Source organism: Pseudomonas sp. PDM20 (assembly GCF_014852575.3).
In the GTDB taxonomy this organism is placed as follows: Bacteria; Pseudomonadota; Gammaproteobacteria; order Pseudomonadales; family Pseudomonadaceae; genus Pseudomonas.
The window spans coordinates 615313-672129 of sequence record NZ_CM181224.1 but is presented as its reverse complement, the minus strand read 5'-3'; the positions used below and the strand labels follow the sequence as shown (position 1 = coordinate 672129).

The window sequence follows — 56817 nt, the reverse complement described above, 5'->3', positions numbered from 1 at the left end:
TTACCCATACGTACTTCCAGGGGCTTCTTGGTAACAGGCTTGTCGGGGAATACGCGAATCCAGATCTTGCCGCCACGTTTAACGTGACGGGTCAGCGCACGACGTGCGGACTCGATCTGACGCGCGGTGAGACGGCCGCGGCTGGTTGCCTTGAGGGCGAACTCGCCGAAGCTGACTTTGGAACCGCGATGAGCCAGGCCACGGTTGTGACCGGTCATTTGCTTGCGGAACTTCGTACGCTTAGGTTGCAGCATTTGCGTACTCCTTACTTAGCAGCTTTTTTACGAGGAGCGGGCGCTACAGGCTTCAGCTCTTCCTGGCGGCCACCAATGACCTCGCCTTTGAAGATCCAAACCTTCACACCGATCACACCGTAGGTGGTGTGCGCTTCGTAGGTTGCATAGTCGATGTCGGCACGCAGGGTGTGCAGGGGCACACGACCTTCGCGATACCACTCGGTACGAGCGATTTCAGCACCGCCCAGACGACCGCTTACCTGGATCTTGATGCCTTTGGCACCAATGCGCATGGCGTTCTGTACAGCGCGCTTCATGGCGCGACGGAACATAACGCGACGCTCCAGCTGCTGAGCTACGCTCTGCGCAACCAGCATACCGTCGAGTTCCGGCTTGCGGATCTCTTCGATGTTGATGTGCACCGGCACACCCATTTGCTTGGTCAGGTCCTGACGCAGCTTCTCAACATCTTCACCTTTCTTGCCGATCACGATGCCGGGACGAGCGGTGTGGATGGTGATGCGTGCAGTCTGAGCCGGACGATGGATGTCGATACGGCTTACGGACGCGCTTTTTAGTTTGTCTTGGAGATACTCACGTACCTTCAGGTCGGCGAACAGATAATCGGCGTAAGTGCGCTTATCTGCGTACCAAACGGAGGTGTGCTCCTTGACGATACCCAGGCGGATGCCATTGGGATGTACTTTCTGACCCATCTGATCGACTCCGTTACTTGTCCGCAACCTTGACAGTGATATGGCAAGACCGCTTGACGATGCGATCAGCACGGCCTTTGGCACGCGGCATGATGCGCTTGAGCGAACGACCTTCGTTGACGAAGACGGTGGAGACTTTGAGATCGTCTACATCGGCGCCTTCGTTGTGCTCGGCGTTGGCAACGGCCGACTCCAGCACTTTCTTCATGATCTCGGCGGCTTTCTTGTTGCTGAAAGCCAGGAGGTTGAGCGCATCGCCCACCTTCTTCCCGCGGATCTGGTCGGCGACCAAGCGGGCTTTCTGGGCGGAGATACGAGCGCCCGAGAGCTTAGCGGCTACTTCCATCTTCCTTACCCCTTAACGCTTGGCTTTCTTGTCCGCAGCGTGCCCACGATAAGTGCGGGTAGCAGCGAACTCGCCGAGTTTGTGACCGACCATGTCTTCGTTGACCAGAACCGGCACGTGTTGACGGCCGTTGTGGACAGCGATGGTCAGACCAACCATGTGCGGCATGATCATAGAACGGCGCGACCAGGTCTTGATCGGCTTGCGGTCGTTCTTTTCTACCGCCACTTCGATCTTCTTCAGCAGGTGAAGATCGATAAAAGGACCTTTTTTCAGAGAACGTGGCACTGTCGTATCCCTCTATTTACTTGCGGCGACGGACGATCATGTTGTCGGTACGCTTGTTCGCGCGAGTCTTCTTACCCTTGGTCTGAAGACCCCACGGCGATACCGGATGACGACCAGCAGAGGTACGACCTTCACCACCACCATGCGGGTGGTCGACCGGGTTCATGGCAACACCACGAACGGTCGGGCGAACGCCACGCCAGCGTTTGGCACCGGCTTTACCCAGCGAACGCAGGCTGTGCTCGGAGTTCGAGACTTCACCCAGGGTCGCACGGCAGTCAGCCAGGACTTTACGCATCTCACCGGAACGCAGACGTACGGTTACGTATGCACCTTCACGGGCTACCAGCTGAGCCGAAGCGCCAGCGGAGCGAGCGATCTGAGCGCCTTTGCCAGGCTTCAGTTCGATACCGTGGATGGTGCTACCAACCGGGATGTTGCGCAGCGGCATGTTGTTGCCGGCCTTGATCGGAGCGCCGATACCGGAGATCAGTTGATCGCCAGCCACCACGCCTTTGGGGGCGATGATGTAACGACGCTCGCCGTCCGCGTATTTCAGCAGAGCGATGTGAGCAGTACGGTTCGGATCGTATTCGACGCGCTCAACGATGGCAGGAATGCCATCCTTGTTGCGACGGAAGTCGACCAGACGATAGTGCTGCTTGTGACCACCACCGATATGACGGGTGGTGATGCGACCGTTGTTGTTACGGCCGCCCGACTTGGACTTCTTCTCGAGCAGGGGAGCGAACGGAGCACCTTTGTGCAGGTCCTGGTTCACTACCTTGACGACGAAACGACGACCAGCGGAAGTCGGTTTGCATTTAACGATTGCCATGATGCACCCCTTTACTCAGCGCCAGCTGCGAAATCGAGATCCTGGCCCGGCTGGAGAGCGATGTACGCTTTTTTCCAGTCGTTACGCTTGCCCAGGCCGCGAACGGTACGCTTGGTCTTGCCCTGAACATTCAGGGTGGTGACGCGACGTACTTTCACGCCGAACAGGCTTTCTACGGCCTTCTTGATTTCCAGCTTGGTTGCATCAGTGGCAACCTTGAAAACGAATTGGCTGTTGCCGTCCGCCAGGCCAGTGGCCTTCTCGGAGATATGCGGGCCCAGCAGCACTTTGAATACGCGTTCCTGGTTCATGCCAGCAGCTCCTCGAACTTCTTCACGGCGGACACGGTGACCAGCACCTTGTCGTAGGCGATGAGGCTGACCGGATCGGAAGCCTGGACATCACGTACATCGACGTGGGCCAGGTTGCGAGCTGCCAGGTACAGGTTCTCATCGACGCCTTCGGTGACGATCAGTACATCTTTCAGGCCCAGGCCTTCCAGCTTGCTGACCAGACCTTTGGTCTTCGGTGCGTCGACAGCGAAGTCGGCAACGACAACCAGACGGTCCAGACGAACCAGCTCAGAGAGGATGGAGCGCAGAGCAGCGCGGTACATCTTCTTGTTGAGCTTCTGGGAGTGATCCTGGGGCTTGGCCGCGAAGGTCGCGCCGCCGCCACGCCAGATGGGGCTACGGATGGTGCCAGCACGAGCACGACCAGTGCCCTTCTGACGCCACGGCTTCTTGCCACCACCGGAGACTTCGGAACGAGTTTTCTGAGCCTTGGTGCCCTGACGACCGCCAGCCATGTAGGCGACGACTGCCTGGTGAACCAGGGTCTCGTTGAATTCGCTACCAAAAGTACGCTCGGAAACCTCGATCGCCTGAGCGCCATTTACATTCAGTTGCATCTCAGCTTCCTCTCTTAACCGCGAGCCTTGGCTGCCGGACGCACCAGCACATCACCACCGGTAGCGCCGGGAACGGCACCTTTGACCAGCAGCAGATTGCGCTCTGCATCGACACGCACGACCTCAAGGGATTGAACGGTTACACGCTCAGCACCCATGTGGCCCGACATTTTTTTGCCCTTGAACACTCGACCAGGAGTCTGGCACTGGCCGATGGAACCCGGGACGCGGTGGGAAACGGAGTTACCGTGGGTGTTATCTTGACCACGGAAGTTCCAGCGCTTGATGGTACCGGCAAAGCCTTTACCTTTGGACTCGCCAGTAACGTCTACCAGCTGACCGGCCTGGAACAGGTCGACAGAGATGGAATCGCCTGCCTTGAACTCCTCTTCGCCCAGACGGAATTCCCACACGCCGCGACCGGCGGCGACATTCGCCTTGGCAAAGTGACCGGCCTGCGCCTTGGTCACACGAGAAGCACGACGCTCGCCAGCAGTTACCTGCACAGCGCGATAGCCATCACTTTCTTCGTTTTTGAACTGGGTGACGCGATTCGGCTCGACCTCAATGACCGTGACCGGAATAGAGACACCATCTTCGGTGAAGATGCGGGTCATGCCGCACTTACGACCGACAACACCAATTGTCATCTTTAGAACCTCTTTAGTGTACGGGGCTTTCACCCGCTATGGCCGCCCATTTCAGAGCGTTACACGACCAATGCCGAAGGCATTAGCCGAGGCTGATCTGTACTTCGACGCCAGCAGCAAGGTCGAGCTTCATCAGCGCGTCGACGGTTTTGTCGGTCGGCTGAACGATGTCGAGAACACGCTTGTGGGTACGGATTTCGTACTGGTCACGAGCGTCCTTGTTGACGTGCGGGGAAATCAGCACGGTGTAACGTTCCTTGCGGGTCGGCAGAGGAATCGGACCACGCACCTGAGCCCCAGTACGTTTCGCGGTTTCCACGATTTCCTGGGTAGATTGGTCGATCAGGCGGTGATCAAAAGCCTTCAACCGAATACGGATTTGTTGATTTTGCATTTGACCTCAGACTCCAAGTTGCCATTCCCAACGGACGGACTCCGCCCGTTAAAAGGAGGCGCAATTGTACGGATGCGTCTGGGGGGTGTCAATATTTAACCAACTCAACGAAAAAGGGACCCCGAAGGGTCCCTTTTCCTGGAGCGGATCAGCGATTACTCGATGATCTTGGCAACCACGCCGGCGCCAACGGTACGGCCGCCTTCGCGAATTGCGAAGCGCAGGCCATCTTCCATGGCGATCGGGGCGATCAGGGTGACAACCATTTTCACGTTGTCGCCCGGCATTACCATCTCAACGCCTTCCGGCAGTTCGCAGTTGCCGGTTACGTCGGTGGTGCGGAAGTAGAACTGCGGGCGGTAGCCTTTGAAGAACGGGGTGTGACGACCACCTTCTTCCTTGGACAGCACGTACACTTCGCACTCGAACTTGGTGTGCGGCTTGATGGTGCCCGGCTTGGCCAGAACCTGGCCACGCTCTACGTCTTCACGCTTGGTGCCACGCAGCAGAACGCCGACGTTCTCACCAGCACGACCTTCGTCGAGCAGCTTGCGGAACATTTCAACGCCGGTGCAGGTAGTCTTGGTGGTCGCCTTGATGCCGACGATTTCCACTTCTTCCTGGATCTTGACGATGCCACGCTCAACACGGCCAGTTACCACGGTGCCACGACCGGAGATCGAGAATACGTCTTCGATCGGCATCAGGAACGGCTTGTCGATGGCGCGCTCGGGCTCAGGGATGTACGAGTCCAGGGTTTCTACCAGCTTGCGCACAGCGGAAACGCCCATCTCGTTGTCGTCCTGGCCGTTCAGAGCCATCAGAGCGGAACCGATAACGATCGGGGTGTCGTCGCCCGGGAAGTCGTAGGTGTTCAGCAGATCGCGAACTTCCATTTCGACCAGTTCCAGCAGCTCGGCGTCGTCAACCATGTCGGCCTTGTTCAGGAACACGACGATGTAAGGAACACCTACCTGACGGGACAGCAGGATGTGCTCGCGGGTCTGCGGCATGGGGCCGTCAGCAGCGGAGCAAACCAGGATCGCGCCGTCCATCTGGGCAGCACCGGTGATCATGTTCTTCACGTAGTCGGCGTGGCCCGGGCAGTCTACGTGAGCGTAGTGGCGTACCGGCGAGTCATATTCAACGTGAGAGGTGTTGATGGTGATACCACGAGCCTTCTCTTCCGGCGCGTTGTCGATCTGGTCGAAAGCGCGAGCGGAGCCACCCCAAGTCTCGGAGCAGACCTTGGTCAGAGCAGCGGTCAGAGTGGTTTTGCCGTGGTCAACGTGACCGATGGTGCCGACGTTGACGTGCGGTTTGTTACGTTCAAATTTTTCTTTAGCCACGAGAGTAACCTCTACTAAAAGAGCTGAATCAAGCTTGTTTTTTGGCCAGAGCTTCGACGACGTTCGCCGGAGCTTCAGCGTACTTGGAGAATTCCATGGAGTAGCTAGCGCGACCCTGGGACATGGAACGCACGTCGGTTGCGTAACCGAACATCTCGCCCAGCGGAACCTCGGCACGGATAACCTTACCGGAAACCGAGTCTTCCATCCCCTGAATCAGACCACGACGACGGTTCAGGTCACCCATCACGTCACCCATGTAGTCCTCAGGAGTCACCACTTCCACCTTCATGATCGGCTCCAGAACCTTGCCGCCGCCCTTCTGGGCCAGCTGCTTGGTCGCCATGGAAGCAGCGATCTTGAACGCCATCTCGTTGGAGTCGACGTCGTGGTAGGAACCATCGAAGACGGTCGCCTTCAGGCCGATCAGCGGATAGCCGGCAACAACGCCGTTCTTCATCTGCTCTTCGATGCCCTTCTGGATGGCCGGGATGTATTCCTTCGGAACCACACCGCCCACGACTTCGTTGGTGAAGACCAGGCCTTCAGTGATGTTGCCCTTGTCGTCCACGTCCGGAGTCGAGAAGCGAATCCAGCAGTGACCGAACTGACCACGACCACCGGACTGACGAACGAACTTGCCTTCGATCTCGATGTTGTCCTTCGAGATGGTTTCGCGGTACGAAACCTGCGGCTTGCCGATGTTCGCCTCAACGCCGAATTCACGCTTCATGCGGTCGACGAGGATGTCCAGGTGCAGCTCACCCATACCGGAGATGATGGTCTGGCCGGTTTCTTCGTCGGTCTTGACGCGGAACGACGGGTCTTCCTGAGCCAGCTTGCCGAGGGCAATGCCCATCTTCTCCTGGTCAGCCTTGGTCTTCGGCTCAACAGCTACCGAGATTACCGGCTCCGGGAAGTCCATACGCTCGAGGATGATCGGCTTCTCGATATCGCACAGGGTGTCACCGGTGGTGACGTCCTTCATGCCAATCAGAGCAGCGATGTCGCCAGCGCGCACTTCTTTGATCTCGTCACGCTGGTTCGCGTGCATCTGCACCATACGACCAACGCGCTCTTTCTTGCCTTTCACGGAGTTGATAACGGAGTTACCAGACTCCAGAACGCCCGAGTAGACGCGAACGAAGGTCAGAGTACCTACGAACGGGTCGGTGGCGATCTTGAATGCCAGAGCCGAGAACGGAGCATTGTCGTCGGCAGGACGATCGTCCTTCGGAGCTTCGTCGCCGTCGTCGATGTGATCCGGGTGGATACCCTGGATAGCAGGGATCTCGGTCGGAGCAGGCAGGAAGTCGATCACGGCGTCGAGAACCAGGGGCACACCCTTGTTCTTGAACGAGGAGCCGCAGACAGCCGGTACGATTTCGCAGGCGATGGTACGCAGACGCAGGCCAGCCTTGATCTCTTCGATCGACAGCTCACCCTCTTCCAGGTACTTGTTCATCAGCTCTTCGTTGGCTTCGGCAGCAGCTTCGACCATGTTGTTGCGCCACTCGGTGGCCAGCTCGACCATATCGGCAGGAATTTCTTCCTCGCGATAGGAAGTGCCCTTGTCGTCTTCGTTCCAGTAGATGGCCTTCATCTTCAGCAGGTCAACCTGACCCTGGAAGTCATCTTCTGCACCGATGGCCAGCTGAACCGGAACCGGGGTGTGACCCAGGCGGTTCTTGATCTGACCGACGACGCGCAGGAAGTTGGCGCCGGCGCGGTCCATCTTGTTCACGTAAACGATACGCGGAACGCCGTACTTGTTGGCTTGACGCCATACGGTTTCGGACTGCGGCTCAACGCCGGAGGTGCCGCAGAACACAACGACAGCGCCGTCCAGTACGCGCAGGGAGCGCTCAACTTCAATGGTGAAGTCTACGTGGCCGGGGGTGTCGATGACGTTTACGCGGTACTTGTCGTACTGGCCGCGCGAACCTTCCCAGAAGGTGGTGATCGCAGCGGAGGTGATGGTAATACCACGCTCCTGCTCCTGCACCATCCAGTCGGTAGTGGCAGCGCCGTCATGCACCTCACCCATCTTGTGGCTGAGACCTGTGTAGAACAGGATCCGCTCGGTGGTGGTGGTCTTGCCCGCGTCAACGTGGGCACAGATACCAATGTTCCGGTAGCGGTTGATTGCTGTGTTACGAGCCATAAAGCCCTCGCAGAAGTAGTGTTGCCGTAATTAGAAGCGGTAGTGCGAGAACGCTTTGTTGGCCTCGGCCATACGGTGTACGTCTTCACGCTTCTTGACAGCGGCGCCTTTACCTTCAGCGGCGTCCATCAGTTCGCCAGCGAGACGCAGAGCCATGGACTTCTCGCCACGCTTGCGGGCGAAGTCCACCAGCCAGCGCATGGCCAGTGCATTACGACGGGACGGACGTACTTCGACCGGAACCTGGTAGGTAGCACCGCCTACACGGCGGGACTTCACTTCGACCAGCGGAGCGATGGCGTCGAGTGCTTTTTCGAAGAGTTCCAGGGGGTCGCCTTTACCGCGCTCTTTGACCTTGTCCAGAGCACCGTAAACGATACGCTCGGCAACGGCTTTCTTGCCGCTTTCCATCACGTGGTTCATGAACTTCGCCAGAATCTGGCTTCCGTATTTAGGATCGGCCAGGATCTCACGTTTGGCCGCTACACGACGTCTTGGCATTGATAAGCCCTCAAACGGTCTTCAGGTAATCCGGGACTTGATGCCCGACCTTACTCTTATCGACTCAGCAAATAGGAAAACAAAATTACTTCGGACGCTTCGCGCCGTACTTCGAACGACCCTGCTTACGGTCTTTAACGCCGGAGGTATCCAGCGAACCGCGCACGGTGTGGTAGCGAACACCCGGAAGGTCCTTTACACGACCGCCACGGATCAGCACTACGCTGTGCTCCTGCAGGTTGTGACCTTCACCACCGATGTACGAGGAAACCTCGAAACCGTTGGTCAGACGAACACGGCACACTTTACGCAGTGCGGAGTTCGGCTTCTTCGGGGTGGTGGTGTATACGCGGGTGCATACGCCGCGACGCTGAGGGCAGTTCTGCAGGGCAGGAACGCCGCTCTTGTCTACCAGGCGCTTGCGCGGTTTGCGCACCAGCTGGTTGATAGTTGCCATCTATAGCTCCACTGATTGTCTTACGACACTTAAAAACGAAAATGGGCAGAGCACGCGCCCTGCCAATTTTCGGGGTACAAGATACTAAAGAGCTTACGGAAGCCAGTCAAGACAAAGCCCCGGTTGTCAAGACAACCGGGGCTTCGTTTGAGGCTTAGTTACCGCTCAGATTGAGCGCTTCGGCCAGTGCTGCTTCGGCCTCGCTCGCGCTCACGCGCTGCGGCTTGCCGAGTTCGCGCTGACGCTTGCGCTCGCTGTGGTAGGCCAGACCGGTACCCGCCGGGATCAGACGACCCACGACCACGTTCTCCTTCAGGCCGCGCAGGAAGTCGCGCTTGCCGGTGACCGCCGCCTCGGTGAGGACGCGGGTGGTCTCCTGGAAGGATGCCGCCGAGATGAACGACTCGGTGGACAGCGAGGCCTTGGTGATACCCAGCAGAACGCGCTCGTACTTGGCCGGGAACTTGTCCTGGGTGCCCAGTACTTCGTTCTCTTCCAGCACGTGAACCAGTTCGACCTGGTCGCCCTTGATGAAGGACGAATCGCCCGACTCGGCCACTTCGACCTTGCGCAGCATCTGACGCAGGATGGTCTCGATGTGCTTGTCGTTGATCTTCACGCCCTGCAGACGGTAAACGTCCTGGATCTCGTTGACGATGTACTTGGCCAGCGAGCTGACACCCAGCAGACGGAGGATGTCGTGCGGGTTGCTCGGGCCGTCGGAGATCACTTCACCGCGGCTTACCTGTTCACCTTCGAACACGTTCAGGTGACGCCACTTCGGAATCAGCTCCTCGTACGGATCGCTACCGTCGGTGGGAGTGATCACCAGGCGACGCTTGCCCTTGGTTTCCTTGCCGAAGGAAATGGTGCCGCTGATTTCCGCCAGGATCGAAGGCTCTTTCGGACGACGAGCTTCGAACAGGTCGGCAACGCGCGGCAGACCACCGGTGATGTCGCGGGTCTTCGAGGTTTCCTGCGGGATACGCGCGATAACGTCACCGATACGCACTTTCGCGCCATCGTTGAGGTTGACCAGGGCGTTCGCCGGCAGGAAGTACTGGGCCGGTACGTCGGTACCCGGCAGCAGCAGATCCTTGCCTGCGGCGTCGATCAGCTTCACAGCCGGACGAATGTCCTTGCCGGCAGCCGGACGATCCTTCGGATCCATCACTTCAATGTTGGTCAGACCGGTCAGTTCGTCGGTCTGGCGCTTGATGGTGATGCCCTCTTCCATGCCCACGAAGGCCACGGTGCCGTCCATCTCGGTGACGATCGGGTGGGTGTGCGGGTCCCACTTGGCGACGATGGCGCCCGGGTCGACCTTGTCACCTTCCTTCACGGAAATCACCGCACCGTACGGCAGCTTGTAGCGCTCGCGCTCACGACCGAAGTCGTCGGCTACCGCCAGCTCACCGGAACGGGAAACCGCTACCAGGGCGCCGTCGGCACGCTCTACGTGCTTCAGGTTGTGCAGGCGAATGGTGCCGCCGTTCTTGACCTGTACGTTGTCCACCGCGGAAGTACGGCTGGCCGCACCACCGATGTGGAAGGTACGCATGGTCAGCTGGGTACCCGGCTCACCGATCGACTGGGCAGCGATAACGCCGACAGCCTCACCGATGTTCACGCGGTGACCACGGGCCAGATCGCGGCCGTAGCACATGGCGCAGATGCCGTGACGGGTTTCGCAGGTGATCGGCGAACGCACAACGACTTCGTCGACGCTCATCTGCTCGAGGAAATCGACCCACTTCTCGTCGATCAGAGTACCGGCTTCGACGATCACGTCGTCGCTGCCCGGCTTGAACACGTCGCGAGCCATTACGCGGCCGAGTACACGCTCACCCAGCGGCTCTACCACGTCGCCGCCTTCGATGTGCGGGGACATGACCAGGCCATGCTCGGTGCCGCAGTCGATCTCGGTCACGACCAGGTCCTGGGCCACGTCGACGAGACGACGGGTCAGGTAACCGGAGTTCGCGGTCTTCAGTGCGGTATCCGCCAGACCTTTACGAGCACCGTGAGTGGAGATGAAGTACTGGAGTACGTTCAGGCCTTCACGGAAGTTCGCGGTGATCGGGGTCTCGATGATGGAGCCGTCCGGCTTGGCCATCAGGCCACGCATACCGGCCAGCTGACGGATCTGGGCCGCGGAACCCCGCGCACCGGAGTCCGCCATCATGTACATGGAGTTGAAGGACTCCTGGTCGACCTGCTTGCCTTCGCGATCGGTCACCTTCTCTTTCGAGAGGTTGGCCATCATCGCTTTGGACACTTCGTCGTTGGCCTTGGACCAGAGGTCGATCACCTTGTTGTACTTCTCGCCCTGGGTTACCAGGCCGGAGGCGTACTGGCTTTCGATCTCCTTCACTTCCTCGGTGGCGGCATCAATGATGCGGGCCTTTTCGTCCGGGATGACGAAGTCGTTCACGCCGATCGACACACCGGAGATGGTCGAGTAGGCGAAGCCGGTGTACATCAGTTGGTCAGCGAAGATGACGGTGTCCTTCAGACCCACCACGCGGTAGCAGTGGTTGATCAGCTTGGAGATCGCCTTCTTCTTCATCGACTGGTTGACCACGTCGAAGGGCAGGCCGGCCGGGACAACCTGGAACAGCAGCGCACGGCCGACAGTGGAGTCGACGATACGGGTGTTGGCGGTCAGGGAGCCGTCTTCGTTCTTGATCTTCTCGTTGATGCGCACTTTTACGCGGGCGTGCAGGGACACCTGGCCGCTGCGGTACGCGCGGTCAACCTCCTGCAGGTCTGCGAAAGCCATGCCCTCGCCCTTCGCGTTGATCGCTTCACGGGTCATGTAGTACAGACCCATTACCACGTCCTGCGACGGAACGATGATCGGCTCGCCGTTGGCGGGCGACAGAATGTTGTTGGTGGACATCATCAGCGCGCGCGCTTCCAGCTGAGCCTCGAGGGTCAGCGGAACGTGCACGGCCATCTGGTCACCGTCGAAGTCGGCGTTGTACGCGGCGCAGACCAGCGGGTGCAGCTGGATGGCTTTACCTTCGATCAGTACCGGCTCGAACGCCTGGATGCCCAGACGGTGCAGGGTCGGCGCACGGTTCAGCAGTACGGGGTGTTCGCGGATGACTTCAGCGAGAACGTCCCACACTTCCGGCAGCTCGCGCTCGACCATCTTCTTGGCAGCCTTGATGGTGGTGGCCATGCCACGACCTTCCAGCTTGCCGAAGATGAACGGCTTGAACAGCTCCAGGGCCATCTTCTTCGGCAGACCGCACTGGTGCAGACGCAGGGTCGGGCCTACGGTAATTACCGAACGACCGGAGTAGTCCACGCGCTTGCCGAGCAGGTTCTGACGGAAGCGACCCTGCTTGCCCTTGATCATGTCGGCCAGGGACTTCAGCGGGCGCTTGTTCGAGCCGGTGATGGCACGGCCGCGGCGGCCGTTGTCCAGCAGGGCGTCGACGGCTTCCTGCAGCATGCGCTTTTCGTTGCGCACGATGATGTCGGGAGCTGCCAGATCGAGCAGGCGCTTCAGACGGTTGTTACGGTTGATCACGCGGCGATACAGATCGTTCAGATCCGAAGTCGCGAAGCGGCCGCCATCCAGCGGAACCAGCGGACGCAGGTCCGGCGGCAGCACCGGCAGGACGGTCAGCACCATCCACTCGGGATGGTTGCCGGAGCCCTGGAAGGCTTCCATCAGCTTCAGGCGCTTGGACAGCTTCTTGATCTTGGTTTCCGAGTTGGTCTGCGGAATCTCTTCGCGCAGGCGGCCAATCTCGTGCTCCAGATCGATAGCGTTGAGCAGCTCGCGAACGGCTTCCGCACCCATGCGGGCGTCGAAGTCATCACCGAACTCTTCGAGGGCTTCGAAGTACTGCTCGTCGTTCAGCAGCTGACCCTTCTCGAGGGTGGTCATGCCCGGATCAATCACCACGTAGCTCTCGAAATAGAGCACGCGCTCGATGTCACGCAGGGTCATGTCCAGCAGCAGGCCGATACGGGACGGCAGGGACTTCAGGAACCAGATGTGGGCGACCGGCGAGGCCAGCTCGATGTGGCCCATGCGCTCGCGGCGCACCTTGGCCAGAGCGACTTCCACGCCGCACTTCTCGCAGATCACACCGCGGTGCTTCAGGCGCTTGTACTTACCGCACAGGCACTCGTAGTCCTTCACCGGGCCAAAGATCTTGGCGCAGAACAGGCCATCGCGCTCCGGCTTGAAGGTACGGTAGTTGATGGTCTCCGGCTTCTTGACTTCGCCGAAGGACCAGGAACGAATCATCTCGGGCGAGGCCAGGCCAATACGGATGGCATCGAACTCTTCGATCTGACCCTGGTTTTTCAACAGATTAAGCAAGTCTTTCAAGGCCTTTCCTCCTCACGGACCCGGTGCGACCGGCCTTGACCAGCCGCACCGTTCTGACGTCACGTGTTATTCGGTTTCCAGTTCGATATCGATGCCGAGCGAGCGGATCTCTTTGATCAACACGTTGAAGGACTCGGGCATGCCGGCCTCCATGCGGTGATCCCCGTCCACGATGTTCTTGTACATCTTGGTACGGCCGTTCACGTCGTCCGACTTCACGGTCAGCATTTCCTGCAGGGTGTAGGCGGCACCGTAGGCTTCCAGCGCCCAGACCTCCATCTCCCCGAAACGCTGGCCACCGAACTGCGCCTTACCACCCAGCGGCTGCTGGGTAACCAGGCTGTAAGAGCCGGTGGAACGTGCGTGCATCTTGTCATCGACCAGGTGGTTCAGCTTGAGCATGTACATGTAACCAACGGTGGTCGTACGCTCGAACTGGTTGCCGGTGCGGCCGTCATACAGACGCATCTGACCGCTCTCCGGCAGATCGGCCAGCTTCAGCATGGCCTTGATCTCGCGCTCCTTGGCACCGTCGAACACCGGGGTAGCCATGGGCACGCCGCCCTTGAGGTTGTTGGCCAGAGCGAGGATCTCGTTATCGTTCAGCTCGTCCAGGCTTTCCTGGCGGCCGCCGATCTCGTTGTAGATCTCGTTCAGGAACACACGCAGCTCGGCGATCTTGCGCTGCTCTTCGAGCATGCGGTTGATCTTCTCGCCCAGACCCTTGGCCGCAAGGCCCAGGTGGGTTTCGAGAATCTGACCGACGTTCATACGCGACGGTACGCCCAGCGGGTTCAGAACGATGTCGACCGGAGTGCCATGCACGTCGTGCGGCATGTCTTCGACCGGCATGATCACCGAGACCACACCCTTGTTACCGTGGCGGCCTGCCATCTTGTCGCCCGGCTGGATGCGGCGCTTGATAGCGAGGTAGACCTTGACGATCTTCAGTACGCCCGGAGCCAGGTCGTCGCCCTGCTGCAGCTTGCGCTTCTTGTCTTCGAACTTGTCGTCCAGCATCTGACGGCGGTCGCTGATGTAGGCCTGGGCCTTCTCCAGCTGCTCGTTCAGAGCATCTTCCGCCATGCGCAGCTTGAACCACTGGCCGCGCTCGAGGCCGTCCAGGTACTCGTCGGTGATCTCTGCGCCTTTCTTCAGGGCAGGACCGCCGTCGGCCTTGGCGCCGACCAGAGCGGAACGCAGACGCTCGAAGGTTGCGCCTTCGACGATGCGGAACTCTTCGTTCAGGTCCTTGCGGATCTCGTCCAGCTGCATCTTCTCGATGGACAGGGCACGGCTGTCGCGCTCCACGCCATCGCGGGTGAAGACCTGTACGTCGATGACGGTACCCTTGGTGCCGGTCGGCACGCGCAGGGAGGTGTCCTTCACGTCGGACGCCTTCTCACCGAAGATCGCACGCAGCAGCTTCTCTTCCGGAGTCAGCTGGGTCTCGCCTTTCGGGGTGACCTTGCCGACCAGGATGTCGCCAGCCTGTACTTCGGCGCCGACGTAGACGATGCCAGCTTCGTCCAGCTTGTTCAGCGCAGCCTCACCCACGTTCGGGATGTCCGCGGTGATTTCTTCTGGGCCGAGCTTGGTGTCACGGGCAACGCAAGTCAGTTCCTGGATGTGGATCGTGGTGAAACGATCTTCCTGGACCACGCGCTCGGACAGGCAGATGGAGTCTTCGAAGTTGAAGCCGTTCCAGGGCATGAACGCTACGCGCATGTTCTGACCCAGAGCCAGTTCACCCATGTCGGTGGACGGGCCGTCGGCCAGGATGTCGCTGCGCGAAACCTGGTCACCCTTCTGCACCAGCGGACGCTGGTTGATGCAGGTGTTCTGGTTCGAACGGGTGTACTTGGTCAGGTTGTAGATGTCGACACCGGCTTCGCCAGTCTCGACTTCGTCGTCGTTCACGCGGACCACGATACGGCTGGCGTCGACCGAGTCGATCACGCCGCCACGACGGGCGACCACGCAGACACCGGAGTCACGGGCGACGTTGCGCTCCATGCCAGTACCTACCAGCGGCTTGTCGGCGCGCAGGGTCGGTACAGCCTGACGCTGCATGTTCGAACCCATGAGTGCACGGTTGGCGTCGTCGTGCTCGAGGAACGGAATCAGCGAGGCAGCGACGGAAACGACCTGCTTCGGCGACACGTCCATGAGGGTGACGTCTTCCGGCGCCTTCACGGTGAATTCGTTCAGGTGACGTACGGCTACCAGTTCGTCGATCAGCTCACCCTTTTCGTTCAGGGTGGCGGAGGCCTGGGCGATCACATGATCGGCCTCTTCGATCGCGGACAGGAAGACGATGTCGTCGCTGACCAGACCTTCCTTCACCACGCGGTACGGGCTTTCGAGGAAGCCGTACTTGTTGGTGCGGGCGTAGGTGGCCAGGGAGTTGATCAGACCGATGTTCGGACCTTCAGGGGTTTCGATCGGGCACACGCGGCCGTAGTGGGTCGGGTGTACGTCACGAACCTCGAAGCCCGCGCGCTCACGGGTCAGACCACCCGGGCCGAGTGCGGAGACGCGGCGCTTGTGGGTGATCTCGGAGAGCGGGTTGTTCTGGTCCATGAACTGCGACAGCTGGCTGGAACCGAAGAACTCCTTGATCGCGGCAGCCACCGGCTTGGCGTTGATCAGGTCCTGCGGCATCAGGCCTTCGCTTTCGGCCATCGACAGACGTTCCTTGACCGCGCGCTCTACACGCACCAGGCCAACGCGGAACTGGTTCTCGGCCATCTCGCCGACGCAACGGACGCGACGGTTACCCAGGTGGTCGATGTCGTCGACGATGCCTTTACCGTTACGGATGGCAACCAGGGTCTTGAGGACCTCGACGATGTCTTCCTTGCTCAGGACGCCGGCGCCTTCGATCTCGGTACGACCGATACGACGGTTGAACTTCATGCGGCCAACGGCGGACAGGTCGTAACGCTCGGCGCTGAAGAACAGGTTGCCGAACAGGGTCTCTGCGGCTTCCTTGGTCGGCGGCTCGCCGGGACGCATCATGCGATAGATCTCGACCAGCGCTTCCAGTTGGTTGCTGGTGGAGTCGATCTTCAGCGTGTCGGAGATGAACGGACCGCAGTCGATGTCGTTGGTGTACAGAGTTTCCAGGCGCGCAACCTGGGCCTTGGCGATCTTGGCCAGGGCATCGACGGTCAGCTCGGTGTTGCACTCGGCGATGATCTCGCCGGTAGCCGGGTGCACGACAGCCTTGGCCACGGTACGGCCAATCAGGTAGTCGAACGGCACTTCCAGCTGGCTGATGCCAGCCTTCTCGAGCTGATTGATGTGGCGCGCGGTGATACGGCGGCCCGCTTCAACGATGACCTTGCCGGCAGCATCCTTGATGTCGAAGCTGGCGATCTCGCCACGCAGACGCGACGGCACCAGCTCCAGATTCAGGGTCTCGCCCTTGATCTCGTAGACGTTGGTGTCATAGAACGCGTTGAGGATTTCCTCGGTGCTGTAGTTCAGCGCGCGCAGCAGGACGGAAGCCGGCAGTTTGCGGCGACGGTCGATACGAACGAACACGCAGTCCTTCGGATCGAACTCGAAGTCGAGCCAGGAGCCGCGGTAAGGAATGATGCGCGCGGAGTACAGCAGCTTGCCGGAGCTGTGGGTCTTGCCACGGTCGTGGTCGAAGAACACGCCCGGGGAGCGGTGCAGCTGGGAAACGATGACGCGCTCGGTACCGTTGATGATGAAGGTACCGTTCTCGGTCATCAGGGGGATTTCCCCCATGTAGACTTCTTGTTCCTTGATGTCCTTGATCGCTTTGTTCGACGATTCCTTGTCGAAAATGATCAGGCGCACTTTCACACGCAGCGGGACCGCGAAGGTCACACCACGCAGCACGCATTCCTTGACATCGAAGGCCGGCTCACCCAGACGGTAGCCGACGTATTCCAGGGCAGCATTGCCGGAATAGCTGATAATCGGGAAGACGGACTTGAAGGCCGCATGCAGGCCGATGTCTCGGACCTGGTCCTTGCTTGCACCCGCCTGCAGGAATTCGCGATAGGAATCCAGCTGGATGGCCAGCAAATACGGCACATCCATGACGTCCGGCAACTTGCTAAAGTCCTTGCGGATACGTTTTTTCTCAGTGTATGAGTAAGCCATCAGCGTTCCCCAGCTTGGTCACCTGCTTGTTTGGCCTCTCCCGCACAGGGGAGCAGCCCAAAAATCGTGCAAACCCTAGGTTTGCGCCGCCACTCGTGGCGGGATTTTCACGTTATGGGAGGCACCTACGGCACCCCACCCATAACGGAAAAAGGCCGGTGGCAATTGCCACCAGCCATCAGCCTGTCGCTTAACGCTCGGGCTGTCGACGCAAGGTACGAACTTACTTGAGCTCGACCTTGGCGCCTGCTTCTTCCAGGGCTTTCTTGGCAGCTTCGGCTTCTTCTTTCGAAGCGCCTTCCTTGACCACGCCCGGGGCGCCGTCAACGACAGCCTTGGCTTCTTTCAGGCCCAGGCCGGTCAGTTCACGAACGACCTTGATCACGTTCACTTTCTTGTCGCCAGCTTCGGCCAGGACGATGGTGAACTCGGTCTGCTCTTCAGCAGCGGCAGCAGCCGGGCCGGCAGCAGCAACGGTAGCGGCAGCAGCGGTAACGCCGAACTTCTCTTCCATCGCCTTGATCAGTTCAACGATCTGCATGACGGACATTTCGGATACGGCGGAGATGATGTCTTCGTTGGTCAGAGCCATGACTCTAATTCCTGTATTGGGTGACGGCCTAAGGCCATCGAATTAAACAAAAAAGGTTGAAAGAGGATGCCGAGCCTTAGGCTGCGGTAGCTTCTTTCTGATCGCGAATTGCCGCCAGAGTACGAGCCAGCTTGCTGGTAGCGCCTTGGATCACGCTCATCAGCTGTGCAACAGCTTCGTTGTAGGTCGGCAGGGTCGCCAGCACGTCGATCTGATTGGCTGCGAGGAACTGACCCTCGAACGCGGCCGCCTTGATCTCGAACTTGTCCTGACCCTTGGCAAACTCCTTGAAGATACGAGCGGCAGCGCCCGGATGTTCGTTGGAGAAAGCAATCAGGGTCGGGCCCTTGAACACGTCGTTGAGCACTTCAAACTGAGTGCCTTCAACGGCGCGTTTGAGCAGGGTGTTACGTACGACTTTCACGTACACACCAGCTGCGCGGGCCTCTTTACGGAGTCCGGTCATAGCGCCGACAGTCACGCCGCGTGCATCAACCACGACAGCGGACAGACCGGCTTTGGCAGCCTCGTTGACTTCAGCGACGATGGCCTTCTTGTCTTCGAGTTTAATTGCCACGGGTTTACTCCTGGATGTTACCGATTCGTCCAGCCGGAGCCGGACGGCGTTTTGGTGTCTGATTCGGCAAACGAATCGGGAGCACCATCTGCGTAGGCTTGAGGTTTAAGGCTTGCGCCGCCTACGGTCTTGGATAGCCCCCGCCAGGCAGGGACCCCAATACCTGCGAGCAGTGGGCGAACCCACTACTCGACTTAGTTCATCAGCCTTCCAGCGAAGCCTGATCGATCTGCAGACCCGGGCCCATGGTGGTGCTCAGGGTTACGCGCTGAACGTACACGCCCTTCGAGGAGGACGGCTTCAGGCGCTTCAGATCGCTCAGCAGCGCTTCCACGTTCTGCTTCAGCTTGACCGGCTCGAAGTCGATCTTGCCAACGGAAGCGTGGATGATGCCGTTCTTGTCGGTACGGAAACGTACCTGACCGGCTTTGGCGTTCTTGACGGCGGTAGCGACGTCCGGGGTCACGGTGCCGACCTTCGGGTTCGGCATCAGACCGCGCGGGCCCAGTACCTGGCCCAGCTGGCCAACAACACGCATCGCGTCCGGGGAGGCGATAACGACGTCATAGTTCAGGTCGCCGGCTTTCATTTCGGCAGCCAGTTCGTCCATGCCAACCTTGTCTGCACCAGCAGCCAGGGCAGCTTCAACACCAGGACCCTGGGTGAAGACGGCAACGCGTACGGATTTGCCGGTACCGTTCGGCAGAACGGTGGCGCCACGTACGACCTGGTCGGATTTACGCGGATCAACGCCCAGATTGATGGCGATGTCCACGGACTCCTTGAACTTGATGGTCGACAGCTCGGCCAGCAGCTTGGCGGCATCTTCGAAGCCGTATTGCTTGCCTGCTTCGATCTTCTCGGCGATAGCCTTTTGACGCTTGGTCAGCTTAGCCATTACACACCCTCCACGTTCAGGCCCATGCTGCGCGCGGAGCCAGCAATGGTGCGTACGGCAGCGTCCAGGTCAGCAGCGGTCAGGTCAGCCTGCTTGGCCTTGGCGATCTCTTCCAGCTGAGCACGGGTAACGGTGCCGACTTTCTGAGAGTTCGGACGAGCGGAACCGCTGGTGATGCCAGCTGCTTTTTTCAGCAGGACGGCAGCGGGGGTGCTCTTGGTTTCGAAGGTGAAGCTACGGTCGCTGTAAACGGTGATGATCACAGGAGTCGGCAGACCCGGCTCTTGGCCTTGGGTCTTGGCGTTGAACGCCTTGCAGAATTCCATGATGTTCACGCCGTGCTGACCCAGAGCCGGGCCGACGGGCGGCGACGGGTTGGCCTGGCCGGCCTTAACTTGCAGCTTGATGTAAGCCGTGATTTTCTTAGCCATTTGCTACTCCAAATGCGGGTCAAGCGCCCTGTCGGGCTCCCCGGTTGCTTTCGCGTTTTATCCCAAGGACGACAAAACCCCGCAGCCTAGGGCTGCGGGGTGTGGGATTCAGTGTGCCAGTTAAACTTTCTCTACCTGGCTGAACTCCAGCTCTACCGGGGTAGAGCGACCGAAAATGAGCACAGCGACCTGGATGCGGCTCTTTTCGTAGTTAACTTCTTCGACGACGCCATTGAAGTCAGCGAACGGACCATCGATGACACGAACAGTCTCGCCCGGCTCGAACAGGGTCTTCGGCTTCGGCTTGTCGCCGCTATCAGCGACACGACGCAGGATGGCATCAGCCTCTTTATCGGTGATCGGTGCCGGCTTGTCGGCGGTACCACCAATGAAGCCCATGACGCGAGGAGTATCCTTGACCAGGTGCCAAGTACCCTCGTTCATATCCATCTGCACCAGGACATAGCCCGGGAAGAATTTGCGCTCACTCTTGCGCTTCTGGCCGTTCCGCATCTCCACGACTTCTTCAGTGGGGACGAGAATCTCACCAAACCCATCTTCCATGCCGGCCAGTTTGACCCGCTCGATCAGCGAGCGCATGACATGCTTCTCGTAACCCGAGTAGGCATGCACAACGTACCAACGCTTAGCCACGGAACACCCTTAACCTACGATCATGGAAACCAGCCAACCCAGCAGGGAGTCGAGCCCCCAAAGCACCAGCGCCATTACCAGCACTACTGCCACTACGATCAGCGTGGTTTGAGTTGTCTCTTGACGAGACGGCCATACAACCTTGCGAATCTCGGCGCGAGCTTCTTTAGCCAAAGTAAAGAAGGCACGCCCCTTGACGGTCTGCAGCGAGATGAAGCCAGCAACAGCCGCCATTACGAGGATACCGAGAACGCGATAGAAGATCGGTTGCGCGGAATAATACTGGTTGGCAACCACAGCCACCACAACCAGCACTGCAACCACAAGCCACTTCAAGAGATCAAGACGCGACTCTTTGGCTTCTACCTTCGCATTCATCTGCTAGGAATCCCGTTTAAAGAAGTGCCAGATCTTGAGAAATCTGGCAGGCCAGGAGGGAATCGAACCCCCAACCTGCGGTTTTGGAGACCGCCGCTCTGCCAATTGAGCTACTGGCCTAGAACAAAGTCAGGCCGACCATTATGCCGGCCTGAGAGGGAAAGATCAATCGATTATTCGATGATCTTGGCAACCACGCCGGCACCAACGGTACGGCCGCCTTCGCGAATCGCGAAGCGCAGGCCATCTTCCATGGCGATCGGGGCGATCAGGGTGACAACCATTTTCACGTTGTCGCCCGGCATTACCATCTCAACGCCTTCCGGCAGTTCGCAGTTGCCGGTTACGTCGGTGGTACGGAAGTAGAACTGCGGGCGGTAGCCTTTGAAGAACGGGGTGTGACGACCACCTTCTTCCTTGGACAGCACGTACACTTCGCACTCGAACTTGGTGTGCGGCTTGATGGTGCCCGGCTTGGCCAGAACCTGGCCACGCTCTACGTCTTCACGCTTGGTGCCACGCAGCAGAACGCCGACGTTCTCACCAGCACGACCTTCGTCGAGCAGCTTGCGGAACATTTCAACGCCGGTGCAGGTAGTCTTGGTGGTCGCCTTGATGCCGACGATTTCCACTTCTTCCTGGATCTTGACGATGCCACGCTCAACACGGCCAGTTACCACGGTGCCACGACCGGAGATCGAGAATACGTCTTCGATCGGCATCAGGAACGGCTTGTCGATGGCGCGCTCGGGCTCAGGGATGTACGAGTCCAGGGTTTCTACCAGCTTGCGCACAGCGGAAACGCCCATCTCGTTGTCGTCCTGGCCGTTCAGAGCCATCAGAGCGGAACCGATAACGATCGGGGTGTCGTCGCCCGGGAAGTCGTAGGTGTTCAGCAGATCGCGAACTTCCATTTCGACCAGTTCCAGCAGCTCGGCGTCGTCAACCATGTCGGCCTTGTTCAGGAACACGACGATGTAAGGAACGCCCACCTGACGGGACAGCAGGATGTGCTCGCGGGTCTGCGGCATGGGGCCGTCAGCAGCGGAGCAAACCAGAATCGCGCCGTCCATCTGGGCAGCACCGGTGATCATGTTCTTCACGTAGTCGGCGTGACCCGGGCAGTCTACGTGAGCGTAGTGGCGTACCGGCGAGTCGTATTCAACGTGAGAGGTGTTGATGGTGATACCACGAGCCTTCTCTTCCGGCGCGTTGTCGATCTGGTCGAAAGCGCGAGCGGAGCCGCCCCAGGTCTCGGAGCAGACCTTGGTCAGAGCAGCGGTCAGAGTGGTTTTGCCGTGGTCAACGTGACCGATGGTGCCGACGTTTACGTGCGGCTTGTTACGCTCAAACTTTTCTTTAGCCATCTTGACCGCCTCCCGTAAGGAATTGAGAAAGTCACGTCACCATTAAAACAAAGGCAGATATTTTCATATCTGCCTTTGCGAGATGGAGCTCATGAGCGGATTTGAACCGCTGACCTCACCCTTACCAAGGGTGTGCTCTACCAGCTGAGCTACATGAGCAAGACATAAGCAACAAACTTGGAGCGGGTAGCGGGAATCGAACCCGCATCATCAGCTTGGAAGGCTGAGGTTCTACCACTGAACTATACCCGCGGAGCTTGCAGCTCACGCTTGAAAACTGGTGGAGGGGGAAGGATTCGAACCTTCGAAGTCTGAGACGTCAGATTTACAGTCTGATCCCTTTGGCCGCTCGGGAACCCCTCCGAGTGAGGCGGCATTCTACAGCCTGCCACCGCGTTGTCAACTGTTTTTCTTTAAAAAACTTGAGCTTAGCTCTTCGACAACGGCTTCCAGTGTTTGACCTTTTCAGGCCGCCCCTGTGAAGCGGGCGCCATTCTATTCAAACTATTGAGGGCTTGCAACGCTTTTACACGGCATTGTTTGTTTTTCCAGTTCCGGGAAGTCCGGGACCAGTTGACGCACCACGGAATCGTCCACCAGGCGCGCGCTTTCTGCGGCTATCTGCGCCCAGTAATCATGCTGCGAGCGAGCAAGTTCGCGCACCAGAGCATCGTAGCCAGCAGATTTCAGACGCTCGACGACACTGTCAGCGGAATCCTTGCGCTGGAAGATCCCGAGGGAAATCCCGTCAGTCAGGTCGCCCTCGGTGATGATGTAGCTATCGATCTTGCGCGCCTGCAGCTCGCGCAGCTGCCACAGCGATGCCTGGCGCGATGCCAGCGGCGGCAAATAAACCCAGTAATCGACACCTGCCGCGGCATCTACCGTCTGCACTGACGCCTGGACATCCAGACTCAGCAAGCGCTGGACCAGTTGCCGGGCGCGATCCTCTGCAGGGAAGCTGCCCAGGAAGACACACGCGGACGCAGGAGCAGCCGCCGGCTTTTCTTCTGCCGGACGACGCTGAGGCGCCTCGGCAGACTCACTGAGCAGGCGAATATTCTTCTGCTCAGAGTGAAACAGACTGAGCGGCGCAATCTCCTTCGGGCGAAGCGGCGCCTGCTGCTGGTGCCAGACGTAATAGAAGACATTGAGGGCGAGCAGGAAGAGGAAGAACCAACGCATCGATCAGACTCACTCGATCGGACAGGCAAGCGCCAAGCCGAGAAACACCAGGTCCGGAAGCACGACAGCACGAGCACCCTCATCCTTGACGAGCTCAGCATCACCCCCGGTCAGATAGACAGCGCAGTCATCGCCCAGCAGCTTGTTGGCCAGAGCAATCTGCTCCCGCACAAACCCGCGCAGCATCAGCACGCAACCGCGCTCTACGGCCTCGGACGTTTCCTGGCCTGGCAACAGATTCTGCAGCGCTTCATGAGCCGCCTCATCGTCATAACGAATACGCCGCGTGTGCGTGCGCAACTGGCTGCGCATCAGGGGCATCCCGGGAGCTATATAGCCACCCAGGTGCTTGCCGGCGGCGTCGACCAGATCGGAAGTGACCGCAGTGCCCAGATCGAGCACCAGGCAGCCACGCCCCGCAAGGCAATGGCCTGCCACGAGGGCAAGCCAGCGATCCATCCCGAGGCGCTGATACTCGCGGTAGCCATTCAGCACACCGCTCAGCTCGGTCGCCGGCGCAGCAATCTGCACAGCAATGGGGAATGCGCTTTCCAGGCCAACACGAAGCGCGTCGGTTTCCTGCTCGCTGCGCACGCTGACCATACGGCAATAGCGAATATCGACCACTTCGCTGGCCTGCAATTGCGCAAGCAGCGCCTGATCGGAATCAGCCACGCCACCCGCGACGGTCACCAGGTCGTGCTTTCTGACCACCCGCCACTTGATCAGGCTGTTTCCGCAATCCAACTCAAGAATCATCCGACAACCTCAGACTCAGCTCGCCTCCGCTGTAGCTCTGCTCCTTGCCATCCACCAGGAGACGCAGCGCGCCTCTTTCATCGATGCCAAGGGCACGCCCAACGATATTATTGGCGACAGTGGACAGTGTGACCTGCCGCCCCTGCCATAGATGAAGGGATTCCCACTCCTCGCGACTCGCGGCAAATCCGCGTTCGCGATGACGGGAGAGCGCATGCGCGAGTTGTGACTCCAACGCCTGCAGCAACTCATTGCGATCGACCAGCCTACCCAGCGCCTCTCGCACCGACGTCCAGGGCTGATCAATGGCGTCAGCCTTGCGCATGTTCACATTGATACCGATACCGATGGCAACGCTGCAGATGTCAGCAGGATCCCCAGTCAACTCCAACAGGATACCGGCGATCTTCTTGCCACCGACGAGGACGTCATTGGGCCATTTCAGGCCGACATCCTTTACGCCCAGCGCCTGGATGGCCTTCGCCACAGCAAGACCAACCACCAGACTCATCCCCTCCAGCTCCTGCGCACCACCGCGCACAGTGATGCCGAGGGTGTAATAAAGGTTGGCGCCGAACGGACTTTCCCACTGCCGCCCTCGCCTCCCCCGCCCAGCGGTCTGGCGCTCACCAAGAATGGCGAACGGCGCCACAGAGCCGGCAGAGAGACGTCTCAGGACCTCAGCGTTGGTGGAGTCGATCGAAAACAGGACATCGAGAGGCCACTGGCCGGAGTCGGACCTGGGCGAGATGATGCTCAGAGGCTCTTCCAGGCGGTAGCCACGGCCGCGCACTCGCTGCACGACCATACCGTAGTCACGCTCAAAACCCTCAAGGCGCTTCCAGACGGCACTGCGACTTACTCCGAGGAGAGCACCCAGCTCCTCTCCGGAATGAAAGCGGCCATCGCTCAGCAGTTTCAGCAAGGTCTGCATATCACCCCCGCAACAGTCAGGCACGCATCATATAGAGGCATGCCTGAATTGCCTACGCAGCAATGGCCCGACTTTTCAGCGCGCAAAAGCAAAACCCCCGGCCAGCGATGCTGACCAGGGGTCTTGGGATAGGAGCTTGACGATGACCTACTCTCACATGGAGAAACTCCACACTACCATCGGCGATGCGTCGTTTCACTACTGAGTTCGGGATGGGATCAGGTGGTTCCAACGCTCTATGGTCGTCAAGCAATTCTTTATGGACGCTCGTGGCAAGTGCACACGCTCATCCAGATCCGGGTATGTGACAGGTATTTGCGGTTCACACGAACTTTCGGTTCGTTACGTCTTCACCGTACAACACGCAAATTGTTTGGGTGTTATATGGTCAAGCCTCACGGGCAATTAGTATCGGTTAGCTCAACGCCTCACAGCGCTTACACACCCGACCTATCAACGTCGTAGTCTTCGACGGCCCTTCAGGGGAATCAAGTTCCCAGTGAGATCTCATCTTGAGGCTAGTTTCCCGCTTAGATGCTTTCAGCGGTTATCTATTCCGAACATAGCTACCCGGCAATGCCACTGGCGTGACAACCGGAACACCAGAGGTTCGTCCACTCCGGTCCTCTCGTACTAGGAGCAGCCCCTCTCAAATCTCAAACGTCCACGGCAGATAGGGACCGAACTGTCTCACGACGTTCTAAACCCAGCTCGCGTACCACTTTAAATGGCGAACAGCCATACCCTTGGGACCGGCTTCAGCCCCAGGATGTGATGAGCCGACATCGAGGTGCCAAACACCGCCGTCGATATGAACTCTTGGGCGGTATCAGCCTGTTATCCCCGGAGTACCTTTTATCCGTTGAGCGATGGCCCTTCCATACAGAACCACCGGATCACTAAGACCTACTTTCGTACCTGCTCGACGTGTCTGTCTCGCAGTCAAGCGCGCTTTTGCCTTTATACTCTACGACCGATTTCCGACCGGTCTGAGCGCACCTTCGTACTCCTCCGTTACTCTTTAGGAGGAGACCGCCCCAGTCAAACTGCCCACCATACACTGTCCTCGATCCGGATAACGGACCAGAGTTAGAACCTCAAGCATGCCAGGGTGGTATTTCAAGGATGGCTCCACGCAGACTGGCGTCCACGCTTCAAAGCCTCCCACCTATCCTACACAAGCAGGCTCAAAGTCCAGTGCAAAGCTACAGTAAAGGTTCACGGGGTCTTTCCGTCTAGCCGCGGATACACTGCATCTTCACAGCGATTTCAATTTCACTGAGTCTCGGGTGGAGACAGCGCCGCCATCGTTACGCCATTCGTGCAGGTCGGAACTTACCCGACAAGGAATTTCGCTACCTTAGGACCGTTATAGTTACGGCCGCCGTTTACCGGGGCTTCGATCAAGAGCTTCGCTTTCGCTAACCCCATCAATTAACCTTCCGGCACCGGGCAGGCGTCACACCCTATACGTCCACTTTCGTGTTTGCAGAGTGCTGTGTTTTTAATAAACAGTCGCAGCGGCCTGGTATCTTCGACCGGCATGGGCTTACGCAGTAAATACTTCACCCTCGCCGGCGCACCTTCTCCCGAAGTTACGGTGCCATTTTGCCTAGTTCCTTCACCCGAGTTCTCTCAAGCGCCTTGGTATTCTCTACCCAACCACCTGTGTCGGTTTGGGGTACGGTTCCTAGTTACCTGAAGCTTAGAAGCTTTTCCTGGAAGCATGGCATCAACCACTTCATCATCTGAAAGATGACTCGTCATCAGCTCTCGGCATTAAGACCCCGGATTTACCTAAGATCTCTGCCTACCACCTTAAACTTGGACAACCAACGCCAAGCTGGCCTAGCCTTCTCCGTCCCTCCATCGCAGTAACTAGAAGTACAGGAATATTAACCTGTTTCCCATCGACTACGCTCTTCAGCCTCGCCTTAGGGACCGACTAACCCTGCGTCGATTAACGTTGCGCAGGAACCCTTGGTCTTTCGGCGTGGGAGTTTTTCACTCCCATTGTCGTTACTCATGTCAGCATTCGCACTTCTGATACCTCCAGCAAGCTTCTCAACTCACCTTCACAGGCTTACAGAACGCTCCTCTACCGCGCATCTTGCGATGCACCCGTAGCTTCGGTGTATGGTTTGAGCCCCGTTACATCTTCCGCGCAGGCCGACTCGACTAGTGAGCTATTACGCTTTCTTTAAAGGGTGGCTGCTTCTAAGCCAACCTCCTAGCTGTCTAAGCCTTCCCACATCGTTTACCACTTAACCATAACTTTGGGACCTTAGCTGACGGTCTGGGTTGTTTCCCTTTTCACGACGGACGTTAGCACCCGCCGTGTGTCTCCCACGCTGACACTTCCAGGTATTCGGAGTTTGCATCGGTTTGGTAAGTCGGGATGACCCCCTAGCCGAAACAGTGCTCTACCCCCTGGAGTGATACGTGAGGCGCTACCTAAATAGCTTTCGAGGAGAACCAGCTATCTCCGAGCTTGATTAGCCTTTCACTCCGATCCACAAGTCATCCCCTACCTTTTCAACGGGAGTGGGTTCGGTCCTCCAGTCAGTGTTACCTAACCTTCAACCTGCTCATGGATAGATCGCCCGGTTTCGGGTCTATACCCAGCGACTAAAACGCCCTATTAAGACTCGCTTTCGCTACGCCTTCCCTATACGGTTAAGCTCGCCACTGAATATAAGTCGCTGACCCATTATACAAAAGGTACGCAGTCACCTAACAAAGTAGGCTCCCACTGCTTGTACGCATACGGTTTCAGGTTCTATTTCACTCCCCTCTCCGGGGTTCTTTTCGCCTTTCCCTCACGGTACTGGTTCACTATCGGTCAGTCAGTAGTATTTAGCCTTGGAGGATGGTCCCCCCATATTCAGACAAAGTTTCTCGTGCTCCGTCCTACTCGATTTCACTTCAAAGAACCTTTCACATACGGGGCTATCACCCACTATGGCCGCACTTTCCAGAGCGTTCTGTTAGATTCAAAGAAGCTTAAGGGCTAATCCCCGTTCGCTCGCCACTACTAAGGGAATCTCGGTTGATTTCTTTTCCTCAGGGTACTTAGATGTTTCAGTTCCCCTGGTTCGCCTCTTACACCTATGTATTCAGTGCAAGATACCTAACTTATGCTAGGTGGGTTTCCCCATTCAGAGATCTCCGGATCAAAGTCTGTTTGCCGACTCCCCGAAGCTTATCGCAGGCTACCACGTCTTTCATCGCCTCTGACTGCCAAGGCATCCACCGTATGCGCTTCTTCACTTGACCATATAACCCCAAGCAATCTGGTTATTGTCTCGAACGTGAAGACGACATTCGCCGAAAATTCGCGCTTGAACTCGCAAATTTTACCTTGACTTGAATAATCACCAGTGAAAGAGATTATTCAGTCTACTTCTATCACATACCCAAATTTTTAAAGAACAGTTCTGGCACAAAGACCAGACATCAATGTTCGTTCAACCTGAACATTCATGTCTGAGCTTTCGACGATTAATGGTGGAGCCAAGGAGGATCGAACTCCTGACCTCCTGCGTGCAAAGCAGGCGCTCTCCCAGCTGAGCTATGGCCCCATCGGATCAGCAGCACACCACAACAATTGGTGGGTCTGGGCAGATTCGAACTGCCGACCTCACCCTTATCAGGGGTGCGCTCTAACCAACTGAGCTACAGACCCAATCGTTCGGGCTTTGGCAGCTTGTCGACCTCACCCGCTCTCTATCCAAGAGCTGGGGGCGCGCTCAAACCAACCGAGCAGCAAACCTATCGTCTAACCAGTGAATCAAGCAATTCGTGTGGGAGCTTATGAAGAAGCTGAGATCTTCGATTAAGGAGGTGATCCAGCCGCAGGTTCCCCTACGGCTACCTTGTTACGACTTCACCCCAGTCATGAATCACTCCGTGGTAACCGTCCCCCTTGCGGTTAGACTAGCTACTTCTGGAGCAACCCACTCCCATGGTGTGACGGGCGGTGTGTACAAGGCCCGGGAACGTATTCACCGTGACATTCTGATTCACGATTACTAGCGATTCCGACTTCACGCAGTCGAGTTGCAGACTGCGATCCGGACTACGATCGGTTTTATGGGATTAGCTCCACCTCGCGGCTTGGCAACCCTCTGTACCGACCATTGTAGCACGTGTGTAGCCCTGGCCGTAAGGGCCATGATGACTTGACGTCATCCCCACCTTCCTCCGGTTTGTCACCGGCAGTCTCCTTAGAGTGCCCACCATAACGTGCTGGTAACTAAGGACAAGGGTTGCGCTCGTTACGGGACTTAACCCAACATCTCACGACACGAGCTGACGACAGCCATGCAGCACCTGTGTTCCGATTCCCGAAGGCACTCTCGCATCTCTGCAAGATTCCGGACATGTCAAGGCCAGGTAAGGTTCTTCGCGTTGCTTCGAATTAAACCACATGCTCCACCGCTTGTGCGGGCCCCCGTCAATTCATTTGAGTTTTAACCTTGCGGCCGTACTCCCCAGGCGGTCGACTTATCGCGTTAGCTGCGCCACTAAGATCTCAAGGATCCCAACGGCTAGTCGACATCGTTTACGGCGTGGACTACCAGGGTATCTAATCCTGTTTGCTCCCCACGCTTTCGCACCTCAGTGTCAGTATCAGTCCAGGTGGTCGCCTTCGCCACTGGTGTTCCTTCCTATATCTACGCATTTCACCGCTACACAGGAAATTCCACCACCCTCTACCGTACTCTAGTCAGGCAGTTATGGATGCAGTTCCCAGGTTGAGCCCGGGGATTTCACATCCATCTTACCAAACCACCTACGCGCGCTTTACGCCCAGTAATTCCGATTAACGCTTGCACCCTTCGTATTACCGCGGCTGCTGGCACGAAGTTAGCCGGTGCTTATTCTGTTGGTAACGTCAAAACAGCAAGGTATTAACTTACTGCCCTTCCTCCCAACTTAAAGTGCTTTACAATCCGAAGACCTTCTTCACACACGCGGCATGGCTGGATCAGGCTTTCGCCCATTGTCCAATATTCCCCACTGCTGCCTCCCGTAGGAGTCTGGACCGTGTCTCAGTTCCAGTGTGACTGATCATCCTCTCAGACCAGTTACGGATCGTCGCCTTGGTAGGCCTTTACCCCACCAACTAGCTAATCCGACCTAGGCTCATCTGATAGCGCAAGGCCCGAAGGTCCCCTGCTTTCTCCCGTAGGACGTATGCGGTATTAGCGTTCCTTTCGAAACGTTGTCCCCCACTACCAGGCAGATTCCTAGGCATTACTCACCCGTCCGCCGCTGAATCCGGGAGCAAGCTCCCATCATCCGCTCGACTTGCATGTGTTAGGCCTGCCGCCAGCGTTCAATCTGAGCCATGATCAAACTCTTCAGTTCAATACTGCTTGGGTTTTGAGAAAACCCTAAACTTGGCTCAGCAATCGCATGCTCAATTTAATGAGCTAAAACTCTCGAATTCACGAGTGTTACTTGCGTTGCTGATAATCAGTCGATCATCAGTCTTACATCACAAGCACCCACACGAATTGCTTGATTCAACTTGTTAAAGAGCGTTTGGCTGAGGCTTTCGTCTCAACCGAGGCGCGCATTCTACGCTAACCTCATCTTCCGTCAAGCTTTATTTTTCGAAAATTTCTTTTCTACTCAATCGCTTGTGCTTCAGCGAAGGAAACCTTCTCATCAGCGGGAGGCGCATTCTACAGCGATCAAACTCGCTGTCAACCACCTCGGCGATCTTCTTTTCAGCTCGCTGCCGGAGCAGCTAATGAAGAGCGACAAGTGAATCACCTGCCTGACCACCACCCCTAACTCCGAACCTCTGTAAGTACTTGATTTTCAAGTTCTTTCAGCGCTTCGTCGCTGGGAGTGGTGCGCATTATAGGGAGTTTAAATCGGCCGTCAACGACTAATTTAAACTTTCTTCACTCAGCGACCAGGGAGACGCGAGCAAAAGCTTTCTTGCCAGCCTGCAGGACATGGGTAGCACCCACCCTGAAGACGAAGCTGCGATCCACGGCCTCGCCATCCACCCGCACGCCGCCGGACGACAGCAGATCGCGAGCAACAGCAGAGTTCTTCACCAGGCCTGCCTTATTAAGGACGGCACCAATGGGAAGGTCTTCTGCCGCCGCCACCTCTACTTCAGGCAGGTCTTCCGGCAGCTCGCCCTCTTTCAGGCGATTGCCAGCGGACTTGTGCGCGGAAGCAGCCGCTTCTTCACCATGGAAGCGGGCTACGATTTCTTCCGCCAGCTTGATCTTGATGTCGCGGGGGTTGGCGCCAGCCTCGACGTCTTTCTTGAAGCCCTCGATCTCTTCCATGGAGCGGAAGCTGAGCAGCTCGAAGTAACGCCACATCAGGGTATCCGGGATGGAGACCAGCTTGCTGTACATGACACCCGGCGCTTCCTGGATGCCGATGTAGTTGCCCAGGGACTTGGACATCTTCTTCACACCGTCCAGACCTTCGAGCAGCGGCATGGTCAGGATGCACTGAGGCTCCTGCTCATAGGCACGCTGAAGCTCACGCCCCATCAGCAGGTTGAATTTCTGGTCAGTACCGCCAAGCTCGACGTCCGCACGCAGTGCCACCGAGTCGTAGCCCTGAACCAGCGGATAGAGGAACTCGTGAATGGCAATGGACTGATTGCTGGCATAGCGTTTGCTGAAATCATCGCGTTCCAGCATACGAGCAACGGTGTACTGGGAAGCCAGACGAATGAAATCAGCGGGGGAAAGCTGGTCCATCCAGGTGGAATTGAAGGCTACTTCGGTCTTCGCGGGGTCGAGGATCTTGAAGACCTGGGTCTTGTACGTCTCGGCGTTCTCGAGAACCTGCTCGCGGGTGAGGGGTGGGCGGGTAACACTTTTTCCGCTGGGGTCACCGATCATCCCAGTGAAGTCGCCGATCAGGAAGATCACCTGATGGCCCAGCTCCTGGAACTGACGCAGCTTATTAATAAGGACGGTGTGTCCCAGGTGCAGGTCGGGAGCGGTCGGGTCGAAGCCGGCCTTGATACGCAGGGGCTGGCCGCGCTTGAGCTTTTCGATCAGCTCGGCCTCCACGAGAATTTCGTCTGCACCGCGCTGGATCAGCGCCAGCTGCTCTTCGACCGACTTCATTGCAGGTTCCTGTACGTTGCGAATTGCGAAAGGGAACCAACGATACAAGAACAGGCACTAAAAACAAGTTTTGCCCAGCGCCAGAAGACAGGACGTCAGAAGCCCGACATCAGGGTTGCTTCAGAGGGAATTTGGTTATATTTTAGGCAGTTATTTCACATTCCAAAAACACCACTCACGCCATGACGCAATCCGATCAGAAAGCGCCGTACTACCCGAAGAGCCATCTGCTGGCCGCAAGCGGTGTAGCAGCGCTCCTCAGCCTGGCTCTGCTGGTGTTCCCCTCGGCCGAGGTCGAGGCGAAGAAGACCACGCTCAATCTCGAGCTGGAAAACAGCACCGAGCAGATCCTCCAGGAAAAAGACGATCTTCGACCCAATGCGGTCACGGAAGACAACGGCTCTTCGCCTTTTGCACAGATAGAAGGCCAGCCGGACAACCAGAACAGCGCCGGGAAAGACGCGGAAAAGAAGAACGATCTCGCCGATTCGAACCAGCAACCCTCCCCCTCCGCTTCCGCAGACCCTGCGTGGAAAAGCGTGACCGTGGGCAAGGGCGATACCCTTTCTACCGTGTTCGCGAAGGCCGGCCTGCCGGCGAACGTCGTGCACGACATGCTTGCCGCCAGCAAGGACGCCAAGCAGTTCACCCGTCTTGATATCGGCCAGGACGTGGACTTCCTCATCGACACCAAGGGCGAGCTACAGGGCCTGAAGGTCAAGCGCAGCGACCTGGAGACCATCAGCCTGAACAAGTCCGCCAAGGGCTATGACTTCAAGCGCGACCTGGTCAAACCCTCGGTGCACGCGAACTATGCTCACGGCCGCGTCGACAGCTCGCTGTTCGTCGCCGGCAAGAACGCCGGGCTGTCCCACGACCTGATCATGTCGATGGCCAACATCCTCGGCTACGACATCGACTTCGCCCAGGATATTCGCGAAGGCGATTCGTTCGACGTGATCTACGAGTCCCAGCAGGTGCAGGGCAAGCAGGTCGGTACCGGCAGCATCCTCGCGGTGCGCTTCGTCAACCGCGGCAAGGAATACACTGCGGTGCGCTACACCAGCAAACAGGGCAGCACCAGCTACCTGCGCGCCGATGGCAGCAGCATGCGCAAGGCGTTCATCCGCACTCCGGTGGACTTCGCCCGTATCAGCTCGCGCTTCTCTATTGGGCGTTTCCACCCGATCCTGAACAAGATTCGTGCACACAAGGGCGTGGACTACGCGGCGCCTATCGGTACACCGATCAAGGCGACCGGCGACGGCAAGATCCTCGAAGCCGGCCGCAAGGGTGGCTACGGTAACGCCGTGGTGATCCAGCACGGCCAGCGCTACCGCACCGTGTACGGCCACATGAGCCGCTTCGCCAAGGGCATCCGCTCCGGCGTGGCGGTGAAGCAGGGCCAGATCATCGGCTACGTCGGCATGACCGGCCTCGCCACCGGCCCGCACCTGCACTACGAGTTCCAGGTGAACGGCCAGCATGTCGATCCGCTGAGCGCCAAACTGCCGACGGCTGATCCGCTGACCGGCCCGGAGCGCAAGCGCTTCATGGCACAGGCGCAACCGCTGATCGCGCGTATGGACCAGGAGAAGGCAACCTTCCTGGCCCTGAACAAGCGCTGAGCCATGCCGCTCTATCTGGGGGTGATGTCCGGTACCAGTCTCGACGGGCTGGACATCGCCCTGATCGAGCAAGGCGAGCAGACCACTCTGCTCGCCTCCCGCTACCTCCCCATGCCTGCTGCGTTGCGCGCCGACCTTCTGGCACTCTGCTCTCCCGGCCCTGACGAGATCGCCCGCTCCGCCCTCGCGGAAAACAGCTGGGTACGCCTGGCTGCCCAGGGCATCAATGAACTCCTCGCCCGCGAGAAACTGAGCGCCAGCGCCATTCGCGCCATCGGCAGCCACGGCCAGACCATTCGCCACGAACCGCATCTGGGCTTCACCGTGCAGATCGGCAACCCGGCACTGCTCGCCGAACTGACCGGCATCGATGTCGTCGCCGACTTCCGCCGCCGCGACGTAGCCGCCGGCGGCCAGGGCGCACCGCTGGTGCCCGCTTTCCACCGTGCGCTGTTCGGCAGCGAGAGTCGCGAGTGCGCCATCCTGAATGTGGGCGGTTTCAGCAATGTCTCGCTGCTCAGCCCTGACAAACCGGTTCGCGGATTCGACTGTGGCCCCGGCAACGTCCTGCTGGATGCCTGGATTCAGGAGCAGCGCGGCGAAGCCTATGACCGAGATGGCGCCTGGGCTGCCAGCGGCAGCATCGACCAGACGCTGCTGCAGAAGATGCTGACCGATGATTTCTTCGCGGCAAAAGGCCCGAAGAGCACCGGACGGGAGCGCTTCAACCTGAACTGGCTGAACGCAGTCCTCGCCGGCCACGGCCCGGCAAAGGCTGAAGACGTGCAGGCAACCCTGCTCGAACTGACCGCGCAAAGCATCGCCGCCGCACTCTTGGATGCGCAGCCCGGCTGTGAAGAAGTAGTGGTTTGCGGTGGCGGCGCCTTCAACGCGACACTGATGCAACGACTGGCCGCGCACATGCCTGGCGCCAGCGTGATCAGCAGCCTCGAGCGTGGCGTACCACCGGAGTGGATGGAGGCAATGGCCTTTGCCTGGCTGGCCCATCGCTTCTTCGAACGCGCGCCCGGCAACTGCCCGGAAGTCACGGCCGCGCAGGGACCCCGTATCCTCGGCGCGCTCTACCCCGCCTGAGTCCGACGCACAAACAAAAACGCCGCGCATCTGCGCGGCGTTTTCGCTGCTACGGCATCAGATCGAGAAGGACTGACCGCAGCCGCAGGTGGTCGCTGCGTTCGGGTTCTTGATGACGAACCGCGAACCTTCGAGGCCTTCCTGATAGTCCACTTCCGCACCGGCAAGGTACTGGAAGCTCATCGGATCGACCACGAGGTTGACGCCATCGCGCTCGACGATGGTGTCGTCGTCCGCGGTGTCTTCATCGAAGGTGAACCCGTACTGGAAGCCCGAACAGCCACCGCCCGTGACGAACACCCGCAGCTTGAGGCGCGGATTGCCTTCTTCGTCGATCAGGTTCTTCACCTTGTTCGCAGCGCCTTGCGAGAACATCAGCGGAGTGGGGGTGAAGGTTTCGATGGTCATGGTGAAAACTCTCCCGGCCGAGGCCGTACGTTACAACATTGCGGACCATTATCCGCTTACCCCAGAAAAACGGTCAACTAATCCGACTCATCCATTGGTCCAGATCAACCGACCGCCTTCCGGGGCAGTCTTTCCTTACGGCAGCAGCGCGACGTTGGACAGGCCCAGGTGCTCGTCCAGGCCGAACAGGATGTTCATGTTCTGGATCGCCTGGCCCGACGCGCCCTTCACCAGGTTGTCGATCACCGAGAGGATCACCACCAGGTCACCGCCCTGCGGACGGTGCACCGCGATGCGGCAGACGTTGGCGCCGCGCACGCTGCGGGTTTCCGGGTGGCTGCCTGCCGGCATCACGTCGACGAACGGCTCGTTGGCGTAGCGCTCTTCATACAGCTTCTGCAGGTCGACGCCACGGTCAGCGACGCGCGCGTACAGGGTCGCGTGGATACCGCGGATCATCGGGGTCAGGTGCGGCACGAAGGTCAGGCCGACATCGCCCTTGGCTGCGCGACGCAGGCCCTGGCTGATTTCCGGCAGGTGACGGTGACCTTTCACCGAGTAGGCCATCATGCTTTCACCGGCTTCGCAGAACAGCGAACCGACCTTGGCACCACGGCCAGCACCGCTGACACCGGATTTGCAGTCAGCGATCAGCTGGTTGGCATCGGCCAAACCGTTCTCCAGCAGCGGGATGAAACCGAGCTGGGTAGCGGTCGGGTAGCAGCCGGGAACGGCGATCAGGCGCGCGGACTTGATCGCCTCGCGATTCACTTCCGGCAGGCCATAGACGGCTTCGGACAGCAGTTCGGGCGCACCGTGGGGCTGGCCGTACCACTTGGCCCATTCCTCCGCGTCCTGCAGGCGGAAGTCTGCGGACAGGTCGATCACCCGGGTACCGGTCGCCAGCAGTTCGCCGGCCAGTGCGTGGGCCACGCCGTGCGGAGTGGCGAAGAACACCACGTCGCATTCGCCCAGACGCTTCACGTCCGGCACGCTGAAAGCCAGGCCGTCGTAGTGGCCTCGCAGGTTCGGGTACATGTCGGCGACTTTCACGCCCTCCTCGGACCGCGAGGTAATCACCTCGACGCGAGCCTGGGGATGCTGTGCCAGCAGGCGCAGCAGTTCCACGCCCGTATAACCCGTACCGCCTACGATACCGACCTTGATCATCTGCCTGTCACTCCACCTATGGGGCCAAATTCAGGGGCAGCCATGATATGAGCCGCTGCCCCCGCTGAACAGAGCGAATGCACGCAGGTTTAAGAGCCTTTGGTCGGAGCCAGGGTTTCCTGCATCTGACGAGCGAGCGCGTGATAGATCGGCAGCGGGTTCAGGCGCGCCGATACACCACTGGCCAGCAGCGTGGCGGCGAGGATGGGGATCAGCATGTCCGGGCTGTGGGACATCTCGACGGTGATCACCGTGGCGGTGAGCGGCGTGCGCGTGACCCCGGCGAGGTAGGCGGACATCCCCAGCAGCGCCACTGCCGGCAGGCTTGCGCCGGGAATCAGCGGCGTCAGCCAGGGCGCCAGACTGGCGCCTACGGTGAGCGAAGGCGAGAACAGTCCGCCTGGAATGCCGGCGATGAACGAGATCACGTTGGCGATGAACTTCCACAGGAGGAAGTCCTGCCCCACCACCGGCTGCCCCTCGAGGATGGACCGGGTCTCTGCGTACCCGGTGCCGAACACGTGCTGCCCGGACAACAGGCCGAGCAGCGCCAGCAGCAGACCACACACCGCCGCGAAACGGATCGGCCAGCGCCCGCGCCAGCGACTGATGAAGCCGAGCGGGCCGCGCTGGGTCGGCAGCACGAGCCGGCAGTAGAGGCCGCCAAGCAAGCCACCGAGCACCCCACAGGCCACCACGGCGATCCATGCCGGGCCCAGAGGCATGCTTTCCGATAGGCGACCGAAATAGCTGTAGCTGCCCATCAGGCCGAGCGTGACCATGCCGCCGAGCAGGACAGCAGTGAGCACCAGCCCGCTGAAGCGTTGCTCGAAGGTGCGGCTCAGCTCCTCGATGGCGAAGACCACCCCGCCCAGTGGCGTATTGAAGGCGGCCGCGATGCCCGCCGCACCGCCAGCGATGATCAGGCCGGACACCGTGCGCTTGTCGTAGAGCCCCAGGCGACGGCCGAGCGAATACATAAGTGCCGCGCCAATATGCACGGTCGGGCCCTCGCGGCCGGCCGAGGCCCCCACCAGCAGCGCCAGCAAAGTCATCGCCAGCTTGCCCACGGCAATCCGCACCGATAGCAAGGCATTGCGTGTGCGGCTGCTGCGCTGCTCCAGCGCCACGATGACCTGTGGAATGCCGCTGCCACGAGTGTTCTTCAGCGCTCCCTGGGTCAGCCAGACCAGGCCGGCGAAGCCCAGCGGGCAAAGCAGCCACGGCCACCACGGGCTATGCGCGACCACGCCGCGGAAGGTCGCGCTGGCGAGGTCCGCCAGGTGGGCGAAGGCCAGGGCCACCAGCCCGACCAGCAGCGCACCGAGCCAGAACGCCAGGTTGCGCCGCCACTGGCGCAGCAATGGGTGTCGCGCCAGCGGGCGCTTGGGGACGGTACGAGCAGACGAGTCACCAGTCGGCTCGCTGGAACTCTCCGGCAATGCAGGTTCTGACATGGACACGAAGCCGGGCATCTTCCGGATGCCATGCGGCGCGCGCGGCAAACAGCCACGGACGGAAGAGCTCAGTGTAATAGACGCAGGGATGACGCCATTGCACGGCGCCACTACTATCGGCTCACCGTGATCCGAGGAAGTCCTGATGCTTTACCTGTGGTTGAAAGCCTTTCACATCATTGCCGTGGTCTGCTGGTTCGCCGGCCTCTTCTATCTGCCGCGACTGTTCGTCTACCACGCCATGAGCGAGGACGCCGCCAGCCGCGAGCGCTTCTGCATCATGGAGCGCAAGCTGTACCGCGGCATCATGGGCCCGTCGATGATCCTCACCATCATCCTCGGCGCCTGGATGCTCTACCTCAACCCGGCCTGGCTGACCCAGGGCTGGATGCACGCCAAGCTGACCCTGGTGGTCCTGCTGATCGGCTACCACCACGCCTGCGGCGCCATGCTCAAGCGCTTCGCCCGTGGCGAGAACGGCCGCAGCCATGTGTTCTACCGCTGGTTCAACGAAGTGCCGGTGCTGTTCCTGATCGCCATCGTGATCCTGGTGGTCGTCAAACCCTTCTGACCCCGACAAGGAGACTGTCATGTCCCTGCCCGCCCTGCTCGACCGCCGCCTGCGCATTCCCCTGGTGGCGGCACCGATGTTCCTGGTCTCCAACCCGCAACTGGTGCTGGCCTGCTGCAAGAGCGGCATCGTCGGCAGCTTCCCGGCGCTGAACCAGCGCGAGAGCAGCGGTTTCAAGGCCTGGCTGGAAGAGATCGAGGCCGGGCTGGCCGCCGACCCGCAGGCCGCACCCTATGCGGTAAACCTGATCGTCCACAACACCAACCCGCGCCTGCAGGAAGACCTCAAGCTCTGTGTCGAGCACAAGGTGCCCATCGTCATCACCAGCCTGGGCGCGGTGCGCGAGGTGGTAGACGCAGTGCACAGCTATGGCGGCCTGGTATTCCATGACGTCACCACCCGCCGTCATGCCGAAAAGGCGGCGGAAGCCGGCGTCGATGGCCTGATCGCCGTGGCCGCTGGCGCCGGTGGTCACGCCGGCACCTGGAGCCCGTTCGCGCTGGTTGCCGAGATCCGCCAGTTCTTCGACAAGACCCTGCTGCTGGCAGGCTGCATCAACCACGGCCACGAAATCCTCGCCGCCCAGGTGCTGGGCGCCGACCTTGCCTACCTCGGCACCCGCTTCATCGCCACCCGCGAGAGCGCCGCCTCCGAGGACTACAAGCACATGCTGCTCAACGCCCGCGCCGCCGACATCATCCACACCCCCGCCGTCTCCGGCGTGCCGGCCAGTTTCATGCGCCAGAGCCTCGAGGCCGCCGGCTTCGACATGCAACGGCTGAACGACAAGGGCGCGCTCGACTACGGCGAGAAGCTCAAGCCGGTCAGCGACGAGGCCAAGGCCTGGAAGACCGTATGGTCCGCCGGCCAGGGTGTCGGCGATATCCGCGACCTGCCCGCAGTGGGCGAGTTGATCGCGCGGCTCGACCACGAGTACCGCCAGGCCCTGACCCGCAGCGCCGGCCTGTCCAACCAGTTGCTGGTCTGAGCTGCGGCACCGCTCACGATATATCCGCCGGGGCCGCTTGTTGGCCCTCGGCGGCCCGATTACGCTGTAGCGATTCCAACATAGCCAGAAGACAAGGATGCCCCGATGGATCAATCCCGCTTCAAGATCGTGTTCGACGGCGCGCTGATGCCGCAGACCCCCCTGGAAACCGCCAAGGAGAACCTCGCCCGCCTGTTCAAGAGCGACGCCGCGAAGATCGAAGCGCTGTTCAGCGGCCAGCCGGTCGTGCTCAAGCGCGACCTCTCCGACGATGAAGCCGACAAGTACCTGCGCGCCCTCCACGGCGCCGGCGCCAACGCCCGCAAGGAAGCCGAAGGCGTTGCCGGTTTCAGCCTGGTGGAGACCGATGACCATCCCAGCGAAGCGACCCTGGCCGCTCGTGCCGCCGGCGAAAACACCAGCAACGAGCAGATGACCTGCCCCAAGTGCGGCCATGAGCAGGCCGCCGCCATCGAGTGCAGCGCCTGCGGCATCGTCATCGAGAAGTACCTGGCACGTCAGGCCGAGCTGGCAGCCAACCCGGTGCCCACCGTGGCAGCCACGGCTCCGAACGCGCCGGCCTCCCCCTATGCACCGCCCCAGGCCAAGGTCGGCGACGACCTGCCGGAGTTCGGCGAACTGAAAGTCCGCAGCCTGTCAGGCCGGATCGGTCGCGTGCGCTACCTCGGCTGGTCCGCCGCGCTGTCCTTCATCGTCTTCGGCGCCTACCTGGTCGCCAGCCTGCTGATGGCCGTTTCGATGCCCCTGGGCGTGGTCGCCATCGCCGCAGTAGTCATCGCCGCCATGGTCTTCAGCGTCCCCATCGGCGTGCAGCGCCTGCATGACCTGGGCTGGTCCGGCTGGCTCTGGCTGGTCCTGCTGGTGCCCTTCGTCAACGCCGTCCTCAGCCTGCTGATGCTGTTCATGCCCGGCGAACAGAGCACCAACCGCTTCGGCCCGCCGCCGCCTCCCAACAGCACCGGCGTCAAGGTCCTGGCCTTCTCCTGGCTGTTGTTCCCGGTGTTTGGCGGTATCCTCGCCGCCATCGCGATCCCGGCCTATCAGAGCTACGTCGAACGCGCCCAGGCAGCGCAGGCCTCGCAATACCAGCAAGGCGACGAGGCTGCCGATCCGGCTGCCAGCGCGGAGCCCTCCGACGGCGACTTCAGCAGTGGCGACACCGAAGGCGGCGACTCGGATCAGTAATGCAACAACCCGTGGCGGGCGTGGTCGAACGCCACCCCGTCACAGAGACTCCTGAATGCCTCGTTTTGCCCTCATCACCGGCGCTTCCAGCGGTATCGGCCTGGCCCTGGCCGAAGCCCTCGCGCGCCGCGGCCAGGCACTGATCCTGGTGGCGCGCCAGCGCGATGCACTGGACAGCGCCGCCTGCGAGTTGTCTCAGCGTTTCGGCGTGGAGGTGCTGTTCCGCGTCTGCGACCTGTCAGAACCGCTGCAGATCTCAGGCCTGCTGCACGAGCTGGAACAGAGCGGGCGGCAGATCGAGCTGCTGGTGAACAATGCCGGCGTCGGCACTTCCGGCGCCTTCATCGACCAGGACTGGTCCCGCGAGCAGGAACTGCTGGAGCTCAACGTCCTGGCCCTGGCCCGCCTGTGCCACGGCATCGGCGCGATGATGGAGCGCACCGGCGGCGGGCGGATTCTCAACGTCGCCTCCATGGCCAGCCTGCTGCCTGGTCCGTGGATGAGCAGCTACTACGCCAGCAAGGCGTTCGTACTGCATTTCTCCGAAGGTCTGCGCGAAGAACTCAAAGGCCGCGGCATCAAAGTCTCGGTGCTGTGCCCGGGACCGACCCGCACGGCCTTCTACCGCAATGCCGATATGCGCCTGGGCAAGCTCGACGACGGCAAGCGCGTCATGACTCCCGAGGAAGTCGCCTTCCTCACGGTGAAAGCGCTGCGCCGCGCGCCCGCGCTGATCATCCCCGGCTGGCGCAACCGTCTGTTCGCCTGTGGCGTGCGCCTACTGCCACGCTGGGTCATGCGCAAGCTGGCCGGGCGCATCAACCGCCTGGCGCTGGCCAGCTGATTCAGGCTCAGTCCGCGCGCACGGTACGGCCGTCGGCCCACTGGCGCAGGGCGGCCAGCTCTTCCGCCATGACTACCGACAACGGTGAAGTGCGGCGGATTTCCTCCAGCAGCAGCGTCTGATCCACCGCCTTCTGCCGTGCCTGCGCGGCGTAGAAGGCGCCCACCACCGCCTGCTCGATCTCCGCACCCGAGAAACCGTCGGCCGCTTCGGCCAGCACGCCCAGATCGAACTGCGTCACCTCCAGCTCCCGGCGCACGAGGTGAATACGGAAGATGTCCATGCGCACGGCATGATCGGGCAGATCAACGAAAAACAGCTCGTCGAAGCGCCCCTTGCGCACCAGCTCCGGCGGCAGCCGATCGATGGCGTTGGCAGTCGCCACCATGAATACCGGCGCCTTGCGCTCGGCCATCCAGGTCAGCAGCGTCGCCAGAACGCGCTGACTGACGCCGTTGTCCTGATCCCCCGTGGCCACGCCTTTCTCGATCTCGTCCGCCCAGAGCACGCAGGGCGCCATGCTGTCCGCGAGGCGCAACGCCTCGCGCAGATTGCGTTCGGTCTCGCCGAAGTACTTGTTGTAGAGGCTGCCGAAATCCAGGCGCAGCAATGGCAGTCCCCAGAGGCCGGCAACGGCCTTGGCCGCCAGGCTCTTGCCGCCGCCCTGCACACCCACCAGCAGCACGCCCTTGGGCAGGTCCTTCTCCTTGCTCTCGGTGAAGGCGCTCTGCCGCTCGCCCAGCCAGCGCTTGAGGTTGGCCAGCCCGCCCACTTCGGCGAAGCGTGCGGTGTCGTGTTCGAAACTGAGGACGCCGTCGAGGTTGAGCAGCTCGAACTTGGTGCGATTGAGCTCCGGCAGGTCTTCCTGGGTGATCGCCCCGTCGTTGCAGATCACACTGCGCGCCAGCAGCCGGGCCTCGCCATGGGTCAGGCCGCGCAGGTTCTTCACGACCTGGCGCAGGGTCCGGTTATCCGTGCGTACCCGCGCGCCCTTGTTGCGCTCGCTCCAGCGGCTCGCCTCCTCGCGCACCAGCCCCACCAGCTCATCCTCGGAGGGCAGCGACAGGGCAAAGCGTGCGGCGAAGCGCTGGACTTCGGCGGGCAGCTTCAGCGCATGGGAAACCAGCACCACGGTCGGGCGGAAATTGCCCTCGGCCATGGCGATCTCCTTGAGCAGACGCACGGCGCGCGGGTTATCCACCAGATAAGGATGCAGATCGCAAAGCACATAGAGGTTCGGCTGCGGGTCGGCCTTGATCAGACGCAGCGCATTCTCCGCCTCGCGACTGTCGTTCTCTCCCTGGGGCTCCCTGCCAAAACCGAGGCGCTGCAGGCCTTCGGTCGTCGACCACAGCTGCAGGTTGAGCCCACGGCGTACCGCGAGGCCGGTCAGGGTCTCCAGCACACGGGGTTCATCCCAGGACTCGATGACGATCAGCTTGACCCTGGAATCGAGCACCAGGCCCAGGTCATGGATATCGTTCTGCACGCTCGCTCCTTGCGTTGGCCGGCCCGAAACTGGGCGCGACGGTCGACGGCCGCTAAACTGCTGCTCCTGACCCCACCGCTGGAGGAGCAATTCGTGGACTGTCTGTTCTGCAAGATCGTCGCCGGGGACATTCCCGCGCGCAAGCTCTATGAAGATGACCAGGTCATCGCCTTCCACGACATCGGCCCGCAGGCGCCGGTGCACTTCCTGGTGATTCCGAAGAAACACGTTTCCACCCTCAACGACCTGACCGAGGCGGACAAGCCGCTGGCCGGCCACATACTCTTCACCGCCCAGCGCCTGGCGAAGGAGCAGGGCTGCGACGAGGGCTTCCGCGTGGTGATGAACTGCAACGACCTGGGCGGCCAGACCGTGCACCACATCCACATGCACGTGCTGGGTCAGCGCCAGATGCACTGGCCGCCGGGCTGACCATCGGCTGATCGGGCAGAAGAAGCTGCGCGCACCTCGGCAAGACCTGTCATCCGCCATCCGGTAAACTGCCGGGCGAATGTTCCTACTCGGAGGTGCGCCATGTCCGCCGACCGTCACTACTCCCCCGCCGACCGCTTCCTGCTGCAGGCCGATGCCGCGCTGCGCACCCTGCTGCCCTTCAGCGGCCACCCGGGACGTCCGTCCCCTGCCATCGTCCAGCCCGACGCCGAGCTCAGCGACACCGATGCCCGCCATGTGGCCGGCCTGATGCGCATCAACCATACCGGCGAGGTCTGCGCCCAGGCGCTGTACCAGGGCCAGGCACTGACCGCCAAGCTGCCGAAGGTGCGCAAGGCCATGGAAGAGGCGGCCGACGAGGAAGTCGACCATCTCGCCTGGTGCGAACAGCGTATCCGCGAGCTGGGCAGCCGCCCGAGCGTGCTCAACCCGATCTTCTACGGCCTGTCCTTCGGTGTCGGCGCTGCCGCCGGGCTGATCAGCGACCGCGTCAGCCTGGGCTTCGTCGCAGCCACCGAGGACCAGGTGTGCAAGCACCTGGACGAACACCTGGCGGAAATCCCCGCCGAGGACCAGAAGTCCCGCGCCATCCTCGAACAGATGCGCGAAGACGAGGAGCACCACGCCACCAGTGCCATCGAGGCTGGCGGCCTGCGCTTCCCGGCACCGGTGAAGTTCGGCATGACGCTGCTGTCCAAGGTAATGACCAAGTCCACCTACCGGATCTGATCCGGAAGGCAACAAAAAAGGGCGCCCAGCGGGCGCCCTTTTTTTATCGCACGGAAGATCAGCGCGGCATGTTGCGCGCGTAGAAGATCTCCAGCATTTCGTGTCGAACGCGCTCTTCCACCTGCTTGCGCTGTTCGGGCGACAGGTTGCTGGTCGCATCCCCGAACAGGTAGTTGTCCAGGTCGAACTCCTTGAGCAGCATCTTGGTGTGGAACAGGTTCTCCTGGTACACGTTCACGTCGGTCATCTGATAGGCCTCGTACGTGTCGTCGGAGAGATAGTTCTGGATCGAGTTGATCTCGTGGTCGATGAAGTGCTTCTTGCCTTCCACGTCGCGGGTGAAGCCGCGCACGCGGTAATCCACGGTGACGATGTCCGAGTCGAACTGGTGGATGAGGTAGTTGAGCGCTTTCAGCGGCGAGATGACGCCGCAGGTCGACACATCGATGTCCACCCGGAAGGTCGCGATGCCTTCCACCGGATGGATCTCCGGATAGGTGTGCACGGTGATATGGCTCTTGTCGAGGTGCGCCAGGATGGTTTCCGGTAGCGGCCCCGGGGACTCCTCGATCTGGCTGTCGGTCGGGGTGACCGGCTGCTCGGAGATCAGGATGGTTACGCTGGCGCCTTGCGGATCGTAATCCTGACGGGCGATGTTCAGGATGTTTGCGCCAATGATGTCGACAACATCGGTGAGGATCTGCGTGAGACGTTCGGCATCGTACTCTTCGTCGATGTACTGCACGTAGGCCTGCTGGTCTTCAGGCGTCTCGGCATAGCAGATGTCATAGATGTTGAAGCTCAAGGTCTTCGTCAGGTTGTTGAACCCGTGGAGCTTGAGTTTGCTTTTCACCGTGGGATAACTCTCATCAAATGCGGCTCTGCCGCGTGGTTGAGCATGCCCGTCAGATGCGTACGGCGGCACCTGCGTAGGACGGTTTACACCTCTTCGCGATGGCGATTGTGGTTGCTTGGTTTCGGGCCGGATGACCCTGAAAAAAGGTGGCGCATTATGCAGAGGTCAGGCGACCTCTGCCAGAGTTTGCGCACCCTTGATGATGAAAGGATGAAGGGGGCTGTCAGCCCAGCTCCACGATCTCGTAGTCGTGGCTGATCTCGACGCCGGCGCGGCCGAGCATGATCGACGCGGAGCAGTATTTCTCGGCAGACAGTTCCACCGCGCGCTTCACCTGCGCTTCCTTCAGGCCACGACCCTTGACCACGAAATGCACATGAATCTTGGTGAACACCTTGGGGTCTTCGTCGGCACGCTCGGCTTCGAGGAAGGCCTCGCAGCTTTCCACGGGCTGGCGGCCCTTCTTCAGGATGCTGACCACGTCGAAGTTGGTGCAACCGCCCAGACCGAGCAGGAGCATTTCCATGGGGCGCACGCCCAGGTTGCGGCCACCGGCGTCTGGCGGGCCGTCCATCACCACGACGTGGCCGCTGCCGGATTCACCGAGGAACATCGCCTCGCCCGCCCACTGGATTCGCGCTTTCATTGCAAGGAACTCCGCCGGAAAAAAAGGGGCGACAGCTTATCACAGGCCCCTAGCACGCCCAGTGGGAGCGATGGCTGTTACCCAGGTCTCATTTCCACACGGCCAGTATGCATTTATCACTTAAGCTGGCGCCGGTTTACTGGCACACTCTCAGAAATTGCCTACACGAACGTTCCAGACTTCCGATTGCTGGTAACACGTCGTCTGTTAAGCTCTTGCTGATTTACATACATGCAAGACTGCTCAGCAAGGCAATCATGCCGCCCTGGGGATCGAGGGGGATCGCGCCAGGGACGCACGGCACTACAGCTGAACATAAAAAATCATTAGCGCCTGTTGTGCAAAGGCCACTCTTTCTACTTTCCGGGACTCGGGCATGGTAGCTATTACCCTCACACCCAAAATCAAGAACCTCGACAAGTTGCTCGCGCACTGTCATCGCCGCCGCTTCACCGCCAAGAGCACCATCATCTACGCCGGTGACCGCTGCGAGAGCCTGTTCTTCATCATCAAGGGGTCGGTAACCGTCCTGATCGAGGATGACGACGGCCGCGAGATGATCATCGGGTACCTCAACACTGGCGACTTCTTCGGGGAGATGGGGCTCTTCGAGAAGGAAGGCAGCACCGGCCAGGAGCGTAGCGCCTGGATCCGCGCCAAGACCGAATGCGAAGTCGCCGAGATCAGCTACGCGAAGTTCCGCGAACTGAGCCAGCAGGACCCGGAGATTCTCTTCACCCTGGGCAGCCAGATGGCTGACCGCCTGCGCAAGACCACGCGCAAGGTCGGCGACCTGGCCTTCCTCGACGTCACCGGTCGCGTCGCGCGCACCCTGCTGGACCTGTGCCAGCAGCCGGACGCCATGACCCACCCGGACGGCATGCAGATCAAGATCACCCGCCAGGAAATCGGCCGCATTGTCGGCTGCTCCCGCGAAATGGTCGGCCGCGTGCTCAAGAGCCTGGAAGAGCAGGGCCTGGTGCACGTGAAAGGCAAGACCATGGTGGTCTTCGGCACCCGCTGAAGAGTCGCCAGAAAGCAAAAAAGCCGGCAATCGCCGGCTTTTTTGTGTCCGCAGGATGCGTCAGTCCGGATCGGCACCCAGCTTGACCTTGCTGCGCTCGGGGAAGAACAGGCGCTTGAGCTCGGTGCCCGGCTCGTCGGCGCGCATGAAGGCTTCACCGACCAGGAAGCCGAACACATCGCTGACTTCCATCAGCTCGACATCCGCGCGGTTGAGGATGCCGCTCTCGGTAATCACCATGCGCTCGCGCGGGATCTCCGGCAGCAGGTCCAGGGTGGTCTCCAGACTCACCTCGAAGGTGTGCAGGTTGCGGTTGTTGATGCCGACCAGCGGGGTGTCCAGGGTCTTCAGCGCGCGCTCCAGCTCCGGCGCGTCATGCACTTCCACCAGCACATCGAGGCCGACGTCCTTGGCCACCGAGGCCAGCTCGGCCATGCGCACGTCATCCAGCGCCGAGACGATCAGCAGGATGCAGTCGGCGCCGATGGCGCGGGCTTCCACGACCTGGTACGGATCGATCAGGAAGTCCTTGCGGATCACCGGCAGCTTGCAGGCCGCGCGGGCTTCCTTCAGGTAGGCGTCGCTGCCGAGGAAGAAGTCGATATCGGTCAGCACCGAGAGACAGGCTGCGCCGCCCTCTTCGTAGCTGCGGGCGATATCGGCAGGGTCGAAGTTCTCGCGCAGGATGCCCTTGCTCGGGGAAGCCTTCTTCACCTCGGCGATCACCGCCGGCTCACGGCGCTTCGCGCGCTCCAGCAGGGCATTGGCGAAACCGCGCGGGGCATCAGCGGCACGCGCCAGCTGCTCGAGCTCGGCGATGCTCACGCGGGTGCGGCGTTCGGCGACTTCTTCGGCCTTGCGGGCCAGGATCTTCTGCAGAACCGTCGGCACACTCACTGTGCATTCTCCTCTCGGTAAACGGCGGTGAAGGCCGCCAGCTCTTCCATCTTCTCCCGCGCCAGCCCGGTGTGCAGGGCGTCGTGGGCCAATTGCATGCCTTCGTGCAGGCTGGTGGCCAGGTCCGCGGCGTAAAGCGCGGCGCCGGCGTTGAGCACGATCAGCTCGGCAGCCTTCTGCCCGGCCTCGGTCTTGCGTCGGCCGAGGGCATCACGGATCAGCTCCAGCGACTGCTGCGGGCTGTCCACGGTCAGGCCGATCAGGCTCTGGCTCTTGATGCCGAAATCTTCGGGCTGCACTTCGTATTCGGTGACCACGCCGTCCTTCAGCTCGGCGACATGGGTTGGTGCGGCGAGGCTGAACTCGTCCAGGCCATCGCGCGAATGCACCACCAGTATGTGCTCGCTGCCCAGGCGCTTGAGCACCTCGGCCAGCGGGCGACACAGTGCCTGGCTGAACACGCCGACCACCTGGTGCTTCACACCCGCCGGGTTGGTCAGCGGGCCGAGCATGTTGAACAGGGTGCGCAGGCCCAGCTCGCGGCGCGGCGCGGCGGCGTGCTTCATGGCCTTGTGGTGGACCTGGGCGAACATGAAGCCGACGCCGACGGTCTCGATGCAACGCTTCACCTGGACCGGTTTCAGGTCCAGGTAGATACCGGCGGCTTCCAGCAGGTCGGCGCTGCCGCTTTTGCCGGAGACCGCACGGTTACCGTGCTTGGCAACCTTGCCGCCAGCTGCGGCGACCACGAAGGCCGCCGCCGAGGATACGTTGAAGATGTTCGCGCCGTCGCCGCCGGTGCCGACCACGTCGACCACGTGCTTGAGGCTGTCCAGCTCGACCTGGTCGGCCAGCTCGCGCATCACCGCCACGGCGCCGACGATCTCGTCGATGGTCTCGCTCTTCATGCGCATGCCCATGAGGAAGGCGCCGATCTGTGCGTCGGTGCACTGCCCGGTCATGATCTCGCGCATGACGTCCTGCATTTCCTCGGTGGTCAGGTCCAGCTGGTTGACCACGCGGCCGAGGGCTTCCTTGATGTTCATGCGCGCACTCCGCCGGTCTGCTTGAGGAAGTTGGCCAGCATCTCGTGGCCCTGTTCGGAAAGGATCGACTCGGGGTGGAACTGCACGCCCTCGACGTTCAGCGTCTTGTGGCGCAGGCCCATGATCTCGTCGACCGAGCCGTCTTCCAGCGCCGTCCAGGCAGTGATTTCCAGGCAGTCGGGCAGCGTCTCGCGCTTCACCACCAGGGAGTGGTAACGGGTCTGGGTCAGCGGATTGTTCAGGCCGGCGAATACGCCCTGGTCCTTGTGGAACACCGGGCTGACCTTGCCGTGCATGACCTGGCGGGCCCGCACCACATCGCCACCGAAGGCCTGGCCGATGGACTGGTGGCCCAGACACACGCCCAGCAGCGGCAGCTTGCCGGCGAAGCGCTCGATGACTTCCAGGGACACGCCCGCCTCGTTCGGCGTGCACGGGCCGGGGGACAGGACGATGCGTTCGGGGTTGAGCGCGGCGATCTCGTCGACGCTCAGTTCGTCATTGCGAATGACGTGGATGTCGGCCTTCAACTCGGCGAAGTACTGCACCAGGTTGTAGGTGAAGGAATCGTAGTTATCGATCATCAGCAGCATTTTTGCTCTAACCTATTGATTCTTAAAGCTTTCGCTGTGGTCCGTCTTTACTGATACCCGCTTATGTACCCGCTATTTTTTCGGCTGGGCTTGGCGGTGCAGGGCGGCGGAGAGGGCCCGGCGAAGACCGGGAAAAGAAATGTCAGGCGCGCCAGCGCCAGCGGGCGAAAGCCTTGATCAGGGAGGTGATGATGCTGCGGAGGTGGATCACTGTAGCCGTCTCTCTTGCAATGACCGGAACAGTAGCCCACCACCCATGCACGGTGCAATATCACTGTATCGGGTATAGCCGCGAGATCGGCACCTATCACCGCGACGGAGGACGGCATAATGCTGAGCAAGGAAGAGTTGGAGCAAATGGAGGAACTGGTTAAGAACAGACCGAAGTACCCGGATCTCGATGCGCTCATTGCCAGCGGCGATCTGGAAAAAGTACGTGGCGGGTATCGGCCCCTGACAGAGCATGGAATGGACTCCATCAAGTTTTTTGTGATATCGGCCACCGCAAGCCAGAAGGACAACAGATCCGTCTTCAAGCTATCACGACCGCGTAAACGCGACGTTTGACTTGCCAACCAAGGATTGAGGGGGACCAAAGTGAAAGTAGAAATCACCTGGCTTGTGGTGGATAAGCCTGAAGGCAAAAGAATGCCCGAGTGGTCGAGAACCATTGGCGTGACCGATAAAGGGCAAGTCTATGTTCCCGCGGCAATGGGCGGAAACGAGCAGCAAGTAGTCCTGTGCTTGGCCTGGGACGGGACAGACTGCATCGAGCACCTGAACCACGTGTTCGTTCCTGCTGACTGGATGGCTAAGGAATTTCCCCAGACAGCTGAAATTTGCAAAGCAATTCTCCTGGCGGCACAGCAAGTGATCCGCGAACAAAAGTGACCTATGGCAAGCTGTAAGCGCCGCCTCGGACCATTGGCTCCTTGGCGGCTTCTTTCATTGACATGCCAGCACTGCCGCCTCCAGCTTCTTCTTGTACCCGATCCGCTGCAGCCGCTCAGCCAGCAGTGCGCGGACCGTCGTCTGCAGGTCGTCCCCAGGCTTCAGCGTCGCAGTAGCCCAGGCAGGCCGATCCACCACTGGCGCACGGCACGGTACCGGCACAGCAACCTCCACCCGAACCGTCCTTGGCTCAGGCTGAGGCTGGTTCGCGCAGCCGGCCAGCAGCAGGCAGAGCACTACCCAGACCCTGCGGCTCATAGGCCAAGCTCCTTGTCGATCACTGCCTCTGCGGCAGCGCACTGGTCGCCGGCCGTCCGTTCCTGCTGCACGCGCTGCGCGGCGGCGTAGTGCTGGCCGGCCTGCTGCTGCGCATCGGCGACAGCCAGGGCGGCCTTCGCCTGGCGTTGCTCGGCCTGGTTGGCCAACTCGCCAAGCTTGGCGCCCTGCTCCTTGGCCAACTCCTCGAGGTTTCCCCGGGCGGCGAGGCACCGCCCATGCGCGGCGTTGGCCGCATCAAGTTGCGGTCGGTACTGCCTGGCAGCGAGCCAGGCGCCCAGGCCAGCCCCGGCGGCGAGCAGCAGCACGGCAGCCAGCCCCACGGAGAGGAACTTCCACCCGCCAGTCATTGGGCAGCCTCCAGCGCTGCGGCGTAGCCGGCCGCCCACTTCTTCCGCAGCTCGGCTCGCTTGGCAGGGGCTCCCTTGTCGTAGGCACCAGGGCGCCACGTGCGCAGATAGAGCTCCCAGGCGCCGGACTCGTCTCCAAGCTCAGGCAGACGGAGCGGATCGGTGTACAGCAGCAAGCGCGCCAGGCCGGCGGCGAGGATGTCGTCGTGCTCGATGGCGTTCCACACGTCCGGCGCGGCCGGCACGACACCGCGCACAACACACAGGCCGACGGCCAGGTCTCGCACACTTTCCACCCGGTAGCGCAGCAGGCCGGTGACCATGCCGCCGCCCTGCTCCGCCTGCCAGAGCGATCGGGCCGGGCCGGTCGGCCATTGCCGGCGGCGTTGTTCCGGGTCTTCCTGGCGAGTGATCGCCAGCAGCATGACGATCGCCTGAAGGCTCTCCATCTTCGCGGGTAGCAGCAACAGCGCCGGCTCGATGATCGAGCGGCGCAGGGTACGAAGGTCCATGGTTTCTCCAGGCATAAAAAACCGCCAGATGGCGGATTGATGGTGGTGCGGAGGGGGAATCAGGCAGATGGCAACAGAGCGAGAACTTGCTGGAGCTGAGTCTCAAGCTCGGTGATGCGCGCCTCCTGGCGCTGCAGCATGGCGATCATGTCGGGGATCATCTTCGAGTCATCGCGCCCCTGATACACAGGACGCTCGGCAAGCATCTGCCAGGTCGCGCCCTCCCCATAGGCCGAAAGGTCGACTGGCTGTCTCACGTCCTCCGCCACAATAGAGCCGTCGGCCAGAAGGATATTTCCCACCTGCTCTACCGCGTCTTTCGTCCCAGTAACAGTGGATGGATCAACCGCCTGACACTCATGCGCGATGAATCCTTTGCCATGGGAGCCGTCAACTTTCCAAATCCAGGTCACTGGACGGTAGGCCATGATGCGGTCAGTGGCAGCTGCGGGGTCCAACGGCTGAACATGATCCTTCAGACGGTAGTCGGAAGAAGTGTTATAGGAGGTAGCACTGCCATTTGTAGTAATCGAGCCAATGGTGTTCAGGCCGTTGTACCAGAAATTAATCACCTGGCCATTGCTGACGCCTATGGACAGCGGGCAAGTGTTTGCCTCGTAGAGAAATACGCCGGACGTAGGCACATAGCGCATGGCGTTGACTTTCTGCGAAATGGGGTTAGCCGCATATGATCCCCAGTAATGGATACCAGCAGGATCGATACGATAGCGCTCCGCACCGCCGGTAATGAATCGCATGGGCGGCTGACCTCCGCTGCCAATCGCCCCAGCCTCCAGAATGGCGTCTCCAGCCCCACTACCCATGCGCATGAACGAACTGTTATCGGCGCCTGCATTCCCCCCATAGCACTGGAAGTACGCACTATTCGCCGTACCGTTCGGCATAGCACCAACCACCGTCCCACCGTTTACGGTACTGGTCTGGAAGATAGTGCGGTTGGCTTGGGTAGCGTTCGAGAAATCAGCGATGATCCTGCGCCCAACCCCTGTGATGCTTAGCCCCCCGTCCAGCACCGCAGTCTGTCCAGGCTGCCAGACTGCGAGAGGGCCAAGGCTAGCTAGCAGCGAGCCGTACTGATTCACGAAGCCGCGCAGGGCATCGGCAGAATCCTTCACATACCCTTGCATCGGCGCGATCGCGTAGCTGCCGGCGGCAGAATTCGCCCCTTGATAGTTAGGCTTGATCGAGATGACCGTGGCACTGGCCACGTTCGTGACCTCGTACCAGAGGCCATCAGGCCCCCGGAAAGCATCGCCCACGCGTGCATTAGCCGAGAAGCTGGTGCCCGTACCGGTGACGGTCGAGCTGTTGTTGGTCACCGCAACGGTGCCAGCGGAATACCAAGGCATGTCCCCTCCTTAATTCACCATGACCAGCGGCCAGTTGAAGGTTGAAATCTCAGGCAGCCCCCGCCCTACGCGCATGGCGAAGGCACTAATCTGCGCTTTGGTGTTGCCGTTCACGAACCCGATCCCCATTTCTGCGGTGTTCGGCGGAACGACGAAGCTGGCCATGAAGTGGCTGGCCATAACGAATGAACCAGCGACGTAGGGGTTTGCCCAGGTGTCCGTCGTCCAGTTGCTCAGGTAGTTGCCGTTGTAGTTGAACTTCGACCAGGTCTGCGCGCCCGAGATGATACGAACCACCTGACGGTTACTGTCGAAAAGCAAGCGGTTGCTAGCGTCGAAGACCTGAAGCCCATACCCGCCAGTCCTCGGAAGGTAGAGCGCCGCAGCCTTGTACTGGCCAGAGCGGACCACTCCAGTAAAGCCGCTATCGGCATATAGCTGTGCGGTCCAGCCGGTCCAACCTCCCGCGCTTCCGACGTGCCGCATGTTGCGAAGGATGTGGGCGCCGTCTGGGCGAACGAAGATCGTCGGAGGGTTCGGACTGTTCACTGGAGCGGGATAGCTCACAGAGACTGTCCCGCTTGCATCACCATAGCTGCCCGCCGCAACTTCCATGTAACAGGGGTAGTTGTCATCGACCTGCACTTGGCCAGAGGTGCCGACAAAGAGTGCTCCGTAGCTCATGAGAACATCACCGCGTTGAGGTAGTCGGTCTGGTTGGTGGAGAAGTAGGACGGCAAGATCGTCACCGTGGAACCGGAAACCGTGAAGCGCTGGGCAAAGGTGGTCCCAGATCCAGCCCAGGTGGTATCGAGCCATACCACGCCCTTTGCCGGATCAAAGCCTGGGATCACGATCGTCTGCTGGCTTGTGGAGGTCTGAAAGGCGACGCGATACACCATCCGACAGGTGAAGGCGTTACTGTCGAAAAGAAGCCCGCCCCCGCCGTCGAACACCTGCAGTCCATAACTCATACGTCCAGATTCCCAAGCTGCACACGGCGCACGCCATTGCCGTCAAACACCTTCAACGCCTCGGCCGTCATCTGCATCCGACCTCCTCCGCCCGCACTGTTCAGCAGGAAGGAGCCTGCCTTGTTCAGCTGCCACAACGGCTGGCCGTTGCTGCCGAGGGCGTTGGACTGGATGACATCGCCGATCTTGGCGTTGGTGATGCTCGCGTCCTGGATCATCGCGCTGTTGATGAACATCTGGCCCCCGACGATCGAGACCGGAGCGACCGCCTGGCCCGTTGAGCTGTTGAAGAACAGGAAACGATCAGCCTGGAATGCAAGGCTGGTGTAGTTCAGGCTGCTGTCGTAGCCGAGCTGCCATCCCGAAACGAAGCGTTGTCCTCCCGACGATACGTCCAGCTTCACGCTCCACATCGCTTGCACACCGGCATTCACGTCTGCCACCACCTGCGACACCTGCTGAATGGTTCCGGAGTTCGCAGAGGTTGCGGCCGACACCTGCTCCACTGTCCGTGCCATGGCCTGGTTCTCGGTGGCGCGAACTTGGCTTTCCCGGACGATCTGCGCCGTGGATTCGGCGCCGCGCAGGGCGTCCTGCAGCTCGCCCTCCCCGCTGTCGTCGCGGTAGGCAGCCATGAGCACATCCATCTGGCTCGCGCTGGCAGTGACCTTGCCATCCAGTTCCTGGATGTCGGCGGTGTTCTCCTGCACCTGAATGGCCAGCCCGTTGGCCGTCTCCACGATCTGCCCCACGTCGCCCCAGTAGACCGGGTTCGGCGGAGGGTTGCCGGCCGGCACGTTCTGCAGCGCCTGGTAAAGGCGGCCATCCTGCCGAACGATCTGCCCCTTCGAGTAAGCAACCGCCGGGTCGAAGTACTGCTCCATCAGCTCGTCGACGTTGGTCTGGATCTGCTCAATGTTGTCGAAGAACTCCTGCCCCAGTGCCGACTCCACGTATTCCTTCGTGATCAGCTCGTTGTAATCGGTGGCGTCCGTAGAGGTGATGCCATCCACCCAGGCCGACCAGGCTCCCACGTTGCCGGTGCGATCGATCAGGCGCCCACGGAAGGCAAGACGAGCGCCGGCCGGCATGGGCATGACCGTGTGCGTGTCCGTCGGGTAGGCGAACAGGCCGAGCGCGGTAGCCGTCTGCTCACTGCCCCCCGGCGTGGTCGACTGCTGCAGCTCAATGAACGCCGTGTCCTCCGCGCCGGCGGGGAAGCCCCAGTCGAGTTGGATCTTCCAAGGCCCCGAGGTCGTGTGCAGGTAGGCCAGCACCGGAGGCACCCCGTCCTTGCCGATCAGGTTGGTAAGGATCGAGGAGCGCCAGATCGAGGTGATATCGAAGGCACTCACCGCGCGCACGCGGGCCAGGTAGGTACCGGCATATATACCGGTGACGTCGACGCTAGTGGTGCCCTGGCGGGGCAGACGAATCCAGTTGCCGCTGTCCTTCTTCCACTCCACGTCGTAGGCAACCGCTCCTTCCACCGCAGGCCAGCTGATCGTCATGGTGCTCACCGCCAGCCCTTGGTCGATTGCCCAGCGCGACGAGAGCGTGACGCTGGCGGGCGGCTGCACGGTGGTGACCGGGATGACGCTGATCGGGCGTTCCTCCAGGCGCGCACCCGTGTCGATGTAGGCGAACTTGCTCGGCTCGTACTGCAGGCCGTTGATGGTCCACTGGCCATTATCGTCCCGCTTGGTGCTCATCACCCGATAGAGCTGGACAGCCAGGTCATCGGCGTCGAGCGCCCAGCACAGTTCCGGCTCGGGCGTCTCCGAGTAGGCCGTGGTGACGGTCACAGCCTTGCCGTTGACCGACTGCACGGTGCGCCCCTCGGCTCGCCCGCTCGGCAGGTTGATGATCAGGCGATCATCGACCTTGGCCTGGGTGACGCGATCGAGCGTCACCACGCGCCCCGCCACAGCGGAGATCCGCCCGCCGATCTCGCGGCCGGCCAGCAGCGAGTCAGCCACCGGGATGATGTAACCCGGTTGCGGAATCCGGCCTTCCATGCCGGTGCTGAAGGTAATTGTCCGGTCCTGCACGCTGGTGAGCACCGCCCACTTACCGCGGCGCTGTGCCTCGCTCTCGCGAGTGCAGCCAATGGCCGACAGCTCCACCGGGTTATCGCCATAGCGGCGCAGCAGCGGCGCATCGGAATAGCCCGTCACGTCGGTGTCGTAGTTGTTCGCGGGGTTGTCGTAGCTGACCAGGGCACGGCTGTACCTGGTGCGCGCCGAGGCGGCGCCGTAGGTCATCTTCCCGTCGATGACGTTTGTCCGGGTGAAGACGTAGTCGAAGTCGGCGGTACGCGGCATGTCGGCCTGCGACACCAGTTGCCCCTGCGCCCAGTAGCTCATCCCCCGGTAGATCGCCGCGATGTCACGCAGCAGGGTCCAGGCCTGGGAGCGCGACTGCAGGTTCAGGTCACACAGGAAGCGAGGTTCCTGGCCGCCTTTCCCGTCCGGCACCAGTTGGTCGCAATACTGGGCGATCTTGTACAGCTCCCACTTATCCACCATCCAGGGCTTGATCCGCTTACCCAGGCCGAAGCGGGCGTTGGTGCTGATGTCGTAGGTGATCCACGCCGGGTTATTGGTCCAGGCGCTCTTGAAGCTGCCATCCCACACGCCGGTATAGGTGCGCAGCTCCGGGTCGTAGGTGGTCGGCACCTGGACCTTTCGGGCCTTGCACTCGACGGTGACGGCCGGAATGTTGCTGAACTGCTCCGCGCTGAATTCGATGTAGAGCAGCGCGGTATTCGGGTAGCGCAGCTTCGCATCGATCACCTCGGTCATGCCGGCGATCAGCATGGTGTCGGCGATCAAACTGCTGTTCTGGTTCGGCGTGATCCGTCGCACGCGCACCTGCCAGCCGGACGCCGACGCCGGCAGGTCGATCCGCTGGCTGCGCTCGTAGCGGCTGGTGGTCTTGCCGTCGACCGCATCCAGCAGCACCTGCTGGTAAGCGCCGCCGTCGGTGCTCACGTCCACCGCGTACTCGATCCGGTAGCCCTTCACGTCCCCGCTGGTCTCCTGCTTC

53 protein-coding genes, 6 tRNA genes and 3 rRNA genes (2 of these 62 cut by a window edge) are annotated in these 56817 nt (G+C 60.5%); 11 read left to right on the top strand and 51 right to left on the bottom strand.

Annotated elements, in window-relative coordinates:
- From rplP to tyrS, 35 genes are all read right to left on the bottom strand, one after another.
- Window positions 1–254, bottom strand: the 5' portion of a protein-coding gene (rplP, locus tag IB261_RS03260) for a 50S ribosomal protein L16 (RefSeq protein WP_009617163.1). It extends 160 nt beyond the left edge of the window; the window shows 254 of its 414 coding nt (coding positions 1–254); its start codon is at window positions 252–254; the stop codon falls past the left edge of the window.
- A gap of 11 nt (window positions 255–265) precedes the next feature.
- Window positions 266–952, bottom strand: a complete 687-nt coding sequence (gene rpsC, locus IB261_RS03255) for a 30S ribosomal protein S3 (protein ID WP_015475326.1) — start codon at window positions 950–952, stop codon at window positions 266–268.
- Between the two features lie 13 nt (window positions 953–965).
- Window positions 966–1298, bottom strand: a complete 333-nt coding sequence (rplV, locus tag IB261_RS03250) for a 50S ribosomal protein L22 (RefSeq protein ID WP_015475325.1) — start codon at window positions 1296–1298, stop codon at window positions 966–968.
- Window positions 1299–1310: 12 nt separating this feature from the next.
- A complete protein-coding gene (rpsS, locus tag IB261_RS03245; protein WP_017521902.1) occupies window positions 1311–1586 on the bottom strand; it encodes a 30S ribosomal protein S19 in 276 nt (91 codons plus the stop codon).
- A 16-nt stretch (window positions 1587–1602) separates the two neighbouring features.
- Window positions 1603–2424: a 50S ribosomal protein L2 gene (gene rplB / locus IB261_RS03240; RefSeq protein ID WP_024767388.1), complete on the bottom strand. Its 822-nt coding sequence runs from the start codon at window positions 2422–2424 to the stop codon at window positions 1603–1605.
- Window positions 2425–2435: 11 nt separating this feature from the next.
- Window positions 2436–2735, bottom strand: coding sequence for a 50S ribosomal protein L23 (gene rplW / locus IB261_RS03235; RefSeq protein ID WP_015475322.1), 300 nt, complete (start codon window positions 2733–2735; stop codon window positions 2436–2438).
- Entirely contained in the window at window positions 2732–3334 is a 603-nt protein-coding gene (rplD, locus tag IB261_RS03230) for a 50S ribosomal protein L4 (protein ID WP_017521904.1), read from the bottom strand. Before rplD ends, rplW begins: the two co-directional genes overlap by 4 nt.
- Before the next feature lie 14 nt (window positions 3335–3348).
- On the bottom strand, window positions 3349–3984 hold the full coding sequence (gene rplC / locus IB261_RS03225) for a 50S ribosomal protein L3 (protein WP_024767389.1): 636 nt from the start codon (window positions 3982–3984) through the stop codon (window positions 3349–3351).
- An 82-nt stretch (window positions 3985–4066) separates the two neighbouring features.
- Window positions 4067–4378, bottom strand: a complete 312-nt coding sequence (rpsJ, locus tag IB261_RS03220) for a 30S ribosomal protein S10 (RefSeq protein ID WP_003243886.1) — start codon at window positions 4376–4378, stop codon at window positions 4067–4069.
- A gap of 155 nt (window positions 4379–4533) precedes the next feature.
- Complete coding sequence (gene tuf / locus IB261_RS03215; RefSeq protein WP_054910987.1) at window positions 4534–5727, bottom strand: elongation factor Tu; 1194 nt, start codon at window positions 5725–5727, stop codon at window positions 4534–4536.
- 28 nt (window positions 5728–5755) lie between these two features.
- Window positions 5756–7891: an elongation factor G gene (fusA, locus tag IB261_RS03210; RefSeq protein WP_045217356.1), complete on the bottom strand. Its 2136-nt coding sequence runs from the start codon at window positions 7889–7891 to the stop codon at window positions 5756–5758.
- 30 nt (window positions 7892–7921) lie between these two features.
- Window positions 7922–8392, bottom strand: coding sequence for a 30S ribosomal protein S7 (gene rpsG, locus IB261_RS03205; RefSeq protein WP_015475318.1), 471 nt, complete (start codon window positions 8390–8392; stop codon window positions 7922–7924).
- Window positions 8393–8477: 85 nt separating this feature from the next.
- Entirely contained in the window at window positions 8478–8849 is a 372-nt protein-coding gene (gene rpsL, locus IB261_RS03200; RefSeq protein ID WP_015475317.1) for a 30S ribosomal protein S12, read from the bottom strand.
- 154 nt (window positions 8850–9003) lie between these two features.
- A complete protein-coding gene (gene rpoC, locus IB261_RS03195) occupies window positions 9004–13203 on the bottom strand; it encodes a DNA-directed RNA polymerase subunit beta' (protein ID WP_026078720.1) in 4200 nt (1399 codons plus the stop codon).
- Between the two features lie 66 nt (window positions 13204–13269).
- The gene (gene rpoB / locus IB261_RS03190; protein ID WP_081520877.1) at window positions 13270–17343 is read right to left on the bottom strand and encodes a DNA-directed RNA polymerase subunit beta; all 4074 of its coding nucleotides are present in this window, start codon (window positions 17341–17343) and stop codon (window positions 13270–13272) included.
- A gap of 223 nt (window positions 17344–17566) precedes the next feature.
- On the bottom strand, window positions 17567–17935 hold the full coding sequence (rplL, locus tag IB261_RS03185; protein ID WP_017516430.1) for a 50S ribosomal protein L7/L12: 369 nt from the start codon (window positions 17933–17935) through the stop codon (window positions 17567–17569).
- A gap of 76 nt (window positions 17936–18011) precedes the next feature.
- Window positions 18012–18512, bottom strand: a complete 501-nt coding sequence (gene rplJ, locus IB261_RS03180) for a 50S ribosomal protein L10 (protein ID WP_015475313.1) — start codon at window positions 18510–18512, stop codon at window positions 18012–18014.
- A 202-nt stretch (window positions 18513–18714) separates the two neighbouring features.
- Window positions 18715–19410: a 50S ribosomal protein L1 gene (gene rplA / locus IB261_RS03175; protein WP_015475312.1), complete on the bottom strand. Its 696-nt coding sequence runs from the start codon at window positions 19408–19410 to the stop codon at window positions 18715–18717.
- Window positions 19410–19841, bottom strand: a complete 432-nt coding sequence (gene rplK / locus IB261_RS03170; RefSeq protein WP_024767122.1) for a 50S ribosomal protein L11 — start codon at window positions 19839–19841, stop codon at window positions 19410–19412. Before rplK ends, rplA begins: the two co-directional genes overlap by 1 nt.
- Window positions 19842–19961: 120 nt before the next feature.
- Entirely contained in the window at window positions 19962–20495 is a 534-nt protein-coding gene (nusG, locus tag IB261_RS03165; protein WP_081520875.1) for a transcription termination/antitermination protein NusG, read from the bottom strand.
- A gap of 9 nt (window positions 20496–20504) precedes the next feature.
- Entirely contained in the window at window positions 20505–20873 is a 369-nt protein-coding gene (gene secE / locus IB261_RS03160) for a preprotein translocase subunit SecE (RefSeq protein WP_081520874.1), read from the bottom strand.
- Window positions 20874–20917: 44 nt separating this feature from the next.
- Window positions 20918–20993, bottom strand: a tRNA-Trp gene (locus IB261_RS03155).
- A 53-nt stretch (window positions 20994–21046) separates the two neighbouring features.
- A complete protein-coding gene (tuf, locus tag IB261_RS03150; protein WP_054910987.1) occupies window positions 21047–22240 on the bottom strand; it encodes an elongation factor Tu in 1194 nt (397 codons plus the stop codon).
- Between the two features lie 83 nt (window positions 22241–22323).
- Window positions 22324–22399 (bottom strand) — tRNA-Thr (locus IB261_RS03145).
- A gap of 19 nt (window positions 22400–22418) precedes the next feature.
- Window positions 22419–22492 (bottom strand) — tRNA-Gly (locus IB261_RS03140).
- 26 nt (window positions 22493–22518) lie between these two features.
- A tRNA-Tyr gene (locus IB261_RS03135) sits at window positions 22519–22603 on the bottom strand.
- Between the two features lie 141 nt (window positions 22604–22744).
- Window positions 22745–23425 (bottom strand): SPOR domain-containing protein, encoded by a 681-nt coding sequence (locus tag IB261_RS03130; RefSeq protein WP_081517080.1) that lies wholly within the window; start codon window positions 23423–23425, stop codon window positions 22745–22747.
- A gap of 9 nt (window positions 23426–23434) precedes the next feature.
- Window positions 23435–24184, bottom strand: a complete 750-nt coding sequence (locus tag IB261_RS03125) for a pantothenate kinase (protein WP_192381461.1) — start codon at window positions 24182–24184, stop codon at window positions 23435–23437.
- Window positions 24174–25118 (bottom strand): bifunctional biotin--[acetyl-CoA-carboxylase] ligase/biotin operon repressor BirA, encoded by a 945-nt coding sequence (gene birA, locus IB261_RS03120; RefSeq protein WP_081517078.1) that lies wholly within the window; start codon window positions 25116–25118, stop codon window positions 24174–24176. Before birA ends, IB261_RS03125 begins: the two co-directional genes overlap by 11 nt.
- A 134-nt stretch (window positions 25119–25252) precedes the next feature.
- Window positions 25253–25368: ribosomal RNA gene (gene rrf / locus IB261_RS03115) — 5S ribosomal RNA — on the bottom strand.
- Between the two features lie 134 nt (window positions 25369–25502).
- A 23S ribosomal RNA gene (locus tag IB261_RS03110) occupies window positions 25503–28394 on the bottom strand.
- Window positions 28395–28623: 229 nt separating this feature from the next.
- A tRNA-Ala gene (locus IB261_RS03105) sits at window positions 28624–28699 on the bottom strand.
- A 27-nt stretch (window positions 28700–28726) separates the two neighbouring features.
- Window positions 28727–28803: transfer RNA gene (locus IB261_RS03100), tRNA-Ile, on the bottom strand.
- Window positions 28804–28954: 151 nt separating this feature from the next.
- Window positions 28955–30491: ribosomal RNA gene (locus IB261_RS03095) — 16S ribosomal RNA — on the bottom strand.
- The 16S, 23S and 5S rRNA genes sit together here with 2 tRNA genes alongside, the layout of an rRNA operon.
- 545 nt (window positions 30492–31036) lie before the next feature.
- Window positions 31037–32236 (bottom strand): tyrosine--tRNA ligase, encoded by a 1200-nt coding sequence (gene tyrS, locus IB261_RS03090; protein ID WP_138212961.1) that lies wholly within the window; start codon window positions 32234–32236, stop codon window positions 31037–31039.
- Between the two features lie 182 nt (window positions 32237–32418).
- On the opposite strand from tyrS, the gene IB261_RS03085 reads away from it, so the two are divergent.
- Window positions 32419–33864 (top strand): peptidoglycan DD-metalloendopeptidase family protein, encoded by a 1446-nt coding sequence (locus IB261_RS03085; RefSeq protein ID WP_192383259.1) that lies wholly within the window; start codon window positions 32419–32421, stop codon window positions 33862–33864.
- 3 nt (window positions 33865–33867) lie between these two features.
- A complete protein-coding gene (locus tag IB261_RS03080; protein WP_192383260.1) occupies window positions 33868–34959 on the top strand; it encodes an anhydro-N-acetylmuramic acid kinase in 1092 nt (363 codons plus the stop codon).
- A gap of 57 nt (window positions 34960–35016) precedes the next feature.
- Here IB261_RS03080 and erpA read toward each other — a convergent pair whose 3' ends face one another.
- From erpA to IB261_RS03065, 3 genes are all read right to left on the bottom strand, one after another.
- Window positions 35017–35367 carry an iron-sulfur cluster insertion protein ErpA gene (gene erpA / locus IB261_RS03075; protein WP_045212604.1) on the bottom strand — a complete coding sequence of 117 codons (351 nt, stop codon included), beginning with the start codon at window positions 35365–35367 and terminating at the stop codon, window positions 35017–35019.
- Between the two features lie 135 nt (window positions 35368–35502).
- Window positions 35503–36537 carry an N-acetyl-gamma-glutamyl-phosphate reductase gene (gene argC / locus IB261_RS03070; protein ID WP_192383261.1) on the bottom strand — a complete coding sequence of 345 codons (1035 nt, stop codon included), beginning with the start codon at window positions 36535–36537 and terminating at the stop codon, window positions 35503–35505.
- 89 nt (window positions 36538–36626) lie between these two features.
- Complete coding sequence (locus IB261_RS03065; RefSeq protein ID WP_225606151.1) at window positions 36627–37994, bottom strand: chloride channel protein; 1368 nt, start codon at window positions 37992–37994, stop codon at window positions 36627–36629.
- Window positions 37995–38139: 145 nt separating this feature from the next.
- Between IB261_RS03065 and hemJ the strand changes: the two genes are divergently transcribed.
- The 4 genes from hemJ (at window position 38140) to IB261_RS03045 (ending at window position 41603) form a co-directional block, all read left to right on the top strand.
- Complete coding sequence (gene hemJ, locus IB261_RS03060; RefSeq protein ID WP_081520750.1) at window positions 38140–38565, top strand: protoporphyrinogen oxidase HemJ; 426 nt, start codon at window positions 38140–38142, stop codon at window positions 38563–38565.
- Window positions 38566–38584: 19 nt separating this feature from the next.
- Window positions 38585–39553 (top strand): NAD(P)H-dependent flavin oxidoreductase, encoded by a 969-nt coding sequence (locus IB261_RS03055; RefSeq protein WP_081520751.1) that lies wholly within the window; start codon window positions 38585–38587, stop codon window positions 39551–39553.
- A 105-nt stretch (window positions 39554–39658) separates the two neighbouring features.
- Window positions 39659–40759, top strand: a complete 1101-nt coding sequence (locus IB261_RS03050; protein WP_192225411.1) for a DUF805 domain-containing protein — start codon at window positions 39659–39661, stop codon at window positions 40757–40759.
- Between the two features lie 55 nt (window positions 40760–40814).
- Window positions 40815–41603, top strand: a complete 789-nt coding sequence (locus IB261_RS03045; RefSeq protein WP_045212616.1) for an SDR family NAD(P)-dependent oxidoreductase — start codon at window positions 40815–40817, stop codon at window positions 41601–41603.
- A 7-nt stretch (window positions 41604–41610) separates the two neighbouring features.
- On the opposite strand, the gene IB261_RS03040 is transcribed toward IB261_RS03045, so the two are convergent.
- On the bottom strand, window positions 41611–43092 hold the full coding sequence (locus IB261_RS03040; protein ID WP_192383262.1) for an AAA family ATPase: 1482 nt from the start codon (window positions 43090–43092) through the stop codon (window positions 41611–41613).
- A 93-nt stretch (window positions 43093–43185) separates the two neighbouring features.
- On the opposite strand from IB261_RS03040, the gene IB261_RS03035 reads away from it, so the two are divergent.
- Both IB261_RS03035 and coq7 read left to right on the top strand, forming a co-directional pair.
- Complete coding sequence (locus IB261_RS03035) at window positions 43186–43524, top strand: histidine triad nucleotide-binding protein (RefSeq protein ID WP_081520754.1); 339 nt, start codon at window positions 43186–43188, stop codon at window positions 43522–43524.
- 102 nt (window positions 43525–43626) lie between these two features.
- Window positions 43627–44274: a 2-polyprenyl-3-methyl-6-methoxy-1,4-benzoquinone monooxygenase gene (gene coq7 / locus IB261_RS03030; protein WP_081520755.1), complete on the top strand. Its 648-nt coding sequence runs from the start codon at window positions 43627–43629 to the stop codon at window positions 44272–44274.
- A 58-nt stretch (window positions 44275–44332) separates the two neighbouring features.
- On the opposite strand, the gene speD is transcribed toward coq7, so the two are convergent.
- Both speD and IB261_RS03020 read right to left on the bottom strand, forming a co-directional pair.
- On the bottom strand, window positions 44333–45127 hold the full coding sequence (gene speD / locus IB261_RS03025) for an adenosylmethionine decarboxylase (protein WP_017517341.1): 795 nt from the start codon (window positions 45125–45127) through the stop codon (window positions 44333–44335).
- Between the two features lie 226 nt (window positions 45128–45353).
- Window positions 45354–45776 (bottom strand): OsmC family protein, encoded by a 423-nt coding sequence (locus IB261_RS03020; RefSeq protein WP_192225413.1) that lies wholly within the window; start codon window positions 45774–45776, stop codon window positions 45354–45356.
- 376 nt (window positions 45777–46152) lie between these two features.
- On the opposite strand from IB261_RS03020, the gene crp reads away from it, so the two are divergent.
- Window positions 46153–46800, top strand: a complete 648-nt coding sequence (crp, locus tag IB261_RS03015; protein WP_024763566.1) for a cAMP-activated global transcriptional regulator CRP — start codon at window positions 46153–46155, stop codon at window positions 46798–46800.
- Window positions 46801–46860: 60 nt separating this feature from the next.
- Here crp and trpC read toward each other — a convergent pair whose 3' ends face one another.
- The 3 genes from trpC to IB261_RS03000 are packed head-to-tail and all read right to left on the bottom strand — an operon-like array spanning window position 46861 to window position 49336.
- Window positions 46861–47697 (bottom strand): indole-3-glycerol phosphate synthase TrpC, encoded by an 837-nt coding sequence (trpC, locus tag IB261_RS03010; protein WP_081520757.1) that lies wholly within the window; start codon window positions 47695–47697, stop codon window positions 46861–46863.
- Entirely contained in the window at window positions 47694–48743 is a 1050-nt protein-coding gene (trpD, locus tag IB261_RS03005; RefSeq protein ID WP_081520758.1) for an anthranilate phosphoribosyltransferase, read from the bottom strand. Before trpD ends, trpC begins: the two co-directional genes overlap by 4 nt.
- Complete coding sequence (locus tag IB261_RS03000; protein ID WP_081520759.1) at window positions 48740–49336, bottom strand: aminodeoxychorismate/anthranilate synthase component II; 597 nt, start codon at window positions 49334–49336, stop codon at window positions 48740–48742. Before IB261_RS03000 ends, trpD begins: the two co-directional genes overlap by 4 nt.
- A 330-nt stretch (window positions 49337–49666) precedes the next feature.
- Here IB261_RS03000 and IB261_RS02995 point away from each other — a divergent pair, with 330 nt between their 5' ends.
- Both IB261_RS02995 and IB261_RS02990 read left to right on the top strand, forming a co-directional pair.
- A complete protein-coding gene (locus IB261_RS02995; RefSeq protein ID WP_192383263.1) occupies window positions 49667–49903 on the top strand; it encodes a hypothetical protein in 237 nt (78 codons plus the stop codon).
- 30 nt (window positions 49904–49933) lie between these two features.
- Window positions 49934–50227 (top strand): hypothetical protein, encoded by a 294-nt coding sequence (locus IB261_RS02990; protein ID WP_192383264.1) that lies wholly within the window; start codon window positions 49934–49936, stop codon window positions 50225–50227.
- Between the two features lie 54 nt (window positions 50228–50281).
- On the opposite strand, the gene IB261_RS02985 is transcribed toward IB261_RS02990, so the two are convergent.
- The 7 genes in view from IB261_RS02985 to IB261_RS02955 are tightly spaced (at most 59 nt apart) and all read right to left on the bottom strand, a layout consistent with a single transcriptional unit that may run on beyond the window.
- A complete protein-coding gene (locus IB261_RS02985) occupies window positions 50282–50545 on the bottom strand; it encodes a YajG family lipoprotein (protein ID WP_192383265.1) in 264 nt (87 codons plus the stop codon).
- Complete coding sequence (locus IB261_RS02980) at window positions 50542–50913, bottom strand: hypothetical protein (RefSeq protein WP_192383266.1); 372 nt, start codon at window positions 50911–50913, stop codon at window positions 50542–50544. The genes IB261_RS02985 and IB261_RS02980 overlap by 4 nt, the downstream gene beginning before the upstream one ends.
- Complete coding sequence (locus tag IB261_RS02975) at window positions 50910–51425, bottom strand: hypothetical protein (RefSeq protein WP_192383267.1); 516 nt, start codon at window positions 51423–51425, stop codon at window positions 50910–50912. The genes IB261_RS02980 and IB261_RS02975 overlap by 4 nt, the downstream gene beginning before the upstream one ends.
- Window positions 51426–51484: 59 nt before the next feature.
- Window positions 51485–52795, bottom strand: a complete 1311-nt coding sequence (locus tag IB261_RS02970; RefSeq protein ID WP_192383268.1) for a tail fiber domain-containing protein — start codon at window positions 52793–52795, stop codon at window positions 51485–51487.
- A gap of 9 nt (window positions 52796–52804) precedes the next feature.
- A complete protein-coding gene (locus tag IB261_RS02965) occupies window positions 52805–53479 on the bottom strand; it encodes a hypothetical protein (RefSeq protein WP_192383269.1) in 675 nt (224 codons plus the stop codon).
- Window positions 53476–53769, bottom strand: a complete 294-nt coding sequence (locus IB261_RS02960; protein WP_192383270.1) for a hypothetical protein — start codon at window positions 53767–53769, stop codon at window positions 53476–53478. Before IB261_RS02960 ends, IB261_RS02965 begins: the two co-directional genes overlap by 4 nt.
- Window positions 53766–56817 carry the 3' portion of a TipJ family phage tail tip protein gene (locus tag IB261_RS02955; protein WP_192383271.1) on the bottom strand. 395 nt of this gene lie beyond the right edge of the window, so the window shows 3052 of its 3447 coding nt (coding positions 396–3447); its start codon lies off the right edge, out of view — the gene reads right to left on this strand; the stop codon is at window positions 53766–53768. Before IB261_RS02955 ends, IB261_RS02960 begins: the two co-directional genes overlap by 4 nt.

Coding starts and splice junctions, on each gene's coding strand:
- IB261_RS03045 (WP_045212616.1), top strand. CDS start 40,815: ATGCCTCGTTTTGCCCTCATCACCGGCGCTTCCAGCGGTATCGGCCTG.
- fusA (WP_045217356.1), bottom strand. CDS start 7,891: ATGGCTCGTAACACAGCAATCAACCGCTACCGGAACATTGGTATCTGT.
- IB261_RS03055 (WP_081520751.1), top strand. CDS start 38,585: ATGTCCCTGCCCGCCCTGCTCGACCGCCGCCTGCGCATTCCCCTGGTG.
- birA (WP_081517078.1), bottom strand. CDS start 25,118: ATGCAGACCTTGCTGAAACTGCTGAGCGATGGCCGCTTTCATTCCGGA.
- rpoB (WP_081520877.1), bottom strand. CDS start 17,343: ATGGCTTACTCATACACTGAGAAAAAACGTATCCGCAAGGACTTTAGC.
- rpsG (WP_015475318.1), bottom strand. CDS start 8,392: ATGCCAAGACGTCGTGTAGCGGCCAAACGTGAGATCCTGGCCGATCCT.
- tyrS (WP_138212961.1), bottom strand. CDS start 32,236: ATGAAGTCGGTCGAAGAGCAGCTGGCGCTGATCCAGCGCGGTGCAGAC.
- IB261_RS03080 (WP_192383260.1), top strand. CDS start 33,868: ATGCCGCTCTATCTGGGGGTGATGTCCGGTACCAGTCTCGACGGGCTG.
- IB261_RS02980 (WP_192383266.1), bottom strand. CDS start 50,913: ATGACTGGCGGGTGGAAGTTCCTCTCCGTGGGGCTGGCTGCCGTGCTG.
- IB261_RS03085 (WP_192383259.1), top strand. CDS start 32,419: ATGACGCAATCCGATCAGAAAGCGCCGTACTACCCGAAGAGCCATCTG.
- IB261_RS03050 (WP_192225411.1), top strand. CDS start 39,659: ATGGATCAATCCCGCTTCAAGATCGTGTTCGACGGCGCGCTGATGCCG.
- IB261_RS02960 (WP_192383270.1), bottom strand. CDS start 53,769: ATGAGTTATGGACTGCAGGTGTTCGACGGCGGGGGCGGGCTTCTTTTC.
- rpsJ (WP_003243886.1), bottom strand. CDS start 4,378: ATGCAAAATCAACAAATCCGTATTCGGTTGAAGGCTTTTGATCACCGC.
- rplK (WP_024767122.1), bottom strand. CDS start 19,841: ATGGCTAAGAAAATCACGGCTTACATCAAGCTGCAAGTTAAGGCCGGC.
- tuf (WP_054910987.1), bottom strand. CDS start 22,240: ATGGCTAAAGAAAAGTTTGAGCGTAACAAGCCGCACGTAAACGTCGGC.
- IB261_RS03130 (WP_081517080.1), bottom strand. CDS start 23,425: ATGCGTTGGTTCTTCCTCTTCCTGCTCGCCCTCAATGTCTTCTATTAC.
- IB261_RS02995 (WP_192383263.1), top strand. CDS start 49,667: ATGCTGAGCAAGGAAGAGTTGGAGCAAATGGAGGAACTGGTTAAGAAC.
- erpA (WP_045212604.1), bottom strand. CDS start 35,367: ATGACCATCGAAACCTTCACCCCCACTCCGCTGATGTTCTCGCAAGGC.
- IB261_RS03000 (WP_081520759.1), bottom strand. CDS start 49,336: ATGCTGCTGATGATCGATAACTACGATTCCTTCACCTACAACCTGGTG.
- trpD (WP_081520758.1), bottom strand. CDS start 48,743: ATGAACATCAAGGAAGCCCTCGGCCGCGTGGTCAACCAGCTGGACCTG.
- argC (WP_192383261.1), bottom strand. CDS start 36,537: ATGATCAAGGTCGGTATCGTAGGCGGTACGGGTTATACGGGCGTGGAA.
- rplA (WP_015475312.1), bottom strand. CDS start 19,410: ATGGCTAAGCTGACCAAGCGTCAAAAGGCTATCGCCGAGAAGATCGAA.
- rpsL (WP_015475317.1), bottom strand. CDS start 8,849: ATGGCAACTATCAACCAGCTGGTGCGCAAACCGCGCAAGCGCCTGGTA.
- coq7 (WP_081520755.1), top strand. CDS start 43,627: ATGTCCGCCGACCGTCACTACTCCCCCGCCGACCGCTTCCTGCTGCAG.
- rplC (WP_024767389.1), bottom strand. CDS start 3,984: ATGACAATTGGTGTTGTCGGTCGTAAGTGCGGCATGACCCGCATCTTC.
- rplV (WP_015475325.1), bottom strand. CDS start 1,298: ATGGAAGTAGCCGCTAAGCTCTCGGGCGCTCGTATCTCCGCCCAGAAA.
- rplW (WP_015475322.1), bottom strand. CDS start 2,735: ATGAACCAGGAACGCGTATTCAAAGTGCTGCTGGGCCCGCATATCTCC.
- IB261_RS02985 (WP_192383265.1), bottom strand. CDS start 50,545: ATGAGCCGCAGGGTCTGGGTAGTGCTCTGCCTGCTGCTGGCCGGCTGC.
- crp (WP_024763566.1), top strand. CDS start 46,153: ATGGTAGCTATTACCCTCACACCCAAAATCAAGAACCTCGACAAGTTG.
- IB261_RS03125 (WP_192381461.1), bottom strand. CDS start 24,184: ATGATTCTTGAGTTGGATTGCGGAAACAGCCTGATCAAGTGGCGGGTG.
- rplL (WP_017516430.1), bottom strand. CDS start 17,935: ATGGCTCTGACCAACGAAGACATCATCTCCGCCGTATCCGAAATGTCC.
- IB261_RS03065 (WP_225606151.1), bottom strand. CDS start 37,994: ATGTCAGAACCTGCATTGCCGGAGAGTTCCAGCGAGCCGACTGGTGAC.
- hemJ (WP_081520750.1), top strand. CDS start 38,140: ATGCTTTACCTGTGGTTGAAAGCCTTTCACATCATTGCCGTGGTCTGC.
- IB261_RS02970 (WP_192383268.1), bottom strand. CDS start 52,795: ATGCCTTGGTATTCCGCTGGCACCGTTGCGGTGACCAACAACAGCTCG.
- rpsC (WP_015475326.1), bottom strand. CDS start 952: ATGGGTCAGAAAGTACATCCCAATGGCATCCGCCTGGGTATCGTCAAG.
- IB261_RS02975 (WP_192383267.1), bottom strand. CDS start 51,425: ATGGACCTTCGTACCCTGCGCCGCTCGATCATCGAGCCGGCGCTGTTG.
- secE (WP_081520874.1), bottom strand. CDS start 20,873: ATGAATGCGAAGGTAGAAGCCAAAGAGTCGCGTCTTGATCTCTTGAAG.
- IB261_RS03020 (WP_192225413.1), bottom strand. CDS start 45,776: ATGAAAGCGCGAATCCAGTGGGCGGGCGAGGCGATGTTCCTCGGTGAA.
- rplD (WP_017521904.1), bottom strand. CDS start 3,334: ATGCAACTGAATGTAAATGGCGCTCAGGCGATCGAGGTTTCCGAGCGT.
- IB261_RS02965 (WP_192383269.1), bottom strand. CDS start 53,479: ATGAGCTACGGAGCACTCTTTGTCGGCACCTCTGGCCAAGTGCAGGTC.
- rplB (WP_024767388.1), bottom strand. CDS start 2,424: ATGGCAATCGTTAAATGCAAACCGACTTCCGCTGGTCGTCGTTTCGTC.